The organism is Pseudacidovorax intermedius (assembly GCF_001476815.1).
GTDB classification, from domain to species: domain Bacteria; phylum Pseudomonadota; class Gammaproteobacteria; order Burkholderiales; family Burkholderiaceae_C; genus Xenophilus; species Xenophilus intermedius_A.
In genome coordinates this window covers 1-56,100 of record NZ_LDSL01000061.1, presented here as the reverse complement: position 1 = coordinate 56,100, position 56,100 = coordinate 1, and the positions used below count along the sequence as shown (strand labels likewise).

At 69.6% G+C, this 56,100-nt stretch carries 51 protein-coding genes and 1 pseudogene (1 of these 52 only partly in view); 28 read left to right on the top strand and 24 right to left on the bottom strand.

Features of this window, described 5'->3' with window-relative positions; all coding sequences use genetic code 11:
• Positions 1-710, bottom strand: the 5' end (the start) of a protein-coding gene (locus NS331_RS10290) for a potassium transporter Kup (RefSeq protein WP_058641897.1). Its footprint begins 1,147 nt before the window's first position; only the first 710 of its 1,857 coding nucleotides appear in the window; its start codon is at positions 708-710; the stop codon falls past the left edge of the window.
• Positions 711-911: 201 nt separating this feature from the next.
• Here NS331_RS10290 and hpnC point away from each other — a divergent pair, with 201 nt between their 5' ends.
• The 3 genes from hpnC to hpnE all read left to right on the top strand — a co-directional run bounded on the left by hpnC (position 912) and on the right by hpnE (position 4,035).
• Positions 912-1,799, top strand: a complete 888-nt coding sequence (gene hpnC / locus NS331_RS10285; RefSeq protein WP_058641896.1) for a squalene synthase HpnC — start codon at positions 912-914, stop codon at positions 1,797-1,799.
• Positions 1,800-1,871: 72 nt separating this feature from the next.
• Positions 1,872-2,714 (top strand): presqualene diphosphate synthase HpnD, encoded by an 843-nt coding sequence (gene hpnD, locus NS331_RS10280; protein WP_058641895.1) that lies wholly within the window; start codon positions 1,872-1,874, stop codon positions 2,712-2,714.
• A gap of 61 nt (positions 2,715-2,775) precedes the next feature.
• The gene (gene hpnE, locus NS331_RS10275; RefSeq protein WP_058641894.1) at positions 2,776-4,035 is read left to right on the top strand and encodes a hydroxysqualene dehydroxylase HpnE; all 1,260 of its coding nucleotides are present in this window, start codon (positions 2,776-2,778) and stop codon (positions 4,033-4,035) included.
• 79 nt (positions 4,036-4,114) lie between these two features.
• Here hpnE and NS331_RS10270 read toward each other — a convergent pair whose 3' ends face one another.
• Together NS331_RS10270 and NS331_RS10265 are read right to left on the bottom strand one after the other, a co-directional pair.
• On the bottom strand, positions 4,115-4,582 hold the full coding sequence (locus NS331_RS10270; protein ID WP_242873715.1) for an SH3 domain-containing protein: 468 nt from the start codon (positions 4,580-4,582) through the stop codon (positions 4,115-4,117).
• 157 nt (positions 4,583-4,739) lie between these two features.
• Positions 4,740-5,471: an HAD-IA family hydrolase gene (locus tag NS331_RS10265; protein ID WP_058641893.1), complete on the bottom strand. Its 732-nt coding sequence runs from the start codon at positions 5,469-5,471 to the stop codon at positions 4,740-4,742.
• Positions 5,472-5,486: 15 nt separating this feature from the next.
• Between NS331_RS10265 and hemH the strand changes: the two genes are divergently transcribed.
• The gene (gene hemH / locus NS331_RS10260; RefSeq protein ID WP_058641892.1) at positions 5,487-6,497 is read left to right on the top strand and encodes a ferrochelatase; all 1,011 of its coding nucleotides are present in this window, start codon (positions 5,487-5,489) and stop codon (positions 6,495-6,497) included.
• Between the two features lie 198 nt (positions 6,498-6,695).
• Here the strand turns inward: hemH and NS331_RS10255 are convergent, their stop codons facing one another.
• The 4 genes from NS331_RS10255 to NS331_RS10240 form a co-directional block, all read right to left on the bottom strand.
• On the bottom strand, positions 6,696-8,825 hold the full coding sequence (locus NS331_RS10255; protein WP_058641891.1) for an esterase-like activity of phytase family protein: 2,130 nt from the start codon (positions 8,823-8,825) through the stop codon (positions 6,696-6,698).
• 157 nt (positions 8,826-8,982) lie between these two features.
• Entirely contained in the window at positions 8,983-10,548 is a 1,566-nt protein-coding gene (gshA, locus tag NS331_RS10250) for a glutamate--cysteine ligase (protein WP_058641890.1), read from the bottom strand.
• Positions 10,549-10,671: 123 nt separating this feature from the next.
• Positions 10,672-11,346 (bottom strand): alpha/beta hydrolase, encoded by a 675-nt coding sequence (locus NS331_RS10245; RefSeq protein ID WP_058641889.1) that lies wholly within the window; start codon positions 11,344-11,346, stop codon positions 10,672-10,674.
• Complete coding sequence (locus NS331_RS10240) at positions 11,343-11,768, bottom strand: hypothetical protein (protein ID WP_058641888.1); 426 nt, start codon at positions 11,766-11,768, stop codon at positions 11,343-11,345. Before NS331_RS10240 ends, NS331_RS10245 begins: the two co-directional genes overlap by 4 nt.
• A gap of 126 nt (positions 11,769-11,894) precedes the next feature.
• On the opposite strand from NS331_RS10240, the gene NS331_RS26625 reads away from it, so the two are divergent.
• Both NS331_RS26625 and NS331_RS10235 read left to right on the top strand, forming a co-directional pair.
• Positions 11,895-12,053, top strand: a complete 159-nt coding sequence (locus NS331_RS26625; protein WP_193758078.1) for a hypothetical protein — start codon at positions 11,895-11,897, stop codon at positions 12,051-12,053.
• Positions 12,054-12,132: 79 nt separating this feature from the next.
• Complete coding sequence (locus NS331_RS10235) at positions 12,133-12,336, top strand: hypothetical protein (protein ID WP_058641916.1); 204 nt, start codon at positions 12,133-12,135, stop codon at positions 12,334-12,336.
• Between the two features lie 82 nt (positions 12,337-12,418).
• Here the strand turns inward: NS331_RS10235 and NS331_RS10230 are convergent, their stop codons facing one another.
• Positions 12,419-13,324 carry a DUF808 domain-containing protein gene (locus NS331_RS10230; RefSeq protein ID WP_058641887.1) on the bottom strand — a complete coding sequence of 302 codons (906 nt, stop codon included), beginning with the start codon at positions 13,322-13,324 and terminating at the stop codon, positions 12,419-12,421.
• A 99-nt stretch (positions 13,325-13,423) separates the two neighbouring features.
• Positions 13,424-13,951, bottom strand: coding sequence for a GNAT family N-acetyltransferase (locus NS331_RS10225; RefSeq protein WP_058641886.1), 528 nt, complete (start codon positions 13,949-13,951; stop codon positions 13,424-13,426).
• A 90-nt stretch (positions 13,952-14,041) separates the two neighbouring features.
• Between NS331_RS10225 and NS331_RS10220 the strand changes: the two genes are divergently transcribed.
• The 3 genes from NS331_RS10220 to NS331_RS10210 all read left to right on the top strand — a co-directional run bounded on the left by NS331_RS10220 (position 14,042) and on the right by NS331_RS10210 (position 17,896).
• Complete coding sequence (locus NS331_RS10220; protein WP_058641885.1) at positions 14,042-14,332, top strand: 2Fe-2S iron-sulfur cluster-binding protein; 291 nt, start codon at positions 14,042-14,044, stop codon at positions 14,330-14,332.
• Between the two features lie 105 nt (positions 14,333-14,437).
• Complete coding sequence (locus NS331_RS10215) at positions 14,438-15,250, top strand: AraC family transcriptional regulator (RefSeq protein WP_058641884.1); 813 nt, start codon at positions 14,438-14,440, stop codon at positions 15,248-15,250.
• Positions 15,251-15,361: 111 nt separating this feature from the next.
• Positions 15,362-17,896, top strand: coding sequence for a penicillin acylase family protein (locus NS331_RS10210; RefSeq protein WP_058641883.1), 2,535 nt, complete (start codon positions 15,362-15,364; stop codon positions 17,894-17,896).
• A 63-nt stretch (positions 17,897-17,959) separates the two neighbouring features.
• Here the strand turns inward: NS331_RS10210 and NS331_RS10205 are convergent, their stop codons facing one another.
• Genes NS331_RS10205 through NS331_RS10195 form a run of 3 tightly spaced genes read right to left on the bottom strand, consistent with a single transcriptional unit; the run spans position 17,960 to position 20,153 of the window.
• Positions 17,960-18,238 (bottom strand): DUF3325 domain-containing protein, encoded by a 279-nt coding sequence (locus NS331_RS10205; protein WP_193758077.1) that lies wholly within the window; start codon positions 18,236-18,238, stop codon positions 17,960-17,962.
• Positions 18,238-19,845: a PepSY-associated TM helix domain-containing protein gene (locus tag NS331_RS10200; RefSeq protein WP_058641882.1), complete on the bottom strand. Its 1,608-nt coding sequence runs from the start codon at positions 19,843-19,845 to the stop codon at positions 18,238-18,240. The genes NS331_RS10205 and NS331_RS10200 overlap by 1 nt, the downstream gene beginning before the upstream one ends.
• Before the next feature lie 47 nt (positions 19,846-19,892).
• On the bottom strand, positions 19,893-20,153 hold the full coding sequence (locus NS331_RS10195) for a DUF3649 domain-containing protein (RefSeq protein ID WP_058641914.1): 261 nt from the start codon (positions 20,151-20,153) through the stop codon (positions 19,893-19,895).
• 490 nt (positions 20,154-20,643) lie between these two features.
• On the opposite strand from NS331_RS10195, the gene NS331_RS10190 reads away from it, so the two are divergent.
• The 10 genes from NS331_RS10190 (at position 20,644) to NS331_RS26115 (ending at position 36,166) form a co-directional block, all read left to right on the top strand.
• Positions 20,644-21,690: an inositol monophosphatase family protein gene (locus NS331_RS10190; RefSeq protein ID WP_058641881.1), complete on the top strand. Its 1,047-nt coding sequence runs from the start codon at positions 20,644-20,646 to the stop codon at positions 21,688-21,690.
• Between the two features lie 32 nt (positions 21,691-21,722).
• A complete protein-coding gene (locus NS331_RS10185; protein ID WP_242873714.1) occupies positions 21,723-23,948 on the top strand; it encodes an FUSC family protein in 2,226 nt (741 codons plus the stop codon).
• A gap of 60 nt (positions 23,949-24,008) precedes the next feature.
• A complete protein-coding gene (locus tag NS331_RS10180) occupies positions 24,009-25,148 on the top strand; it encodes a mechanosensitive ion channel family protein (RefSeq protein ID WP_058641880.1) in 1,140 nt (379 codons plus the stop codon).
• 226 nt (positions 25,149-25,374) lie between these two features.
• Positions 25,375-27,945, top strand: coding sequence for a type VI secretion system Vgr family protein (locus NS331_RS10175; RefSeq protein ID WP_058641879.1), 2,571 nt, complete (start codon positions 25,375-25,377; stop codon positions 27,943-27,945).
• Between the two features lie 4 nt (positions 27,946-27,949).
• Positions 27,950-29,056: a DUF4123 domain-containing protein gene (locus NS331_RS10170; protein WP_193758076.1), complete on the top strand. Its 1,107-nt coding sequence runs from the start codon at positions 27,950-27,952 to the stop codon at positions 29,054-29,056.
• Between the two features lie 22 nt (positions 29,057-29,078).
• Positions 29,079-32,237, top strand: coding sequence for a metallophosphoesterase (locus tag NS331_RS10165; RefSeq protein WP_058641877.1), 3,159 nt, complete (start codon positions 29,079-29,081; stop codon positions 32,235-32,237).
• Between the two features lie 65 nt (positions 32,238-32,302).
• A complete protein-coding gene (locus NS331_RS26125; protein ID WP_153012808.1) occupies positions 32,303-33,481 on the top strand; it encodes a hypothetical protein in 1,179 nt (392 codons plus the stop codon).
• A 46-nt stretch (positions 33,482-33,527) separates the two neighbouring features.
• On the top strand, positions 33,528-34,913 hold the full coding sequence (locus NS331_RS10160; protein ID WP_153012807.1) for a hypothetical protein: 1,386 nt from the start codon (positions 33,528-33,530) through the stop codon (positions 34,911-34,913).
• A 1-nt stretch (position 34,914) separates the two neighbouring features.
• Positions 34,915-35,319 (top strand): hypothetical protein, encoded by a 405-nt coding sequence (locus tag NS331_RS26120; protein ID WP_153012806.1) that lies wholly within the window; start codon positions 34,915-34,917, stop codon positions 35,317-35,319.
• 4 nt (positions 35,320-35,323) lie between these two features.
• Positions 35,324-36,166, top strand: a complete 843-nt coding sequence (locus NS331_RS26115) for a hypothetical protein (protein WP_153012805.1) — start codon at positions 35,324-35,326, stop codon at positions 36,164-36,166.
• 622 nt (positions 36,167-36,788) lie between these two features.
• Here NS331_RS26115 and NS331_RS10150 read toward each other — a convergent pair.
• Entirely contained in the window at positions 36,789-37,517 is a 729-nt protein-coding gene (locus tag NS331_RS10150; RefSeq protein ID WP_058641874.1) for an RNA methyltransferase, read from the bottom strand.
• Positions 37,518-37,630: 113 nt separating this feature from the next.
• A complete protein-coding gene (locus tag NS331_RS10145; protein WP_082702383.1) occupies positions 37,631-38,899 on the bottom strand; it encodes an MFS transporter in 1,269 nt (422 codons plus the stop codon).
• 156 nt (positions 38,900-39,055) lie between these two features.
• Between NS331_RS10145 and NS331_RS10140 the strand changes: the two genes are divergently transcribed.
• A complete protein-coding gene (locus tag NS331_RS10140; protein WP_082702382.1) occupies positions 39,056-39,766 on the top strand; it encodes an RluA family pseudouridine synthase in 711 nt (236 codons plus the stop codon).
• Here the strand turns inward: NS331_RS10140 and NS331_RS10135 are convergent.
• From NS331_RS10135 to egtB, 5 genes are all read right to left on the bottom strand, one after another.
• The gene (locus tag NS331_RS10135) at positions 39,747-40,193 is read right to left on the bottom strand and encodes a universal stress protein (protein WP_017759115.1); all 447 of its coding nucleotides are present in this window, start codon (positions 40,191-40,193) and stop codon (positions 39,747-39,749) included. The two genes, NS331_RS10140 and NS331_RS10135, sit on opposite strands and share 20 nt — an antisense overlap.
• A gap of 165 nt (positions 40,194-40,358) precedes the next feature.
• Positions 40,359-41,099, bottom strand: a complete 741-nt coding sequence (locus tag NS331_RS10130; protein WP_058641873.1) for a 2OG-Fe dioxygenase family protein — start codon at positions 41,097-41,099, stop codon at positions 40,359-40,361.
• Complete coding sequence (locus NS331_RS10125) at positions 41,096-41,377, bottom strand: DUF427 domain-containing protein (RefSeq protein WP_058641872.1); 282 nt, start codon at positions 41,375-41,377, stop codon at positions 41,096-41,098. Before NS331_RS10125 ends, NS331_RS10130 begins: the two co-directional genes overlap by 4 nt.
• A gap of 60 nt (positions 41,378-41,437) precedes the next feature.
• Positions 41,438-42,412, bottom strand: a complete 975-nt coding sequence (gene egtD / locus NS331_RS10120) for an L-histidine N(alpha)-methyltransferase (protein WP_058641871.1) — start codon at positions 42,410-42,412, stop codon at positions 41,438-41,440.
• Entirely contained in the window at positions 42,412-43,671 is a 1,260-nt protein-coding gene (gene egtB / locus NS331_RS10115) for an ergothioneine biosynthesis protein EgtB (RefSeq protein ID WP_058641870.1), read from the bottom strand. The genes egtD and egtB overlap by 1 nt, the downstream gene beginning before the upstream one ends.
• Before the next feature lie 148 nt (positions 43,672-43,819).
• On the opposite strand from egtB, the gene NS331_RS10110 reads away from it, so the two are divergent.
• On the top strand, positions 43,820-45,157 hold the full coding sequence (locus NS331_RS10110; RefSeq protein WP_058641869.1) for an NAD(P)/FAD-dependent oxidoreductase: 1,338 nt from the start codon (positions 43,820-43,822) through the stop codon (positions 45,155-45,157).
• 172 nt (positions 45,158-45,329) lie between these two features.
• Here the strand turns inward: NS331_RS10110 and NS331_RS27355 are convergent, their stop codons facing one another.
• Both NS331_RS27355 and NS331_RS10105 read right to left on the bottom strand, forming a co-directional pair.
• Positions 45,330-45,452 carry a hypothetical protein gene (locus tag NS331_RS27355; RefSeq protein ID WP_275936457.1) on the bottom strand — a complete coding sequence of 41 codons (123 nt, stop codon included), beginning with the start codon at positions 45,450-45,452 and terminating at the stop codon, positions 45,330-45,332.
• A 99-nt stretch (positions 45,453-45,551) separates the two neighbouring features.
• A complete protein-coding gene (locus tag NS331_RS10105) occupies positions 45,552-45,770 on the bottom strand; it encodes a hypothetical protein (RefSeq protein WP_058641868.1) in 219 nt (72 codons plus the stop codon).
• Positions 45,771-46,116: 346 nt separating this feature from the next.
• Here NS331_RS10105 and NS331_RS10100 point away from each other — a divergent pair, with 346 nt between their 5' ends.
• The 3 genes from NS331_RS10100 to rbp all read left to right on the top strand — a co-directional run bounded on the left by NS331_RS10100 (position 46,117) and on the right by rbp (position 47,020).
• Positions 46,117-46,332 carry a hypothetical protein gene (locus tag NS331_RS10100; protein ID WP_058641867.1) on the top strand — a complete coding sequence of 72 codons (216 nt, stop codon included), beginning with the start codon at positions 46,117-46,119 and terminating at the stop codon, positions 46,330-46,332.
• A 34-nt stretch (positions 46,333-46,366) separates the two neighbouring features.
• The gene (gene infA / locus NS331_RS10095; protein ID WP_058641866.1) at positions 46,367-46,639 is read left to right on the top strand and encodes a translation initiation factor IF-1; all 273 of its coding nucleotides are present in this window, start codon (positions 46,367-46,369) and stop codon (positions 46,637-46,639) included.
• 66 nt (positions 46,640-46,705) lie between these two features.
• Complete coding sequence (gene rbp / locus NS331_RS10090) at positions 46,706-47,020, top strand: RNA-binding regulator (RefSeq protein WP_058641865.1); 315 nt, start codon at positions 46,706-46,708, stop codon at positions 47,018-47,020.
• Positions 47,021-47,188: 168 nt separating this feature from the next.
• Here rbp and NS331_RS10085 read toward each other — a convergent pair whose 3' ends face one another.
• The 3 genes from NS331_RS10085 to NS331_RS10075 form a co-directional block, all read right to left on the bottom strand.
• Positions 47,189-48,892 carry a long-chain fatty acid--CoA ligase gene (locus NS331_RS10085; protein ID WP_058641864.1) on the bottom strand — a complete coding sequence of 568 codons (1,704 nt, stop codon included), beginning with the start codon at positions 48,890-48,892 and terminating at the stop codon, positions 47,189-47,191.
• An 86-nt stretch (positions 48,893-48,978) separates the two neighbouring features.
• On the bottom strand, positions 48,979-50,760 hold the full coding sequence (locus NS331_RS10080) for a PAS-domain containing protein (RefSeq protein WP_058641863.1): 1,782 nt from the start codon (positions 50,758-50,760) through the stop codon (positions 48,979-48,981).
• Between the two features lie 269 nt (positions 50,761-51,029).
• The gene (locus NS331_RS10075) at positions 51,030-51,956 is read right to left on the bottom strand and encodes a LysR family transcriptional regulator (protein ID WP_058641862.1); all 927 of its coding nucleotides are present in this window, start codon (positions 51,954-51,956) and stop codon (positions 51,030-51,032) included.
• Between the two features lie 318 nt (positions 51,957-52,274).
• Between NS331_RS10075 and NS331_RS10070 the strand changes: the two genes are divergently transcribed.
• The 4 genes and pseudogenes from NS331_RS10070 to NS331_RS10055 form a co-directional block, all read left to right on the top strand.
• On the top strand, positions 52,275-52,946 hold the full coding sequence (locus tag NS331_RS10070; RefSeq protein WP_058641861.1) for an orotate phosphoribosyltransferase: 672 nt from the start codon (positions 52,275-52,277) through the stop codon (positions 52,944-52,946).
• Positions 52,943-54,310, top strand: a complete 1,368-nt coding sequence (locus tag NS331_RS10065) for a hydantoinase/carbamoylase family amidase (RefSeq protein WP_242873713.1) — start codon at positions 52,943-52,945, stop codon at positions 54,308-54,310. Before NS331_RS10070 ends, NS331_RS10065 begins: the two co-directional genes overlap by 4 nt.
• Positions 54,311-54,525: 215 nt before the next feature.
• Positions 54,526-55,308, top strand: coding sequence for a dihydroorotate dehydrogenase electron transfer subunit (locus tag NS331_RS10060; RefSeq protein ID WP_242873712.1), 783 nt, complete (start codon positions 54,526-54,528; stop codon positions 55,306-55,308).
• Positions 55,301-56,074, top strand: a pseudogene (locus tag NS331_RS10055) (dihydroorotate dehydrogenase); the annotation flags it as partial. The gene NS331_RS10060 and the pseudogene NS331_RS10055, both read left to right, overlap by 8 nt.
• Positions 56,075-56,100 lie beyond the last annotated feature (26 nt).

Sequence of the window (56,100 nt, the reverse complement as noted above, 5' to 3'; positions counted from 1 at the left end):
GCGCCGAAATGGCCCATGTCGGCATACAGCGCCTCGCCGCCGGTGAAGGCCAGGAACACCGCGCCCAGCACGGCCAGCGCCTGCGGCCGGTGGTCGAGCAGGAAGCGCAGCGCATGCCGCGGGTCCAGCGCCTCCAGCACCTGGGGCTGCTCCACCACCTGCAGCGCGCCGCTCACGCCCAGCGCGCCGAACCACAGCAGCATGACCGGCCCGAAGACCTTGCCGACGGCACCGGTGCCGCGCCGCTGCACCATGAACAGCGCCACCAGGATCACCAGGGTCAGCGGAATCACCCAGCGCTGCAGCTGCGGCGCCTGCACCTCCAGGCCCTCGACGGCCGAGAGCACGGAAATGGCCGGCGTGATCAGGCTGTCGCCATAGAACATCGCCGCCCCGAGCAGGCCCAGGCCGATGGTCGCCAGCACCAGCGCCGGGTGGCGGCGGCCGCGGCCGTCGGGCGTGTCGGCCGCATGGCGGGCCAGCGCCTGCAGCGCCAGGATGCCGCCTTCGCCGTCGTGGTCCGCGCGCAGCACGAACACCACGTACTTCAGCGTCACCACCACCATCAGGCCCCAGAAGATCAGCGACAGCAGCCCCAGCACCGCCGCCGCCGAGAAGGCGACGCCATGCTCCGGATTCAGCGTCTCCTTGAAGGCATACAGCGGCGAGGTGCCGATGTCGCCGAAGACCACCCCGAGCGCCGCCACCATGAGGGCCGGGCCCGCCGGATGGCCCGACGCGGGAGCGGAAGGGGCGCCGGAGGGCACGGAAGCAGCAGGGGCGGAGGCCATGGGGCGTGTCGGGGAGTCGCGCTGGCGCGCAGCATAGCGCCGGCCGGTGGCGCGCCCGCGTGGGAAGTCGGCCCGTGGTCAGGCCGGCGGCAGGCCGCGGGCGCCGCCGACAATGGGCCGATGCCTTTCGCCCCTTCACCGCCGCTGCCCAGCCAGGCGCCGGCGCCCGGCCACTACGAGAACTTCCCCGTCGCCTCCTGGCTGTGCCCGCCGCGGCTGCGCCCGCCCATCGCGGCCATCTACCACTTCGCCCGCACCGCGGACGACATGGCCGACGAGGGCAACGCGCTGCCCGAAGCCCGCCTGGCCGACCTGGTGGACTACCGCGCCGACCTGGACGCCGTCTTCGCCGGCGCCGCGCCCTCGCCCCGGTGGCCGCAGGTCTTCGGCCCGCTCGCCGCGCAGGCCCACGCCTTCGCCCTGCCCCACGCGCCACTGGCCGACCTGCTGGATGCCTTCGCCCAGGACGTCGCCTTCACCCGCCACGGCCGCAGCTATGCCGACCGGGCCGAACTGCTGGACTACTGCCGCCGCTCCGCCGACCCCATCGGCCGGCTGCTGCTGCACCTGTACGGCGTGCAGGACGCGCAGGCCCTGCGCCAGAGCGACGCCATCTGCAGCGCGCTGCAGCTCATCAACTTCTGGCAGGACCTGAGCGTCGACCTGCCGCGCGGCCGGCGCTACCTGCCCCTGGCCGACTGCGCCGCCCATGGCCTGGCCCCGGAGGACTTCGACCGCTTCGCACCGCTTGGCGATGCGCCGCCTCCCCCGGCGGCGCTGGCGCTGGTGGCCGGGCAGGTCCAATGGGCGCGCGAACGCATGGCCCAGGGCGCGGCCCTGGTGCACCGGCTGCCCGGGCGCATCGGCTGGGAACTGCGGCTGGTGGTCCAGGGCGGCCTGGCCATCCTGGACAAGATCGAGGCCCAGGGCTTCGACAGCTTCCGCCGCCGGCCCACCGTGGGCAAGGCCGATGCGCCGCGGCTGCTCTGGCGCGCCCTGCGCATGTGAGCCGCGGCGCGCCGGCCCGATCCACGACAATCGCCGGCCCATGATCCGCGCCCCCAGAGCCGCCCCTGCCCGATGAGCACCCCCGAGCAATACGTCCAGGACAAGGCCGCCGCCTCGGGCAGCAGCTTCTACTACGCCTTCCTCTTCCTGCCGCCGGAGCGGCGCGCGGCCATCACCGCCTTCTATGCCTTCTGCCGCGAGGTGGACGACGTGGTGGACGAAGTGAGCGACCCCGGCGTCGCCGCCACCAAGCTCGCCTGGTGGCGCACCGAGGTGGCCCAGGCCTTCGCCGGCCAGCCGCGCCACCCGGCCATGAAGGCGCTGGTGCCGCATGCGGCCACCTACGGCTTCGGCGGCGAGCAGCTGCTTCAAGTGGTCGAGGGCTGCGAGATGGACCTGCAACAGACCCGCTACCTGGACTTCCCCGGCCTGGCCCGCTACTGCCACCTGGTGGCCGGCGTGGTCGGCGACGTGGCGGCCCGCATCTTCGGCCAGACCGACCCGGCCACCACCGCCTATGCCCACAAGCTGGGCCTGGCGCTGCAGCTGACCAACATCATCCGCGACGTGGGCGAGGACGCCCGACGCGGCCGCATCTACCTGCCGGTGAACGAGCTGCAGGACTACGACGTCAAGGCGCACGAGGTGCTGAACCGCGTGCATTCCGAGCGCTTCGTCGCGCTGATGCGCTTCCAGGCCCGGCGTGCCCATGCCGCCTACGACGAGGCGCTGGCCCTGCTGCCCGCCGCCGACCGCCGCAGCCAGAAGCCGGGTCTGATGATGGCCAGCATCTACCGCACGCTGCTGCGCGAGATCGAGGCCGACGACTTCCAGGTGCTGGACCAGCGTGTCAGCCTCACGCCGCTGCGCAAGCTGTGGCTGGCGTGGAAGGTGCAGGCGCTGGGGCGGCTGTGAGCGGCACCGCGCCGCTCGCGCCCATGTCCGCCGCCACGCGCCGGCGGCCGGAACGCCGCCGGTGAAGCTCGCCATCGTCGGCGCCGGCTGGGCCGGCCTGGCCTGCGCGGTGGCCGCCGTGCAGGCCGGCGCTGCGGTGACCGTGTTCGACGGCGCCCGCCAGCTGGGCGGCCGGGCGCGGCGGCTGGAGGCCCAGCCGCAGGGCCCCGTGCTCGACAACGGCCAGCACATCCTGATCGGCGCCTACACCGCCACCCTGGGCCTCATGCGCCAGCTCGGCGTGTCGCCCGAGGCGGCGCTCGAGCGGCTGCCTCTCGCGCTGCCCTATGCCGACGGCACCGGCCTGCGCGTGCCGGCCCGCCTGCCCGCGCCGCTGGACCTGGCGGCCGGCATCGCCCTGGCACGCGGCTGGACCTGGCGCGACAAGGCATCGCTGCTGCACACGGCACTGCGCTGGCGGCGCGCCGGCTTCGCCTGCGGCCCGGCGCAGACCGTGGCACAACTCTGCCAGGGCGTGACGCCCGCGGTGCAGCGCATGCTGATCGAGCCGCTGTGCGTCTCCGCCCTCAACACGCCCATGCACGAGGCCAGCGGCGCCGTCTTCCTGCGCGTGCTGCGCGACGCGCTCTTCGGCGAGCCGGGCGGTGCCGACCTGCTGCTGCCCCGCACCGACCTGGGTGCCCTGCTGCCCGATGCCGCCGCCGCCTGGCTGGCGGCACGCGGCGCCGAACTGCGGCCCGGCCGGCGCGTACAGGCGATCGGCGCCGAGGGCCGCGGCTGGCAAGTGGACGGCGAGCCCTTCGACCGCGTGGTGCTGGCCACGCCCGCCTGGGAAAGCGCCCGTCTCACGGCCACCGCCGCGCCCGCCTGGTCGGCGGTGGCCGCGGCGCTGGACCACCTGCCCATCGCCACCGTGTACGCCATGAACGCCCCGGGCCTGGCCGACGGCCCGCCCCTGCGGGCCCTGCGGGCCGATGCCACCCATCCGGCGCAGTTCGTCTTCGACCTTGGACGGCTGCGCGGACAGCCGGGCCTGGCGGCCTTCGTCATCAGCGCCTGCCCGCCGGGCGTGGAGGCGCTGACCCGGAACGTGCTGGCGCAGGCCGAAGCGCAGCTCGGCTGGCGCGGCCTGGCGCCGCTGCGCACGATCATGGAAAAGCGCGCCACCTTCGCCTGCCGCCCCGGTCTCCAGCGGCCGCCGATGCAGGTCGCGCCCGGCCTGCTGGCCTGCGGCGACCATGTGGCGGGGCCCTATCCCGCCACGCTCGAAGGCGCGGTGCGCAGCGGGCTGGCGGCAGCGGCGGCCGCAGCGCTGGCCTGAATCCGGCCGGGCTGCGCGCATGGATCCCCGATGGGCAGCGGGCGCGCCCGGGATGCCGTCGCCTCAGAGGGCGTCCTTCTCAACGGCCCCAGGTCAGGCGCTTGGACACCCAGCCCACGCGGCCGTGGCTGCTGCGCACCTTCAGCCAGTCGCCCTGGCTGCCCAACACCCGCAGCACCTCGCCGTATTCGGCCACGGCCAGGATGCGCGCCCGCGGCGCGGCGCTGGCGCGGATGTTGAGCCGTCCGGCGGTCGACACCACGTGCGGCGTGCGGTTGGTCACGGAGCGGGCCACCCAGCTGCGGTCGCCCTCGAAGTCGCGCACCTGCAGCCAGCCGCCCTGGCGGCGCAGCACCTCCAGCGGATAGCCCTTGTCCACCTGCCAGCGTGCCTCGTGCTTCGTGCCCGGGCCGGCGCGCAGCGTGGTGCCGTCGCGCGCCGCGCTGACCATCTCACGGGCCCAGGCGGTCGACACGGTGGCCAGCATCAGCAGCAGCATGAGCACGAGGCGCGGCGTCGAGAGGCGAAGGGAACGGGCGAACATCATCGGAAACGGTCCTTGTCGAAGAAGAAGTGGAAGAGGGATGGCGGAAAGGAAGCGGCCGCGCCCTCACGAGGCGCGGCCGTCAGGTGGGTGCAAGGCGCCGGCGCAAAGGTTCCCCGGAAAAGCCGGGGATCTGCGCGCAGCCGGCGCCTCGCGGCGCTCAGCCGAGATCGGGCGCGGCGCCCAGCGCCACGCACAGGGCCCGCAGGTCCGGCACGATCAGCTGCGGCCGCGCGCCGTCGGCCCAGGGTCGCTCGTCGCGCACCAGCCAGGCCGCCTGCATGCCGGCGCCCAGCGCGCCCGCCACATCCAGCGCGGCATCGTCGCCCACGTGCAGCACCTGATCGGCCGCCACGCCGACCGAGGCCGCCGCGGCATGGAAGATGGCCGCATCGGGCTTGGCCTTGCCGAACAGGTAGGCGCTGAAGCCGCCGCGGAACCAGCGGGCCACGCCGGTGAGGCCCAGGTCGGCATTGCCATTTGAGACGGCCACCAGCGGATAGCGCGCGGCCAGCCAGTCCAGGGCCGGTGCCGCGTCCTCGTACAGCTCCACGCGCTGGCGCTCGGCATAGAAGGCCTCGAAGGCGGGTTCGGCCAGGGCGGGGTCCTCGCCGGAGCGGCGCAGCGCCAGGCGGATGGACTCGCGCCGCAGCGCCGCCAGATCGTGGGCCAGGTCGGAGCGCTCCTTCTCGGTCGCGACGCGCAGCGCCCGCAATTCGGCCGGCGAGGCGACCAGCTCGGCCGTGCGCGGTGCGTGCCGTTGCAGCCACTGGTGCAGCACGCCTTCGGCGCGTTCGATGGCGGGCCACACGGGCCACAGGGTGTCGTCCAGGTCGAGGGTGATGGCGGCGATGCGCTGCCGGTCCAGTCCGGCGTGAAGGGTCTCGGGCATGGCCCAGAATAGCGCATGCCTTCCCCGTCCCCCTCCTCCGGCGCCGCCGTCCTCTGGTGCAACCTCGGCTCGCCGGCCGCCCCCACGGCCGCCGCGGTGCGGCCCTACCTGGCCCAGTTCCTGGGCGATCCGCGCGTGGTGGAGATTCCGCGCGCCGCCTGGCTGCCGATCCTGCACGGCATCATTCTGCGCACCCGGCCGGCCAAGTCGGCGGCCAAGTACGCCAGCGTGTGGACGCCGCAGGGCTCGCCCCTGGCGGTGCACACCGAGGCGCAGGCCCGGCTGCTGGGCGAAGGCCTGGCGCAGGCCGGCCACCGCGTGCAGGTGCTGCATGCCATGCGCTACGGCGAGCCCTCGGTCGCCACGCGCCTGCAGCAGCTGGCCGATGCCGGCATCCACCGCGTGCTGGTGCTGCAGGCCTATCCGCAGTACTCGGGCACCACCACGGCCAGCATGGTCGACGCCGTCAACGACTGGTGCGCCAGGGCGCGCCGCGTGCCCGAGCTGCGCTTCGTGGCCGACTACCACGACGACGCCGCTACCATCGACGCGCTGGCCCGCAGCGTGGAGCAGCACTGGCAGGCCCACGGCCGCGGCCAGATGCTGGTGATGAGCTTCCACGGCATTCCCGCGCGCAACATCCGGCTGGGCGATCCCTACCAGGTGCAGTGCATGCGCACCGCCGAGCTGCTGGCCGAACGCCTGGGCCTGCCGCCCGAGGCCTGGCGCGCCACCTTCCAGTCGCGCTTCGGCGCCGCCGAATGGCTGCAACCGTACACCGAGCCGACGCTGCGGCAGCTGGCGAAGGAGGGCCTCAAGCGGGTGGACGTGATGTGCCCCGGCTTTCCGGCCGACTGCCTGGAGACGCTGGAAGAAATCGCCATGGAAGCGCGCGAAGCCTTCCTGGAATCGGGCGGCGAGGCCTTCCACTACATCCCCTGCCTCAACGAGGACGCGCACTGGATGGCGGCGCTCACGCGATTGGCCGAGCGGCATCTGCAGGGCTGGCCGACGCGCGAAGGCTGAAGGGCCTGGGAACGGTGCGGAAGGCGGGGCTCGCGCCCCTCTCCCCTCGCGGGAGAGGGGTTGGGGAGAGGGGGCGGTCGCGTCCGACGACGCTGCGCCGGGCGGACGGAACATTCCCCTCTCCCCGGCCCTCTCCCGCGAGGGGAGAGGGAGGAAGATCGCCGGGTGCCGGCCAGGCCAGGCCGAGCCAGCGCCGGCTCAGCCCGGCAGGCGCAGGCCGGACAGCGCGCGGTCCAGCTTGATCAGCCACACGCGCGTGGGCCGCTCCGAATCGCTGCCGCGCGTGATGCGGGCCTTGACCACGCCGGCGGGGCAGCCGCTGACGATGGCGCCCTTGGCATCGACCGTGCAGTCCTCGATGCTGCCGTCCACCTTGTTGCCGTTGGCGTCCAGCAGCACGGTGCCCAGACCGAAGTCGTTGTCGTTGACCAGGGCCAGGGTGTTGTCGTCCACCAGAGCCAGGCCCTCGGCCTTCTCGGCCAGCCAGCCGAGCGCGTTCAGGTCCAGCAGCTCGGTCTTCTTCATCGTCACCACGTTGGCGTAGCTCACGCCGCCCGAGGCCGCCTGGGTGATGCTGCTGATCTCCAGGTTCTCGTCCATGGCCGCGATGTCGGTCGCGGCGGCGGGCAGCTCGACCAGCATCAGCTTGTTCATCACCTTGCCGTCGCTCTTGCGCGCGCCCTGCTCGATGACGACGAAGCGGCCGTTGCCCAGGCTCACCACGTCGCCCAGCTTGGCGTTGCCGGTGCGGTCCTTGTCGTAGGCCGAGCCGTCGATGGGATAGGCATAGGACCTGGACGTCTCCGTGGCCGGATCGAACTCCACCCAGCGCGCGAACTTGGCGATGTGGCGCACGTCGGTGTTGCTGCCGCCCGGCGGCTTGGCCTTGAGCGATTTGCCGCTGCCGTCCTTGGGGTCGATGGGGCTCTGCAGGAAGCCGTGCAGGCGCCCGGTGGCCGCATCCAGCGTCAGCCCTTCCATGCCGCGGTTGAGGCGGCGCTTGGCGAACACGGCGGGCAGGCCGTTGCCCGGGGCGTACTTCTTCTCGATCACGCCGGTGGCGATGTTGACGCGGGCCACGAAGGGGCCGTATTCGTCGCTGGTCCACAGCACGTTGCGCGCCTTGTCGTAGACCATGGATTCGGGGTCCAGGCCGTTGGCGTCGAAGCCCGACTTGGCGGCGTCGAAGACGTAGGTGTCGGTCAGCGGTATCTCGCCGGTCGAGCCCACGCTGCCGGCCTTGGGCGGCAGGCCCGTGACCTTGGTCTGCGCATCCACGCGCAGGGCCGTGCTCGACGCGAGCACGGCGCCGTTCCTGCCGACGCGCAGCAGGCCGAAGCTGGGCGCGAACGAAGGCGCGGGGAACACCTTGCTGACGCTGGTGGCGCCGCTGGTGTCGCCGGGCACCGGCACCGTGGGGCCGTCGCCGTTGGGGCCGCGGTCGGTCACGGCATAGAACTCCAGCGTGCCGTCGTCGGCACGGCCCTTGAAGGCGAGGCCGGAGCCGTAGGCGGGCAGGAAGCCCAACGGGAAGTCGGCCTTCACCGCGGCCTGCGCGCCTTCGTAGGGCACGTAGTACTTGGCGTCCGCCTGCAGCTGGTAGCGCGTGACGCTGATGCCGACGGCGCCCAGGGCATTGGTCTGGGTGAAGGTCGCCGGCACCGGCATGCCGGCGGCGGAGGCCAGGGTGCTTTCGAAATGCTCGCGGGCCAGCTGGCGGCGGCCGTCGTCCACCGTGCGCGCGGCCCAGGGCGCGGGCAGCGCGGTCAGCACGGCCTGCAGCGCGGTGTTGAAGCTGGCGGCGGGCGCGGCGAAGTCCAGCGCACCGGCCTTCAGGCGGGCCTTGAGCTCGGCGCTCAGGCGGATGCCGTTGGACGGATCGCCGTCGTCGTCCAGCGCCTGCAGCGCCAGCAGCCGGTTGACCACGGCATCGGCCTGCACGCCCGCCGACGTGGCCGCCTGGCCCGCCAGGGTCAGCGGCGTGACGATGCTGCCGCAGGGTGCGGAACCCAGCTCCAGCGCGCCGGCGCGGAAGCGCACCGTGTCGCCCGGCATGCACTGGAAGCGGCCCTGCGCATCGGTCTGCGCGACGGCGGCGCTGCCGGCCTGGTAGTCCAGGCCTTCGACGGCCGCGTCGAGGAACACGCCGGTGGTTGCGGCCGGTGCCGTGCTGCCGCCGGCATTGCCGCTGCTCGCTGCCGGCGTCGTGCTGCCGGTGGTGCCGCTGCCGGTGGTGGTGCCGGCCAGGGGCGTCCACACGCCATGGCTGCCACCGCCGCAGGCGCTCAGCAGCAGGCCCGCGCCTGCCGCCACTGCCCATCCCCTCATTGCTCGTCGTGCTGTCGTGTTCATCGTTGTCCGTCGGTCAGGCCTGCGCACCGCGCGCAGGCCGCGCCGATTGGCGCTTCGGGACATGACGGGGATGTGACAGCGCCGCGGCTGCGCGCCCGGCGCCCAAGGCCCGTGCGGGCCGGTGAGCACCGGATCAGATGGCCAGCAGCACCTCGCCCTGCACCGGCCGCAGGCCGAGGCGGCCGGGCGAGGTGTACTGCTGGCGGTATTCCTCGAAGGGCAGCGTGTCGCTGGCCTCGATCTGCTGCTGGGCACGGACCGATTCGGCGCTCATCGCCTCGTAGCGGGCCTGCTGCCCGGGCGTCCAGGGCCGCGCCAGCAGGTCGCGCTGCGCCTCGTGCGAGCGGGCGGTGACGAAGCTGGTGAAGGAATCCGCATGCGACGCCGACATGGCCTGCAGCACGCGGGCCGAGGGCAGCGTGTCGGGCTGGGCCAGCGACTGCAGCGCGGCGTCCACGGCGCGGGCATGGGCGTCGCCGCTGCCCAGGGCCGCGTCCATGGCCTCGGCGATGGGCCGGCACTCGGCCAGGATCTCGCGGCCCCAGTCCGCCAGCGCCACGGCCTGGCCGCCGCGGCGCAGCATCAGCCCGGGTTGGCGGCCGCATTCGGCCACCAGGTGCTGGTTGTGCTGCATCTCGACGATCTCGTCACGGCTGTCGGGCGGGCTTTCGTGCAGCAGGCACTGCAGCAGGAACACGTCGAGGAAGCGCATGGTCTGCGCGCCGATGCCCACCGGCTCGAAGGGGTCGAGGTCCATCAGCCGGACCTCGACGTATTCGACGCCGCGCTCGCGCAACGCATGCAGCGGGCGCTCGCCGGGGAAGATGGTGCGCTTGGGCCGGATGGTGCCGTAGAACTCGTTCTCGATCTGCAGCAGCGTGGTGGCGAGCTGGTTGTATTCGCCGCCCAGGTTGCGCACGCCGATGGCCTCGTAGGCCGGATAGGGCCGCGTCAGCGCATCGGCCAGGGAGGCGCCGTAGCCGTCCAGCCCGTTGTAGCTGACGAAGAGGGAGGCCTGCGCCTCGCTCTGGTAGCCCAGGCGGCCCATGCGCAGGGAGGTCGCATGGGGCTTGTGCATGGTGTACGCGCCGATCGGCTCAAGCGCATGCGGCCGGCCTTCGACGAAGCTCGCGCACACGGCGGGCGAGGCACCGAACAGCACCAGCAGCAGGAAGGCCTGGCGGCGGAAGTTGCGGATCAGCGCGAAGTAGTCCTCGCTCGACACCTCGGGCATCGACCAGTTGTAGTGGATGCCCGAGATGGTCTGCATGCGACGGCCGTAGCGGTGGCCCAGGCCCATGCGGTAGACGCTCTTGGCGCGGCCCACGTTCGAGGTGCCGTACAGGCCCAGCGGAATGGTCTCGTCCGACGGCAGGCCGCAGGGCATGCTGGAAACCCACATCATCTCGTCGCCGCCGGCCTCGCGCAGCACGCGGTAGGTGAACTGGTGCACCTCGGTCAGCTCGGCCAGGCAGGCGTCGACGTCGGCATGCACGCCGGTGATGAGCTCCAGCTGCGATTCGCTGAAGTCGGTGGTGATGTGCGGATGCGTGAGCGCACTGCCCAGCGCCGCCGGATGGGGCGTGAGCGCGAGCTTGCCGTCCGGCCGCGCGCGCAGGCTTTCCTTCTCGATGCCGCGACGGATGCCCTGGAGCCGGGCGGGCGCGAGGCCACCCAGCCGATGTTGAAGTCTGTTCATGTGCATCGTCGTTGGAGTTCTGGATTTCGGGCGGACGGTACCACCGCCCGCCGCATCCTGCCGCCGAGGGTCCTCTCGCCCGGAACGGGCCCCTCCCCCGCGGCAGCGGCAGCAATCGGCCGGTCAGCCGAGCACGCGCTGCAGGAAGGCGGCGATGTCTCCGATCTCTTCCATGCAGACGCTGTGGTCCATCGGGTAGCTGTGCCACTCGACCGGATGGCCCAGGCGCTGCAGCGTGTCGCGGCCATGCTCGGCGCGGGCCGGCACCACCACGTTGTCGCGGCTGCCGTGGGCCAGGAAGATGGGCGTGCGCAGGTTGGCCGGATGCCGCTCGGCCTCGGTCAGCTCGGCCAGCGGCAGGTAGCCCGACAGGCCCACGATGCCGGCCAGCGGATGGGCATGGCGCAGCCCGGTCAGCAGCGCCATCGCGCAGCCCTGCGAGAAGCCGGCGATCACGGTGCGCTCGCTGGCGATGCCGCGCTCGCGCTCGCGCACCAGCAGGCCTTCCAGCGTGGCCTGCGAGCGGCGCAGGCCGGCTGCGTCCTCGGGCCGGCCAGGGCCGAGGATGTCGTACCAGGCAGGCATGACGTAGCCGCCATTGATGGTGACCGGCTGCACCGGCGCATTGGGGAAGACGAAGCGCACCGGGCCGATGGCGGCGAGTGCGGGCTTCATCTCCTGCACGATGGGCACGAAGTCGCTGCCGTCGGCGCCCAGGCCGTGCATCAGCAGCACGGTGGCGCGGGGGTTCGGGCCGGTCTCGATCTCGATGGGGGGTCGTTCGTTGGCAGTGGTCATGGTGTGGCCAGTTGGCGGCAGCGTTGGATGTTTTCGGCCAGGCGCAGCGCGGGCGAAGGCTGGCAGCCTTCGGCGGCCGGCAGCATGCGGCACAGGCCGGTCACGTGCAGGTCGGCGATGGCCTCGGTGCAGGCGGCATAGGGCGCGAGCGCGGGATTGGCGTGGCTCTTGAAGTCCCAGGCCTCGGTGAAGGCCAGGGTGCGGGCCATCGACACCTCGAACTGGTCGCGGTCGCGGTCGGCCACCGCGCGGTCGATGGCGGCCTGCTCGGCCTGCAGCAGCCGCAGGGCCGCGCCGGGAAAGTCGCGGACATCGGCCTGGGCCATGGCGGCCGTGGCGGCGGCGCCCAGCGCGCAGGCCGCGAGCAGTGGGGACAGCGGGCGCGTCGTGAAGCGCGCGGGCAGGAGGGGAATGCAGGTCATGGTCGGACGGCCGGATGCGCAGGCGTCCGGGCCATGGATTGGAGCGCAAAAACGCGCGGCGGGCCGAAGGCGCCACAATACGGGGTTTCGCATTTTTCTCACCTCGTCCAGCAAGGAGTACTCACCATGGGCAACAAGATCGTCACCGAAGCCGACCGCAAGGCCACCAAGCCCCTGCCGGGCGCCACCGTCATGCGCAGCGGCGGCGGCCAGAAGCGCAGCCTGGAGCGCGGCACCGCCACGCGCAGCAAGAAGAACCCGGGCAAGCGCGCCCACCAGGGTTGAACGGCTCGCCACGGCGGCGAAGGAAGGCGCGGCAGGTCCGCGCTTTTTTTCGCCCATGGCGGCTTTGCCCAGCCTTCGCATGAACAGGAAAAAACCCGAAGACCAGATGCTGATGCGCGGCGCCATGTGCGCCGTCATCGGCGTGGCGGTGCTGCTGGCGCCGCTCTGGCTGCGCTCGCCCGGATGGCGCGAGATGGTCGGCGGCGCCCAGACCGTCGGCTGGTTCGCGCTGGTGCTGGGCGTGGCGCTGATGGGCGTCGCGCTCTGGCGCCGCCGCCGCTGAGCGGCCCACGGCCGCCGCGCTGCCGTGGCTGCGCGGCAGAAGGCGTGCATCCGCGTTGCCACCGGCCGCTGCGCCGTCACCGTCAGTGCGCCGGCCGCAGCCGCTTGGCGCCTTCCACCACGGCCAGCACCACGGCGCCGGCCACGATGCCGATCACGGCATTGGCCAGCAGGCCGGCCACGGTGCCGCCCAGGCCGCCGAGCGCGTGCGTCCAGCCCTCGATGGCATGGGCCACCGCCGGCACGCCGTGCACCAGGATGCCGCCGCCCACCAGGAACATCGCCGCGGTGCCCAGCACCGACAGCGCCTTCATGAGCCAGGGCGCGATGGCCAGCAGCGCGCGGCCGACGGCCTGCGCCGCGCCGCTGGCGCGCCGGCTCAGCCACAGGCCGGCGTCGTCCAGCTTGACGATGCCCGCGACCAGCCCGTACACGCCCACGGTCATCAGCAGGGCGATGGCGGCGAGCACCGCCAGTTGGGTGAGGAAGGGCTGCCCTTCCACCGCGCCGAGGGTGATGACGATGATCTCGGCCGAAAGGATGAAGTCGGTGCGGATCGCGCCCTTGATCTTGTCCTTCTCGAGCTGCGCCGGGTCGGCGCCGCCCTCGACCATCGCCTGCACGTGCGCGCGGCGCGCCTCGGCGTCCTCGCCCTTGTGCAGGAACTTGTGGGCCAGCTTCTCCACGCCCTCGAAGCACAGGAAGGCGCCGCCCACCATCAGCAGCGGCGTGATGAGCCACGGCAGCCAGGCCGCGATGGCCAGTGCCGCCGGCACCAGGATGGCCTTGTTGAGCAGCGACCCCTTGGCCACGCCCCACACCACCGGCAGTTCGCGGTTGGCCTGCACGCCGGTCACCTGCTGGGCGTTGAGCGCCAGGTCGTCCCCGAGCACGCCGGCGGTCTTCTTCGCAGCCACCTTGGTGAGCACCGACACGTCGTCGAGCACGGTGGCGATGTCATCGAGCAACAGGAGGAGGCTGGAAGCCATGGGGCAGGTTCTCGGTGGAAGGGACGGCGAAAGCGCGCTGCATGCAGGCGCCGGGGGAATGCGCGGCGGGGGCCGCGCGGCGTGGGCGTCGCCCTGCCCTCACCCCAGCGCGCGCTTGAGGCGGACTTCCTCGATGCGCACGGCGGTGGTGATGGCGGTGGTCTTGGCGGTCTTCATGTCGCGCTTGAAGGCCGCCTGGTGCTCGAAGAAGGCCAGCGCCCGCTCGTTGCGCAGCGGCACCCAGGCGGTGACGTTGGTGCAGCCTTCGTCCTCCAGGCCCTCGGCGGCAGCGTCCCACAGCTGTAGCGCCACGCCCTTGCCCCAGTGGTCGGGGTGCACGTAGAGCGCCCAGATCTCGCCCGTGGTGGGCGGCGTCTTGGGGTCGCGCGAGCGATCGAAGCCGACGAAGCCGATCACCTGGTCGCCCTGCACGGCGACGTGGACCTGGGGTTCGGCGAACTCGATGGCTTGGCGCCACTTGGCTTCGCGGGTGCCGGGCGCGACCAGCGCTTCGAGCTGGTCGTCGGGCACCAGCCCCTGGTAGGCGGCACGTGCGGCGGCGGCATGGATCTCGGCGATGGCCCGGGCGTCACGGGTTTCGGCGGGGCAGACTTCGTACGGAGACATTCAACACTTCGGAAAAATCGGGCAACCATTGTCGCTGCCCGGCCCAGGCGGTGCCGCTGCCTACACTGCGCACCTCCGCCAGTCGCTGCCATGTCCTACACCGTCGTCCTCCAGCCCTCGGGCCTGCGCTTCGCGGCCACCCCTGGCCGCAGCCTGCTGCGCGCCGGCGAAGACGCCGGCGTGGTCATGCCCAGCTCCTGCCGCAACGGCACCTGCCGCACCTGCCTGTGCCGCGTGGTGCAGGGCGAGGTGGCGCACACCATCGAATGGCCGGGCGTCTCGCGCGAGGAAAAGGCCGAGGGCTGGATCCTGCCCTGCGTGGCCGAGGCCCGCAGCGACGCGGTGCTGGACGTGCCGCTGGCGGCGTCTTTCGACGGCTGAGGAAAACGCCGCCGCCAGTGCAGCAGCCCGCTGGGGGTTTGTGCCAACGCCGCATTGCCGCCGCCGCCCGCACACTCTCGCCGGCTCCGCCCGCGCTGTCCCCCCGTGTCCGACGCCCATCTGCACCTCTGGGAAGACCGCTTCCTGTATGCCACGCATGCCATTGCCTCCGGCCTCACGGCCCGGGCGAGCGGCGCGGTGCTGCTCGCGCCGCCGGGGCGCAGCTTCACGCTCGTCACCGGCAGCGGCGAGCGCCTGCAGGCTGCAGCCGCGTGGGTGCCGCCGCTGGTGGCGCGACGGCTGGACGCGAGCCGCTGGGGCCTGCTGTCGCTCAACCTCGATCCGGCCGCCCACCACCACCGGCTGCTGGCGGCGCGGCTGGGCGAGCGCCGCATCCATCCGCTGCCAGTCGAGGACCTCGTCCGGCTGGGGCCCGCGTGCGAGGGCGCGCTGCACGGCCAACTCGATGCGGACGCGTTGCAGGCCCTGTGCAACGACGCGGTGCGCCTGGCCGTCGGTGCACCGCTCGAGGCCGTCACGTCGAGCCCGGAGCGGCCACTCGACCCGCGCATCAGCCGCGTGGCCGCGGCTATCCGACGCGACCCGCAGGCGGCGCCGCTGCCGGCGCTGGCGGCCCTGGCGGGCCTGTCCGCCGACCGCCTGACCCACCTCTTCCGCGAACAGGCAGGCTTGTCGGTCACCCGCTATGCGCTGTGGGCCAAGATCCGCCGCGCCATCCAGCAGATGCGCGAGGGCGCGCCGCTGACGCAGGTGGCGCTGGCGGGCGGTTTTTCCGACTCGGCGCACATGAGCCGCACCTTCCAGTCCTGCTTCGGCCTGGCGCCCTCCTTCCTGGCCGATCCGCGGCGCGTGCAGTTGGCGGTGGACGAGGCCGCCACGCGCACCTGGCCCGCCTGAGCGCAGCGGCGGTGCACCGATAGCGGCTACGTACAAGCGGGCCGCAGGCTGAGGCCGTACCCTGCCCGGCGGCGCCTCAAGACGCCGACAGCAAGAACCAAGGAGACCAACATGCGCTCATCCCTCGGCCGCCATCTGCGGCCTCTGACCCTGCTCGCGCTCGCCTCGCTCGCCGCCTGCGGCGGCAGCGGCGGCGGCAACGTGCAATTCACGCCCGCCCCGGCCCCTGCGCCGGCACCCGCACCGTCGCCCGCGCCGGCACCGGCCGCGCAGCAGTACCAGGCGGAGATCCGCCGCACCGCCATGGGCGTGCCCCACATCAAGGCCGCGGATTGGGGCGGCGTGGGCTACGGCTACGGCTATGCCCAGGCGCAGGACGCGCTGTGCACCATGGCCGACGCCTTCCTCACCTACCGGGGCGAGCGCTCGCGCTGGCTGGGCGCGGACACGCTGGTGGCCACCAGCGGCACCATCGGCCGGCCGAAGAACATCGACTCCGACTTCTTCCACCGCCAGGTGATGGACGACGCCCGCATCCAGGCCATCATGGCGGCCCAGCCGGCCAAGCTGCTGCAGATGGTCGAAGGCTTCACCGCCGGCTACAACCGCTACGTGCGCGAAGTGAAGGCCGGTGGCAGCGCGGGCCGCCACGTCGCCTGCCGCGACCAGGCCTGGGTGACGACCGTGACCACCGCCGACCTGTGGCGGCGCATGTACCAGGCCAACTTCGCGGCCGGCTACAGCAATTTCCTCGCCGCCATCGCCAATGCGCAGCCGCCGGCCTCGGCCGTGGTCACCAGCCGCGCGCGGCGAGAGGCGACCCGGCAGTTCGCCGCGATCAGACCGCAACAGCTGCAGGCGCCCGCGCTGGAGGTGGGCGGCGAGGCCGGCGTGGGCAGCAACATGTACGGCTTCGGCGGCGGAGCCACCGGCGGCGGGCCGCTGCTGTTCGGCAATCCGCACTGGTACTGGCGCGGGCCCGACCGCTTCTACCAGGCGCAGCTGACCATCCCGGGCGAGCTGGACGTGAGCGGCAGCTCCTTCCTGGGCATCCCGGTGATCCTGATCGGCTTCAACAGCGGCGTGGCGTGGAGCCACACCGTCTCCACCGCGCGGCGCTTCGGCTTCTTCCAGCTGACGCTGGCTTCGGACGACCCCACCGCCTACATGCGCGATGGCCAGAAGATCAAGATGACGCCGCAGCGCATCACCGTGGCGGTGAAGGACGGCGCGCCCGTCACCCGCACGCTCTACCGCAGCGAGTATGGGCCGCTGGTGAACCTGGGCTCGCTCAACCCGGCACTGGGCTGGTCGACCACCACCGCCTTCGCGATCCGCGACATCAACGCCGACAACTACCGGCTGTTCCGCACCTGGATGCGCTGGAACACGGCCAAATCGCTCGACGAGCTGATCGCCATCCAGAAGGAGGAGCAGTCCATCCCCTGGGTCAACACCGTGGCCGTGGGCCGCGGCCGCACGCAGGCCTGGTACGGCGACATCGGCGCCATGCCCAACGTGCCGCCGGCACAGCTCTCGGCCTGCGCCACGCCAGTGAGTGCCGCCCTGGCCGGCGCCCTGCCCCGGGTGCCGGTGCTCGACGGCTCGCGCGCGGCCTGCAACTGGACGGTGGATGCCGCCGCCGCCCAGCCCGGCGCCCTGCCCGCCGCCAGCATGCCCGGCCTGCTGCGCGACGACTACGTGGCCAACATGAACGACAGCTACTGGCTGGCCAATCCCGATGCGCCGCTCACCGGCTTCCCGGCCATCATCGGCCCGGCCGGCACCGAGGCGCAGACGCTGCGCACCCGGCTCGGCCACCTGATGGCCCGGGCACGCCTGGCAGGCACCGACGGTTACAGCGGCAACCGCGCCACGCCCGACATCGTGCAGCGCATGGTGCTCAACAGCCGCGTGCTGAGCGCCGAGCTGGTGAAGGACCAGGCGCTGGCCCTGGCCTGCACCTCGCCCACCACGGTAAGCGTAACGGCCGACGCGGCCACGGGTCAGAGCTATTCGCCGGCGCGCACGGTGGACATCGCCGCCGCCTGCGACCAACTGCGCAACTGGGACTCCACCGGCAACCCCGATGCCCGCGGCGCGCATGTGTGGGACGAGTTCTGGCGCCGTGCCGAGCGGCTGGGCGCGTCCGCGCTGTGGGCGGTGCCCTTCGACGCGGCCCATCCGCTGACCACGCCGCGCGACCTGCAGCCTTCGGCCGCCGGCGCGCTGCGGCAGGCCATGGGCGCCGCCACGCTGGCCATCCAGGCCAGCGGCTTCGCGCTGAACGCACCGCGCGGCGAGACGCTGTTCGCGACCCGCGGCGGCACGCGCATCCCGCTGTACGGCGGCTGCGGCAACGTGGGCTACTTCACCATCGCCTGCTCCGAGCAGCGCATCGAACAGGGCGGCTACAGCATGGACGGCGACCCCAACGGCAACAGCTACATGCAGGTGGTGCGCTTCGACGACGCCGGCGTGCAGGCCCATACCTTCCTGACCTTCTCGCAGTCGGACGACCCGGCCTCGCCGCACAACGCCGACTACACGCGCCGCTACAGCGCCAAGCAGTGGCTGCGGGTGCCATTCACCGAGGCCGAGATCCAGGCCGACGCGCAGTACAGCAGCACGCGCATCGCGGAGTGAGCGCGGCGCGCCGCCTGGTGCGTCAGGCGCCGGGCGGCGGCGTCTCGCAGCGAAGGCCCCGCGTCAGCGGCGCCGGCGCCGGTCCCAGGCCACCAGCGCCAGCACGACGGCGCCGGCGGCCACGCTCAGGTGGCCGCACCACACCACCAGGCCGAGCCCCCAGCCCCACGCATGCACGGCGGCCCCCAGGCCCGCCAGCAGGCCGGCCGCGCCGCCGGTACGCAGCAGCGCCGTGGCGCGTGGCGCCAGCGCCTGGCCGAACAGGTCGTCCTGCTGCCGGGCGGTGGACGCGGCCAGCAGCGCGAAGCCGGCCAGGTTGCAGAGCGTGACGAGCGCGTGCATCAGCGGCCGCCCTCGGTGGCCAGGGCCTCGCCGGCGGGCGTGGCTGGGCGCGCCGCCGCCTCGGCCGCCGCATGCGCCGCGGGCCGCGCGCGCGGCAGGCGGGCCTGATGGCGCATGGTGCGCAGCGCCAGCACGGCATGCAGGGCGGCCAGCGCCCACAGCATCAGGTCCATGCCGGCGAACACACCATCGCCGGCTTGCAGGCTCGCCAGCAGGTGGCGGCCGGTGGTCACCCAACTCAGCAGCGGCAGCAGCGCCAACACCGCGGTGGCGGCCCACAACAGCTCGATCCACGCGCGGCGGGCGGGCCGCAGCAGCGCCCAGGCGAGCGTCGCCGCCCAGACGATGAAGAACACGTGGATCTCCCACGCGGCCCGTTGCGCGAGCTCGGTGGGCAGCAGCCGGTTGGCCCACAGCATGCCGGCCATGGCGATGGACAGGCCGGCGATGGCCGCGATGTTGAGCCGCTCCACCAGCCGGAAGCCGAGGTGCGGCCGCTGCGGATCGGGCAGCCTGGCGCGGCGCTTGACGGTCCACATCACCAGGCCCGTGCCCACCATGGCGGTGCCGGCCAGGCTGACGATGAAGTAGAGCCAGCGCGTCGCCCCGTCGCTGAAGCGGCCGATGTGCAGCGCGTACATCACGCCGCGCGTCTCGGCGGCGGGCCCGACGCGGTCCCGGACCTCCAGCAGCCGGCCGGTGCTGCCCTCGAAGAGCATGTACTGCGGGCTGATGGACACCCGGCCGTCGTCGCCGCGCGTCACGGCCACGCGCGCCACCTGGTCGCCCGCATTGGCGATGGTGACGCGGCTCGGCCCTTCGGCGCCCCAGCGCGCCTGGGCCTGCCGCACCATGTCGCCGACGGAGGCCAGCGGCGCCGACTGCCCGCTGGGCGTGCGCGGCTGCAGGAAGGCGCTGGTCTGCTCGGTGAGCGCGCGCCGCTCGGCCGGCGTCTTGAACGCCGTCTGCTCGGCGAAAGGCATGTACAGCGCCGCCAGCGTGACCAGCCCGGTGTACGTGATCATCAGGTGGAAGGGCAGCCCCAGCACCGACAGCACGTTGTGCGCGTCCAGCCAGGAGCGCTGGCCCTTGCCCCAGCGGAAGGTGAAGAAGTCCGTGAAGATCTTCTTGTGCGTGATCACGCCGCTGACGATGGCCACGAGCATGAACATGGCGCACACCCCCGCCAGCCAGCGGCCCCACAGCACGGGCATGTAGTGGAACTGGAAGTGGAAGCGGTAGAAGAACTCGCCGCCGCCCGTCGCGCGCGCGGCGACCGCGTGGCCCGTGTCGGGGTCGAAGGTGGCGCTCTCGAAGCTTCGCCGGCCGCCGGTCACGCCCGGCTTGCGCCAGAAGGCATCGACCTCGGGCTTGCGCGCGTCGGGCAGCGAGAAGCTCCATTGCGGACTGCCGGCCGCACGCGTCGTCAGCTCGGCCGTCACGCGCTCGGCCACGGTGGCGGCATCGGGCAAGGCGATGCGGTGCGGCACCTCCGGCCGCATCCACTGCGAGATCTCTTCCTTGAAGTAGCTCACCGTGCCGGTGAGGAACATGGCGTAGAGCACCCAGCCGACCAGCAGCCCGGCCCAGATGTGCAGGTCCGACATGCGCTGGCGCAGGCCGCGCGCCGGGGGCGTCGGGGGACGCAGGCGGCTCACGAGGCGGCTCCCGCGCCCCAGACCGTGGCGCAGGCCAGCAGCAGCGGCAGCGCCGCCAGCGCCAGGCCCGCCCAGGCCCGCGTGGCGCTGCGCGCGGCGAAGACCCAGATCACCGCCGCCGCGTACACCGCAAAGCTGCCCAGCATGCCGCCGATGACGGCCTGCGGCCGGCTGGCCGGCAAGGCGAGCGCGGCCACGCTGGCCAGCGCCCCCAGCGCATAGCCGCCGCCGATGGCCGCGACGATGCGCGACACCAGCGGGCCATGCCGCCAGACGGTGGCAGCCGCGCGACGAAGCGCGGAAGACGCGCCTCCGGGGGCGCCAGCGTGCACGTCGTGCCCGCGCGGCGCGGCGGTCGGACGCGCGTTCATGCCGGCAGGCCGGCGCCAGGTCCGGATTGGCGATCGAAAGGAGGCGCGAACGGCCAGGCTGGAAGGGCCGCACGGTCGGCGGCCCGGCAGAACGGGGACATGGTCACTCCAGGATGGGATCGGCGCCGGCATGCCGCAAGGGCTGCCGCACCATCGCTGGCTGGACCGGAGGGGATGCGGTCATCGGACGGATGACCGCCCGCGGCGCATGGTGCGCTGCCCGGCGTCCTGGCTTGCGAAGCTACACTTTTTGAGAATTATTCTCATTGTAGAGCGATCCGCGGGCCGGCCGCTAAAATGCGCGCCTTCCTTTTCCGTCCGCATCGCCGGACGCGTCTTCGGCGGGCCGGGCCCGCGCCCGTTCCTCGCACAACCCATGTCGTCCAACCTGCATCCCATGCTCAACGTGGCCATCAAGGCCGCCCGCGCCGCCGGCGCCATCATCAACCGCGCCGCGCTCGACGTCGAAGCGGTGCGCGTGTCGCAGAAGCAGGTGAACGACTTCGTGACCGAGGTGGACCATGCCAGCGAGGCCGCGATCATCGAGACGCTGCTCACCGCCTACCCCGGCCACGGCATCCTGGCCGAGGAATCGGGCAGCGAGCATGGCGCCCGCGATTCCGAGTACGTGTGGATCATCGATCCGCTGGACGGCACGACCAATTTCATCCACGGCTTCCCGGTGTACTGCGTGTCCATCGGCCTGTCGGTGCGCGGCAAGATCGAGCAGGCGGTGGTGTACGACCCGACGCGCAACGACCTGTTCACCGCCTCGCGCGGCCGCGGCGCCTTTCTCAACGAGCGGCGCATCCGCGTCTCCAAGCGCACGCGGCTGAACGAAAGCCTGGTGTCCACCGGCTTTCCCTTCCGCACCGGCGACAACTTCAAGCAGTACCTGGCCATCATGGCCGACCTGATGCCGCGCGCCGCCGGCCTGCGCCGCCCCGGCGCCGCCGCGCTGGACCTGGCCTACGTGGCCGCCGGCTACACCGAGGCCTTCTTCGAGACCGGCCTCAGCATCTGGGACGCCGCCGCCGGCTCGCTGCTGGTGACCGAGGCGGGCGGCCTGATCAGCAACTTCACCGGCGAGGGCGAGTACCTGGAGCAGCGCGAGCTGCTGGCCGGCACGCCGCGCATCTACGGCCAGCTGGTGCCGATCCTGAGCAAGTACTCCAAGTTCGCCGGCGTGGACGACAAGCTGGCCGCCACCGCCCGCATGCGCGCCGTCGACCCCAGCCGCCGCGCGGGGGCGGACGACTCGGCCGACATCTACGCCCGCTCCACCGTGGGCCTGACGGCCGAAGGCGCCGAGGGCGACGCACCCGCCGCCGGCGAGGCCCCGGCCCCCGCGCCGGCCGCCCCGCGCAAGCTCACCCGCGTCAAGCGCGCAGCCGAAGGCTCCGAAGGCACGCCCGAGGCGTGACGGGCACGGCCGCTCGCCTGCCGATGCGCGGCATGCTGCGCACCGCCCTGAGCCACGACGTGGCCAACGGGCTGTCGGTGGCGCTCGGCCTGCTGCTGATTTCCGGCGGCATCCACTTCTGGCTGGGCACGGCCGCAGCCGCGTCTGCCGCCACCGGCGTCATCGTCGCCAGCCCGCCCGACCGGGCCGCACCGCGCCGCGGCAAGCTGCGCCAGCTGCTGCCGGCGGCGCTGGGCAGCCTGCCGCTCTTCTTCGCGGTGCAGATGCTGCACACCATGCCGGGCCGGCTCGGGCTGCTGCTGGTGCCGGCCTCCTTCCTCGCCTTTCTGGCCATGGCCTGGGGCAAGCGGGGCATCCCGATCGCCATCGCGCTGATGCTGGCCATGGTGTTCTCCATGGCGACGCGCCCGCCCAGCGGCGTGGCGGAAGCGCTGGCCCGCACTGGCCACATGGCGCTGGGGGCCGGGCTCTACGTGGTCTATGCCACGCTGATGAACCTGGCGCTCAATGCCCGCTACCGCACGCAGTACATGGCCGACCTGCTGCTGTCCGTGGCGGCGCTCATGCGCGCTCAGGCGCGGCAGTTCACCGCCCGCGACGAATCCAGCGACGTGCGCGAGGTGGCCGCGCCCATGCTGGGCGCGATGCTGCGCGCGCAGGCCGCGCTGGCGGACCAGCTGCAGTCCACGCGCGACCTGGTCTTCGAATCGCCCCGCACGCCGGCGCGCCAGCGCCTGGCCGCCCTGCTGCTGACGGTGCTGGAGATGCGCGACCACCTGCTGGCCAGCGAACTCGACCTGGAGACGCTGCGCGGCGATCCGCGGCATGGCCCCGGCCTGGCGGCCATGCGCCGCGTGCTGGAGGCCATGGCCGACGATGTCGAGGGCCTGGCCGACGCCCTGCTGCAGATGCGCCGCCCCGCCGCCATCGCCGACCGCCGCCGTGAACTGGCCGCCGTGCCGGCGGAAGGCGACGAGTCGGCCGCGATGGGCGGCCCCTCGGCCGGCCAGCTCGCCCGCGGCATGGCCAACCGCCTGGGCCACCTCAACGACGAGACCGTGCGCCTGGCCCGGCTGGCACGCAGCGACGAGGCCCCCGACCTGGCCGTGGTGCGCGCCCACTGGCAGGTCTTCGTCAGCCCCACGGAATGGTCGATCCGGCCCTTTCTGGCGCTCTGGCGCTGGGACGCGCCGCCGCTGCGGCATGCCATCCGCGCCGCCCTGGCGCTGGCCGCCGGCTATGCCGTCGCCGTGCTCATGCCCTGGGGCTCGCACGACTACTGGATCCTGCTGACCATCGTGGTGGTGCTGCGCGGCAGCCTGGCCCAGACCCTGGAGCGGCGCAACCAGCGCGTGGCCGGCACACTGGTGGGCAGCCTGATCGCGGTGGCACTGCTGGCCACGCACCCGGGCCCGCTCGAACTGCTGCTGGCCATGACCGCCGCCCAGGCGTTCGCCCACGGCTTCGCGGTGCGCAAATACACCCTCACCGCCGTGGCCGCCACGGTGCTGGGCCTGGTGCAGGCCCACCAGCTCTATGCCGGCGCCGCGCCCACTTTCGCGCTCGGGGAGCGTATCGCCGACACGCTGATCGGCGCTGTGCTGGCGTGGGCCTTCTGCTACGTGCTGCCATCCTGGGAACGAACGCAGATCCCCGCCCTGGTGCGGCGCACCCTGGCCGCGCAGGCCCGCCATGCGCGGCTGTCGCTGTCCCTCGGTCAGCTGCGAGAGGTGGAGATGGCGCCGGAGCTCGAATGGCGGCTGGCGCGGCGGGAGGCCTTCGACGCGCTCTCGGCCCTGGTGCAGGCGACGCAGCGCTCGCTGTCCGAGCCGCGGGCCGTGCAGCCGCCGCTCGAACCGCTGCAGCGCCTGCAGGCTCACAGCTACCAGCTGCTGGCCCAGCTGTCGGCCGTCAAGTCGATGCTGGTGCTGCGCCGCGACCGGCTGACCCCCGCACAGGTGGAAGGTCCGCTGGCCCGAGCCGGGCACCGCATCGACGAGGCACTCGGCCCCCAGCCGGCAGGGGGCCCGGCAGCGGCGTCCCTGGCCGACAGCGGCGATGCCGCCGCCGCGGCCTCGCTGGCGGCCGGTGTGGTTCAACTGCCCGACCCGTTCGAACAGGACATCAGCCCCTGGCTGCTGCGCCGGCTCGACCTTGCCGCGGGCATCGCCATGCAGATCAAGGCGGATGTGGCGCAGATCCTGCGCGACGCCGACGATCTGGCGGCGAGCCCGTCCCAGCAACCCCGCAGCGCCTGACGGGGTGCCGGCCTTCGGGCCGGCTCCCGCGAGCGCTGCCGCATGGAAGACCCTGATCCGATGAGCTTCGACACCCTCCTCGCCCTGCCCTGGACCCGCACCCTGCTGGCCGCCCTGGTGGCCGTGCTGGTCGCCACCGCCATCTACCGCGTGGGCCGCGCCGTGCTGCTGCGCGTGACGCGGCCACTGCCGGTCGTGCATGCCGTGGTGCAGGCGGCCCGCAGCCCGGCCGCCCTGGTGCTGCCGCTGATGGCGTTGCAGACCGTGTGGCAGGCCGCGCCCGACGCCCTGGCCTTCATCAGCAACGTGCGCCACCTGAACGGGCTGCTGCTCATCATGGCCTTCACCTGGCTGGCGGTGCGCCTGATCGGCGGCGTGGCCGACGGCATCATCGCGCGCCACCCGGTGGACGTGGCCGACAACATGGCGGCGCGGCGCATCCTGACCCAGGCGCGCGTGCTGTCGCGCACCGCCATGGTGGTCGCCGCCGTCATCGGCGCGGCCATGGCGCTGATGACCTTTCCCGGCGCGCGCCAGGTGGGCGCCAGCCTGCTGGCCTCGGCCGGCGTGGTGGGCATCGTCGGCGGCCTGGCTGCCAAGCCGGTGTTCAGCAACCTGATCGCCGGCATCCAGATCGCGCTGACGCAGCCGATCCGCATCGACGACGTGCTGATCGTGGAAGGCGAATGGGGCCGCGTGGAGGAGATCACCGGCACTTACGTGGTGCTGCGCATCTGGGACGATCGGCGGCTGATCATTCCGCTGAACTACTTCATGGAGAAGCCCTTCCAGAACTGGACCCGCAACAGCTCGCAGCTGCTCGGCTCGGTGTTCCTGTTCGTCGACTACGGCATGCCGCTGGCGCCGCTGCGCGCCGAGGTCGAGCGCGTGGTCAAGGCCGCGCCGGAATGGGACGGCCGCTTCTTCAACCTGGTGGTGACCGACGCCACCGAACGCACGATGCAGCTGCGCATCCTGTGCACCGCTGCCAGCTCCGGCCTGGCCTGGGACCTGCGCTGCCGCGTGCGGGAAGGCGTCATCGACTTCATGCAGCGGGAGTACCCGCAGTTCCTGCCGCGAGTGAGGCTTGAAGGGGAAGGCCTGGACGCCGCGGCGCGGGCGCAGGGCGAGCCCCATGCGCTTGGTGATCTTGCGCATGCAGGGTCATCGCCTATGCCGCCCGCGCGCGGGCCGGTGTGAACGGAAAGGCCGGGATTCTCGACCCGCACTTGATGGCGCAGAAAGTTCTGCTTCTGCTGCGTCGCGCGTGTGGGCGCGCCCACCGGAGAGCGTGACGAACTAGGCATCGCGCCACGACATCCCCTTAACTTTTCTGAAGACTGCCGAGATTTGACAGCTCGGCCTGCCGGCCGGACTTACTCTCCCTGATCGCCTCGCACGAAGGCGCGCTGTCAGGGAGAGAACCATGTCCACGCTGTCACACACGCTGCGGGTGAGCTCACCCGCGCTGCCCCTCTTTGCCGGCGAGCCGCTGCTGCACCCGGTGCGTCTTGCGGGCCACGAGGGTGTCAACACCCTCTTCTGCTACGAGCTGATGCTGCAGACCCCGGATTCCCTGAACCCCGGCGCCCTGGCCGAGGCCTGCGCCAACCTCGACCTCGACGCCCTCATCGGCCGGGAGATCTGCTGCGAGATCGAACTCGATGGCTCGGGTTACTTTCTCCCCGGTGCGGTTGGTGAGGCCGTGGATGCCGTCGGCGCCGGTCTGCGCCAGATCAACGCCCTCATCACCGAGGCTGCCTTGGTCGGCGAGGAAGGCCGCCACCTGCAGTACCGCCTCGTGCTGCGCCCCTGGCTGCACCTGGCCACCCTCAACGCCGACTGCCGCATCTTCCAGAACGCCACCGTCGTGGACATCCTGGATGCCGTCCTCGCCGACTATCCCTTCCCCGTCGACAAGCGCCTGCTCGAGCGCTACCCCATCCGCGACTACCAGACCCAGTTCAACGAGAGCGACTTCGCCTTCTTCGAGCGCCTGTGCCAGGAATGGGGCATCAGCTACCACTTCGAGCACGACGACAGCGCCCACCGCCTCGTGCTCTCGGACCACCTGGGCGCCTACCTGCCCAACCCCAGCCAGGCCTACCGGCAGGTGGACTACCACCCGCCCGGCTGGAAGCTCGATGCCGAGTACCTCCACGCCTTCGTGCCCGACAGCCGCCTCACCCCGGGGCGCTACAGCAGCCGCGACTACGACTACACCCGCCCCCGCGCCGACCTGCGCGCGAGCCGCACCGATGCCCGGCCCACCGGCTTCGCCGATGCCGAGGTCTACGCTTGGCATGCCGACCTGGGTGGCAGCCACTACGCCCAGCCGAACGCCGGGACAGCGTCCCCGAACGACCCGCGCGCCGAAGGCGATCTGATCGCCCGGCTGCGCATGCAGGCGCTGCGCACCGCGGGCGCCCGTGCCCGCGCCAGCGGCAACCTGCGCGCCATGGTGCCGGGTTTCACCTTCACCCTGCAGAACCACCCCAGGAATGCGGCCAATGCCGACTACCTGATCCTGGAGACCGACCTGCTGGTGGAGGACACCGGGCCGGACAGCCAGGTCCGGGATGCCGCCCCTGACCGCCAGCAGCACTGGCGCGTGAAAGTCGACCTGACGGCCCACCCGATCACCGAGCCGCTGCGCCCAGACATCACCCGGATCAAGCCGCACACCCATGGCCCCCAGACGGCGCTGGTGGTGGGCCCCGAGGGGCAGAACCTGTGGACGGACGAACTGGGCCGCATCAAGGTGCAGTTCCCCTGGGACCGGCAGGGCCGGGAGAACCAGCACAGCAGTTGCTGGGTGCGTGTCTCCAGCCCGTGGGCGGGCAACCAGCTGGGCGGCGTGCACATCCCGCGCATCGGGCAGGAGGTCGTGGTCGATTTCATCGCCGGCGATCCGGACCTGCCGATCTGCACGGGGCGGCTGCACAACCAGCTGAACCTGCCGCCGTGGGCGTTGCCGCAGCAGTCGGCGCTCAGCGGCTTCCGAAGCCGCGAGCTCGCGGAAGGCGGCGGCAACAGCGCGGCGGGGCGCAGCAACCACCTGGTGATGGACGACACGGCCGGGCGCATCCAGGCGCAGCTCAAGAGCGACCACCAGCATTCGAGCCTGAGCCTGGGCAGCATCACGCGCATCGAGGACAACGAGGGGCGCAAGGAGGCGCGAGGCGAAGGCTTCGAGTTGCGCACCGACGGGCACGGCGTGCTGCGGGCGCAGGACGGCATGCTGATCTCCACCGAGGGGCGGCCCCATGCGGCCGAGCACGTCAAGGTTCTGCGCAATGCCGTGGCCCGGCTCACCGGCGGGCGGGACCAGATCGAGGGTCTGCATCAGGCGGCCGTCACGGCCAAGGCGCAGCAGCAGGACGACGACCAAGCCCATGTCGCCCAGGACGTCCGGCGGCAGAACCGTGCGATCCAGGGTCAGGGTGCGGCCGATGCCGCCGCCGGACGCTTTCCTGAACTGGCGGATGCGCACCTGGTGCTTGATACGCCCGCTGGCCTGGCCATCACGACCAACCAGGATCTCCAGAGCCACAGCGGCACGCAGTTCCAGGTCACCAGCGGCACCCACACGGCCTGGAGCATCGGGCGCCGGCTGCTCGCCGCAGCGGCCGAGGGCCTGCGCTTCTTCACGCTGGAACATGGCCTGCGTGCCATCGCCAGCGAGGGCGACATCCGAATCGAGGCGCAGAGCGACGCGATGAAGCTCACCGCCCTGCAGGACGTGGCCATCCACAGCACCGAAGACACGGTCTACATCGAAGCCAGCAAGTCCGTGGAGATCAACGGCGGCACCAGTTTCAGCGAATGGCGCGCCAGCGGCATCCTGCACGGCACGGCCGGCGTCTGGATCGAGCATGCGGCCAGCCATGCCACCCCGCTGGACGACTCGCGTGCCGTGCCCCAGCCTGCCAAGGTGTGTTGGGAATGCATGCAGCGCGCCCTGCGTCGCGGATCGGCCGCCGTCCCCCAGACCTGAAGGTATGGCCGTGCACTCCCCTCACTCACCCGGCAGCCGTGAAGCCGTGCAGGCAGCCCACCTCGCGTTCACGACAGCGCTGCATCAGGCGCGGCAAAGACAGATCGGCCAATGGCTGGCCCCCGCCAGTGCCGGGGCTCCGGCCCCCGGCCTGCCCACGCGGCGCCACTACGCCCTTGTCATCGCCGGCCAATGCCATGCAGTGGATCCCGCCTCCTTGCTCGAAGCGCATGGGCTGGACCATGAGCAGCTGTTCCTGCAGACGCCGGAAGCGGACATGGCCGATGCCGGTCCCTGGCTGATCGCCTTGCCGCCCGCCCGCGACGCCTCGCTGCTGAGCGCCTTGAGTGCCCAGGCCTGCGATGACGCACTGACCCTGCTGGCCAGCCCCATCAAGCTGGCCCCGCTGGCCGCCCACCTGCGCAGCTTCCTGCATGCCCGCCTGGAAGGCGGCGATGAAGACGTGCCGGTGCTCTTGCGCTACTTCGACCCGCGCATCGGTTTCGATGCCGTCGAACACTGGCCCGCGGAAGCGCGTCGCGCCTTCCTGCAACCCATGACCTGGTGGGCAGGGTGGGATGCCCAGGGCCAAGCGCGGCGCCTGTCCGGCCCTGGGCGAACGGCGCCCATGCGTCACACCCAACCCATGCGCCTGTCCCGCGCATGGAGCGATGCGCTCGCCACCATCGGCGCACCGCAACTGGCCGCTGCTCTTCTGGCCGAGGAACTCGAGGAAACCCGGCACCCGGACGCCCACTGGATGGCCCGGATGCATCCGCTGCTGCAGCGAGGCATCGCCCGCGAAGCGATGGACTTTGCCACCGGCGCCGGCCTCGTCACCTGGAACGAACATTTGACCGCCTGCCGGCAGGCACTGCTGACGCATGCGGCGTTTCACACCCACCCTGCGCTGGCAAAGGCTCTTGCCGCCCCGCCCTCGCAGTCCGACTCGGCAGAAAGTGCGCCGCCCACGCTCGACGCCCTGCTGACCACCCTCCCTGCCTCCGTCAGACACGGCTGGCTTCAGGACCGGGACGCCGCGCTGATCCGCAGCTATGAAGCCCGAACGGCGGCGATGACGCACGCCCTCTCCAAATCGACCACGGCCTGACGGGCTGCCCCCAGTTCCTCCAATGAGCACATCCGACACCCCCGGCGCCCTGTGCGACTGCAGCGAGCCGCCGCAACTGGCAGCCCTGATCCTCTATCCCAGCCTGGGAACGCCGCTCCTGCTGACGCCCGCGCAACAGAAATGCAGCCTTTTCATCGCCGCGCCCGCCCTGGGTGTGCCGGACACCGACCGGGGCCGCTACACGCTCGACCGCCAGGCCATCGTCACGCCCATGGGCGGTGAAGGCCCGGGCGCCGCCTGCGCCATCGTCGCGCGCCACCTGCGCCTGGTCGGCATGGACGGTATCAAGCCGGCCGCCGATATCAGTGTGGGCGGCCTGACCGGCGACGGCCCCGACTGCACCAAAGCCCGGCGCGCCATCAAGGTCTGGCGCGTGGGCAAGTTCGCTGCGGGCACCCTGATCTACAACCAGCGCGGCGAGGCCTTCGCCACCCTCAGCCCCCAGGCGGTCGGCGCTTATGCGGCGGCCGGCTTCGGCGGCGGCCAGGTCTACGAGATCGAACTCGACTTGGCCGAATTGGCCAATGCCCCCGAATCCGGCAGCTTCAAGAGCTTCGCCTGGATGGTGCGCCCCACCGCGCAGCAGAAGAAGGACTATCCCACCCTGTGCGCCGCCGAAACCGTGCACGCGCAGGACCTGTTCGTCGAGGCCTTCCTCGGCGCGCAGACCCGCGACCCTCGACACCGCCATCTGTCTGCCAATGGCAGCGTGGCGCCTCGCGGCCTCGAAGCCGGCCTGCTGGAGTACGACGTCGACGCCACAGCCGCCAACGCCCGCGCCCTGGTCGAGGGCCAGCAGCGCCTGGCCGCCTGGCATCCGGTCATCCGCCTAGACAGCAACCAGCCGCTGAAGCTGGGACACCTGAGCGACGTGCACATCAACGTGCGCCATTGCGCCCTGGCGAAGTCGCCCGCCAAGGTGATCGAGGACGCCAAGTTCACCCAGCCGCCCGTGGGCCAGCGCGTGTGCAACAGCTTCAACGCCCTCAAGCAACTGTTCGACCAGTTCGGCGCCGCCGGCAAGCCGGACACCGCCCTGCTGCTCACCGGCGACCTGATCGACTTCAACCGCAACATCAACCCGGGCCAGGTCGGCGACACCATTGCCGAGCAGTGGAAGCGATTCAACGTCATGAACCAGTTGGACACGCCCGGCCTGTACCCGCGAGGGCAAGACGACCTGCTGGCCTTCAGCCTGGTGCGGCATGCCTACACGCGCCTGAAGCTGCCCGTGTTCATGACCAGCGGCAACCACGAGGCCTACAGCGTCCCGTACGGCATCAGCCCCCGCATCAACGAGTGGGGCGCGGCCATGGGCGTGCTGGAAGACACCACCGATGCGCTGGAACAAGGGCGATGGGGCCGCGAGCGGCAGATGAGCGAGACCCAAACCGTTGTGGTGCGAGGCCAGAAGCAGAGCCTGAGCCGCATCGGGCCGGTCGCCTGGGCTGGAAAGAAGGCCGTCAACTGGAGCAAGAACCTTGAGATCGACGACTTGGCCGCGACCTACAAGGACTTCGACAAGGCCAGCGCCTGGAGCCCGAACAGGGCCAACGAAGGCATCGCCGCCGACCACAACATGACCATCTACGAGGCGGCCCTCGCCTATGGGCCCGCCTATGCCCAGGCCCTGACAGGCAACAACTACCGCGTCGACAACTACGACTGGTTCTACACGCTGTTCACGCCGTTGGAGGATGCTGTCATCGCCTTCGGCGCGGAGCCCGACCGCGGCCCGCCGGCCACCCAGGTCCTGGCCCTGCTGGGCTGGGGACAAGGGGAAAACTTCAAAAACCTGACGAGTGGCCTGCTCGGCGGCGTGGACCGACAAGGCACCGGCATCCTGCCACGCGCCCAACAGTCCTTCAGCGAAGCCCAACTGGCCCTGCTGGCCCAGGCCCAGGACCACAAGCGTCGCAGCCCTGGCGCCAGCCTCGCCGTCGCCAGCCACTTCACCCTCATCAACTACGACGAGCCCATCGCCTATTCCGCCCCACCGCAGCACATGCGCTTCGTGCCGCCCCGCGGGCCGGGCAACCCCGTCGCCTGGGCCGGCTTCAACCAGGTCAACACCGGCACCTGCGAAATCAACCAGGCGCGCTACTTCGAGACCGCCGTGCGCGCTGCCGGCGCCACCGATGGCCCCTACAGCACACACGTGCCCGCCGACGTCTGCGTGGACTGGCATTTCAGCGGCCACAGCCACCGCAGCGGCGTCTACGAGGTCGCCTGGCGCCAGATGCAGACCATCGCCGGCCAGAACGCCCGCACGCCCGTGCGCGGCATCGAAGTGCAAAGCGCCCGCGATCCGGGCATCCAGGGCCCGCAGCCCGGCGGCGCACGCGAGCACACGCGCTTCATCGTCTCCAGCTGCGGCGGCCCCATCGGCAAGCAGAACCTCGACCATGAGCTCGACAGCTGGACCCTTCGCCCGCCCTCGGGCACCTTGCTGAACCCGGCCGAGCGGCTGATCCACCAGATCAAGACCCTGCGCAGCAGCCGCAGCGCTGGCCGTCCGCTCAACGAAAGGCCGCGCCTGTGCGTGGCCCTGGACTATCTGGCGGTGATGAGCACCGACCCAAAAAAGAAGATCGTGCCGCCGCTGACCTTCGAGCCGGTCCAGTTGCCCGATAGCGGCGGGCGTGTGCCCATCAAGCTCAGTCCCACGCTGGCACGGCTGGACTGCATCGAGGGCGTTCGGATTTGGGTGTTCGAGGGGGGTGAAAGGCGAGGCCCTGCAGCCAAAAAGACCTGGCATCTTTTGTCACCTGATTTCTTTTCAAGCCAAAAGGAATCAACGATGCAGCTAAAGGAGGGCCATGTTGAAATATTAAACAGAGCGATTGATGCTTATTCGGACGCTGACGGGGGCGATCAAGACAATCGCGGTCGTGGCATTGAACAAGCATTCTTTGAAGTGATCCTCAAAAAACCCAGTGTCAAAAAAGAAGACTGGAGCGCAGACATGGACTTCACGGATCCTTGGGTCTTTCCTTTGGATATCTGGGCAGGGAAATCCGACTGGGGCCTTCGGACTTGGGCGTTCCAACGCTGTCAAGGGGAGCGCGGGGAGGTGCCTGATTGGGATTTTTTATTTGACAATTACAAAGAAAAAAACTATTCAGAAAAAGATAGAATAATTAAATTGGCTTCAAAATAATGCGCAGACGCATTTTAATTCTAGGTTCCATTTTTAGCATTCCGGCACTTAAAACAGAGGCCCTCATGAACAAAAAAAATATAAATCAATTTGGAGAAATTTTTGAATCTCTAAAAGATGATGGGCTCAGAGAAAAAAAATTTGGGCAGTCATTAATTATTGTTGAGAATGCAATTTTTTCCGGAGAGCCCTTCAAAGGCGTAATTTGGTCAAACATTATTTTTAAAAATTGCGATTTTTTTGGAATGTATGAGATAGCACCGAAGAATTCAATTAATGTTAAATATGAAGATTGCAGATTCTCCGGAATTTTAAGTTTTGGAGTTACAAAAAGCGTTAGATTCATACGATGCTCTTGGTCCGGAGCATCAGTGATGTTTGCGGAAAGGGGGAGCACAGACACCGTGTTCGAAGCATGTAGATTTGTTGGGCCGAGTCCAGACAAAAATCAGCAGGGAACTATTGGATCAGAAGGAGAAATAAAGTACCTCAGATGCTACGCAAAATGGTTCAAATGGGCCGGGGATGCAAAGCTCGATATCGAAGATTGCGAGTGCGAAAACGTTTCCATTCACACTGATAGCGAGGCCAATAGCGGCGTCAACTTCTTGAACGCACAAATTTCTGTCAAAAACAGCATTCTTCGCGGGAGTTTTCAAATACGATCAGCAAACCTTCAGTCATTGTCGATTAGCGATACAAATATAAACAATTTCGATCTAAGCGGATCAAGCATCAAGGGCGATGTATATCTTGAACGCGTGCAAGGAGGCTATGTCAATGCAAGCGCCAAAAGCTTGGGCAAGCTGGCCATGTCCCAATGTCAAATTTTCGGCAGAAGGAGGAAATTCTCTTTTGAGCTCGGATTAGCGGCAGCTGACGAGGTGCTAATAGATCAGTGCAATTTCGGCAGTGATCTGAATTTATCCGTTGGCCTTGGCGCAGGTGGCCCCTTGGAAAATGATGAATGGCAGAACATCGCCAAGAACAGATCTACTGTTATTCGCAATAGCACATTCCCCATCTTAGATGCTTCTTGGCTTGAGTCACGCCATCTTCGAATCGAAAACAACACCATCGAAAGTCTTGATATTTCCAACAGCCGCATCGGAAAGCTTGAAGTCGTAGACAACCGAATCAGCTTGGAGGTTAATTTAAAAAACACTCAAGTTGAGAAAAGCAGAATTCAACCGCTGGCGAAAGGGCAAGCCAAACTCGATGGCGCCAACATCCGCCTGGAATGAATGACCTGGGCATCCGACGTCGATAAAAACCTCTTCAGCCAAATCGATGTCCTCAGCGAATATGACTTGCTCACATAGAAGCGTTTCTAGGTCGAGGCAAGGCACCGCCATCCTGCCACGCGCCCAACAGTCCTTCAGCGAAGCCCAACTGGCCCTGCTGGCCCAGGCCCAGGACCACAAGCGTCGCAGCCCCGGCGCCAGCCTCGCCGTCGCCAGCCACTTCACCCTCATCAATTACGACGAGCCCATCGCCTATTCCGCCCCGCCGCAGGACATGCGCTTCGTGCCGCCCCGCGGGCCGGGCAATCCCGTCGCCTGGGCCGGCTTCAACCAGGTCAACACCGGCACCTGCGAAATCAACCAGGCGCGCTACTTCGAGACCGCCGTGCGCGCTGCCGGCGCCACCGATGGCCCCTACAGCACACACGTGCCCGCCGACGTCTGCGTGGACTGGCATTTCAGCGGCCACAGCCACCGCAGCGGCGTCTACGAGGTCGCCTGGCGCCAGATGCAGACCATCGCCGGCCAGAACGCCCGCACGCCCGTGCGCGGCATCGAAGTGCAAAGCGCCCGCGATCCGGGCATTCAGGGCCCGCAGCCCGGCGGTGCGCGCGAGCACACGCGCTTCATCGTCTCCAGCTGTGGCGGCCCCATCGGCAAGCAGAACCTCGACCACGAGCTCGACAGCTGGACCCTTCGCCCACCCTCGGGCACCTTGCTGAACCCGGCCGAGCGGCTGATCCACCAGATCAAGACGCTGCGTAGCAGCCGCAGCGCCGGCCGTCCGCTCAACGAAAGGCCGCGCCTGTGCGTGGCCCTGGACTATCTGGCGGTGATGAGCACCGACCCAACAAAGAAGATCGTGCCGCCGCTGACCTTCGAGCCGGTCCAGTTGCCCGATAGCGGCGGGCGTGTGCCCATCAAGCTCAGTCCCACGGTGGCACGGCTGGATTGCATCGAAGGCGTTCGGATTTGGGTGTTTGAGGGAGGTGAAGGACGGGGCAGCAAAGCACTGAAGACGTGGCACCTTCTATCGCCCCAACTGGACATTGACGGAAAGCTGCTGACCATGACGCTCGACAAAGGGCATCTCGATCTATTGAACAGTTCGCTGGATGCGCACGCGGGGCCTGATGACGAAAACCGAGGGAATCGAGCGCGCTCCGTCGAACAAGCATTCCTTGAAGTGACGCTCAAAAAACCCACGGTGAACAAGGAAGACTGGAGCGCAGACATGGACTTCACGGATCCTTGGCTCTTTCCTTTGGATGTCTGGGCAGGAAAATCCGACTGGGGCCTTCGGACTTGGGCTTTCCAGCGATGCCAAGGAGAGCGTGGGGAGGTTACTGATTGGAATTTTTTGTTTAAAAATTATGAAACAAAAGGTTATTATAGAACAAAAGAAATAATTCATCGGAATATTGAAAAATAAAATGAAACGCCGCTCGTTTTTTAATTGGGCAGTCATTTTTTTCGGCTTAACACATGAGAAAGATCACGCAATGAGACCAAAACAAAATATTAAATATTTTGAGAAAATATTTAGTTACTTAAGTGACCCAGAATTAAGATTGCGCGAAAATGGGGATGATCTGCTGGTTATTAAGAATGCGGAAATTTCTGGAGTCAATTTCATTGAATTAAGTTGGAAAAATATTCATTTTGTCAATTGTGATTTTCTAGGAATCTATGAAATAAAACTGAAGGATCTAAAAAACACAACGTTTGAAGACTGCTTTTTTTTCGGGAGTAATAAGCTGGGGAAAGGCGGACTCCCTTCGCTATGTACGTTGCAAAGCACAAGGCAGAACTATTGTTCTCGATTACAGTGGCAGTAAAAACGTGCGGTTTGAAGACTGCCAGTTTCAGGGACATGACGAAGACAAAAACAATTGGGGTGGGATCGGCAGCCGCGGAGATGCGAGTTTTTTTAAATGCAACATAAAATGTTTCTCAATCGCAGGTTATAAAAAAATTAGTCTAGCAGATTGCGAAACAGAAAATACAGAGGTATGGACGGATAGCAAGGCGGCTAGTGGCGAGAACTTTGATCGGGCAGAGATAATAATCCAGTCCTCCAACCTGAGAAGCAAATTCGACATGGCTGGTTGCAAGCTGCAAAGCGTCGTTATCCAAGATACCAATATCGATTTTTTAGATATGAGAGACGCTGAAATAGCAGGAAATGTTCTTGTCGAGCGTGTCAGGGGCGGCTACCTGAATGCAAGCGCAAAGAGCATGGGCAAGCTAACAATGTCCCAATGCCAAATTTTCGGGAAAAGGAGAAATTTCTCATTTGAGATCGGCATGGACAGTGCGGATGAGGTCCTGCTTGATCAGTGCAATTTCGGCAGCGACCTGAATCTTGCTGTGGGTCTGGGTGCCGGCAGGCCCCTGAGCCCTGAGGAATGGAGCAAGGCGCCGAATAACCGGTATTCTCTGATCCGCAATTGCGTGCTTCCGACGGTTGATGCCTCTTGGCTGGAGTCACGCCATCTTCGACTCGAAAGCAACACCATCGAGAGTCTCGACATTTCCAACAGCCGCATCGAAAAACTGGAAGTCGTAAACAACCGCGTCAGTCTCGGCGTAAACCTCGAAAACACTCAGGTGAAGGAAAGCACGATTCAACCGCTGGCCAAAGGACAAGCCAAACTCGATGGCTCCAATATTCGTCTCAACTGACTCGCCAGGTTTGAGCATATCAGCGCTCCCTCACATCAGAAATGATCTCAAAGAAAAAATTCGGCTTCTCTCTGGCTTCAATATTGACGCTGATTTTTGGATCTATCGCTGTAGCACTATTCGCTAGCAAACTGGCGTCAGTACCGAGGATTTATTTGGTTCCCGCTGCAGGAGCTCTCATTATCTATGGCATGGCAGCTATAATATGCGCGAGTGCCCTATTATCGTTCGTCGCATTGATACGCAAGGAATCAGAAACATGGTCCATTGTTGCGGTGGCTTTATGGGCATTTCCGGTAATTTTTCTCGCTACGACACAACTATGGGGATGAGGCCACAATTTTCTCTGTCCGAGATATGTCCGGGGTCCAGCAATGTTGGGACACGAGCTTGTGGAAATGCATGCACAGGCAGGACTGCTCAATCGCATCAGAAAACCGCCGCCCTCAACAGCAATGCTAGCCGTGAAAAATGGGGCAGAATTCGCGGCACGGTTATGCCACTTTGCAAACCACCAAGCCAGTTGAAAGAGTCAAGGGCGCTCATACGCCCCGCTACCGTCGAGGCCAAGGCCCCTGGTACCTGCGTCAGTCAGCCGCCCTCGGCGCGAAGCAAGGCATCCTCACGAACGCCGAAGCAGCTGCTTCTCCCCCATCGCCTTCGCAATCCCACGCAAGATGTGGATCTCCTCCACCGTCGGCTGCGCCCGGTTGAAGAGCTGCGCCAGCCGCGGCATCAGCTTCTTCGGTGCGGCGGGGTCGAGGAAGCCGATGTCGACCAGCGCGCTTTCCCAATGCGCCAGCATGCCGGCCACCGCCTGGGCGTCCGCCGGCGGGGCGACCGGCGCCGCCGACCGCACGGCGAAGCCGCCCAGCGCCTGTCGCCATTCATAGGCCAGCAGCTGCACTGCGGCCGCCAGGTTGAGCGAGCCGAAATCCGGCGCGGTGGGAATCGAAAGCGCCACATGGCAGCGATAAACGTCCTCGTTGCGCATGCCGAAGCGCTCGGAGCCGAAGAGCAGCCCCACGTGCTGCTCGCCGCCCTGGACGAGTTCGCTGAAGTGCTCGCGCGGTGCGCGGGTGGGCGGGCCGAAGTCGCGCGAGACCATGGCGGTGGCGCACAGGTGGGTGATGCCATCCAGCGCCTCGTCCAGGGTCTCGACGATGCGGGCCTTCTCCAGCACGTCGAGGGCGCCACTGGCACGCTGGATGGTCTCCTCGCGCCGCAGCACGTTGTCCCACCGCGGCGCGACCAGCACCAGATCGTCGAAGCCCATGGTGCGCATCGCGCGGGCCGTGGCGCCGACGTTGCCGGCGTGGCTGGTGTGGATCAGGATGAAGCGGGTACGCATCGGAAGGGCAGACAGGGGCGGACAGCAGAAGACGGGCGAGACGCAGCGCCGACCAGCGCAGTGCGACAGGCAAGGTGACGAGGATCGGCCGGTGACGGGTCACCCGCCGGCCGTCATTCTCGCGCGGCCCCCGTGCCCATGCGGTCGCGCTGCGCCAGCGAGGGGAACAGGCGGAACCATGCCAGCGTCACCAGCAGCGTGCCCACGCCGCCGGCCACCACCGAGCCCACGGGCCCCAGCAGCGCCGCCGTGGCGCCCGATTCGAATTCGCCCAGCTGGTTGCTGGCGCCGATGAAGATGGAATTGACGGCGCTGACGCGGCCACGCATGGCGTCCGGTGTCTCCAGCTGCACCAGGGTCTGGCGGATCACCACGTTGACCATGTCCGCCGCCCCGGAGATGGCCAGCACCACCAGCGACAGCCAGAAGCTGCGCGACAGGCCGAAGGCCACCATGCACAGGCCGAACACACCCACCGCCATCAAGAGCGTGCGGCCCACGTGCCGCTCCACCGGCCGGCGGGTGAGCCAGATCGACGCCGCCAGGGCGCCCACGGCCGGCGCGCCGCGCAGCAGGCCCAGGCCCCATGCACCCACGTGCAGGATGTCCTTGGCAAAGATCGGCAGCAGCGCCACGGCGCCGCCGAGCAGCACTGCGAACAGGTCGAGCGAGACGGCGCCCAGTACCGGCTTGCGCTGCCAGATGAAACGCACGCCGGCCAGCAGCACTTCGGCGGTGACCGGTTCGCGCGGCTTCGCGTTGTGGGCGTAGCGCAGCGTGGCCGCCAGGAGTCCCGCCGCGATCAGGAAGCCAATGGCGGTGGCGTACACGGCGCCCATGCCGGCCACGAACAGCAGACCGCCCAGCGCCGGTCCGCCGATGATGGCCGACTGCTGGCCGGCCGAGCTGAAGGCCATCGCCCGCGGCAGCATCAGCGGCGGCACCAGCAGCGGCGTCAGCGCCTGCTGCGCGGGCATCTGGAAGGCCCGCACCGACCCCAGCACCAGCGACAGGCCCAGCAGCAATGCGCGCGAATCGCCCCCGCCCAGGTGCGTGACGAGCAGCGACAGCGCCACCAGCGCCTGCACGCCCAGGCAGGCCGCCAGGATGCGGCCGCGGTGCAGCCGGTCCACCACATGGCCGGCGTACAGCGCCAGCAGTAGCGCAGGCGCGAACTGGTACAGGCCCACGAGGCCCAGGTCCCAGGCGCTGCCCGTCAGGTCGTACATGTGCCAGCCGATGGCCACCATCAACATCTGCTGCGCCGCCGTGCCCATCAATCGCGCCAGCCACAGCTGCATGAAGGGCCGCACCCGCGTGAGGTCGGCGAAGGTGGTCGCCGCCGGGGTGGCTGGCAGATCGGCGGCGGGAGCGACAGGCATCGCGTCGAGGATAGCCCAGCGGCGCCGCGCCCCGCTGACCGCCGCCCGCAGTGCCCGACCCGCGCGACAGGTCGCGCGGCCTCGCCGGTGCACTGCACGCGCCGGTGCGGCAGTGCGGCCGAGTGTCCGCACCGGCCAGGCTCCTAGACTCGCACGGTGAGCCAAGACGATGCCGGCGCCGTGCGCGCCCTCCATGAAGACGCGCACCTGCTGGTGCTGGACAAGCCCGCCGGCCTGCTGAGCGTGCCGGGCCGCGGGGCGGACAAGCAGGACTGCCTTTCAGCCCGCGCTCAGGCCCGCTGGCCCGATGCGCTGGTCGTGCATCGGCTGGACATGGCCACCAGCGGCTTGATCCTGATGGCTCGCAGCCTGGACGTGCAACGTGCGCTGAGTGAGGCTTTCGCCACCCGGCAGGTGTGGAAGCGCTACGAAGCCATCGTCGAAGGACCCCTCGACGCCGAGCACTGGCAGACCATCGACCTGCCCCTGATCGCCGACTGGCCGAACCGGCCGCTGCAGAAGGTGGACCCCGCCGGCAAGCCCAGCATGACGCGCTGGCGCACGCTGCAGCCACTGCCCGATCGCCACGCGACCCACGTGCTGCTGGCGCCAGAGACCGGCCGCTCGCACCAGCTGAGGGTGCACATGGCCGCCCTCGGGCATCCCATCCTGGGCGATGCGCTCTACGGCGATGCCCGTGTGGCCGGTGCCGCGCCGCGGCTCTTGCTCCATGCGACGGTGTTGCAGCTGCGTCACCCGATCACCGGCGAGGCGCTGCGCGTCGAAAGCCCGGCGCCCTTCGCGCCAGCGCAGGACGCCGGCACAGCACCCGGCGCCGCCGAAGGCCTCAGACCTCCAGCTCCTTGACCACCAGCACCGGCATCGGCGCCTCCTGCAGCACACGCTGGGTCACGCTGCCCAACAGCAGCTTCTCGATGCCGGTTCGGCCGTGGGAGCCCATCACGATCAAATCGCAGCCCAGGGCCTTGGCGGTGTCCACGATGCCCTCGTGCACCACGTGGCCGTCGATCACGCGCTGGTCGCTGTGCAGCCCTTCCGCAGCCAGGGCGGCCACGCCGCGGGCCAGGGCGGTGTTGGCACTGGCTGTGGCGGCGGCCAGGTATTCGTTCTGGCCCAGGGCATAGTCCGCGCCCACGCCGATGAAGGGATAGTTGTCGATGACGTGGATCAGCGTGATGCGGCTGCCGAAGGCCAGGGCCAGGCCGCTGGCCTTGCTCACCGCCAGCATCGACGTCTCGGAGCCGTCGATGGGAACCAGGATGTGGTTGAACATGAAGGTGTCCTCTCGCTGTGGTTGGGGTCCTGCCGGGCGGCATGGCATCGCCGCCGCCCGGCGCCGTGCCGCACTGTAACCCGCGGTCGCGACCGCGACGTGTAGGACGCCGGGGGCGGCCACCTGCATGGGGGCTGACCGCGGCCGAGGCCCCGACAGAGGCGCTCAGTCGCCCTGGAAGCCGCCCGCGCGGCAGGTCAGCACCAGCGTGTCGCGCCAGCCGGGCGCGCCGGGCGCCAGCGGCTGGATCGGCGTCGACTCGTGGATGACGCGCTGATCGTCCAGCAGCATCAGCGTCCATGGCTCGGTGAGCGTAAAGCGCTCGCCGCGCCGGCCTTCGGCCTCGAACACGCGCGTCTCGCCGCCCTTGATGCCATGGCGCCCGATCAGCGCCACCGCCACCAGGTCCACGCCGTCGCGGTGTGCACCCTCGGGCGTCGGGCGGCCGATGCCGCCTTCGGTGTCGATTCGGAACTGGTGCGCCTCGATGTACCAGCGCTGGTCGCCGCGCAACGCGGCGGCGGCCTCGGCCGTCTTGAGCAGCAGACGGCGCCAGGCGGGCATGGCCACGGTCTCGGGCGCCATGGGCGCGAACCAGCGCTGCATGCCGCCATGCAGCGCGTTGTATTCCACCGGTTGCCAGTGGGCGCGGTGCGGCGCCTGCACGAGCGCGCCGCCTTCGGTGGTGAAGCAGGCATGGCGGCGGCGCCGGTAGCGCCCGCCGTCCTTGAGGTACTCGTCCGGCGGCAACTGTTCCCAGTCGGCCTGCAGCGCTTCCAGCTCGGCGAGCGGCAGGCCCAGCCATTCGGCCACGCCACGCGGGTTGAGCACGGCATAGCCCTCCTGCCGCAGCGTGGCGGCCAATTCGTCGGGCGGGGTGAAGGGCGGGGAGAAGGCGCTGTTCAAGGCTCGACCTTCACGCCCTTCCAGAAGGCGACGCGGTCCTTGACCATCTCGGCCTCCGGCTTGGGGTCGGGGTAGTACCACACCGCCTCGGGGTTCAGCTCGCCATTGACCAGCAGCGAGTAGTAGCTCGCCGTGCCCTTCCACGGGCACACGGTGTGGTGGTTGCTGAAGCTGACGTACTCGCGCTTGAGCGAGTCGGCGGGGAAGTAATGGTTGCCCTCGACGAGCACGGTGTCGTCGCTTTCGGCGATGGTCACGCCGTTCCAGGTAGCTTTCATGTCGGCAAGAGGTCGTCGCGCCGTCGCCTGGCGCGGGCTGCGATTGTCGCTGCCGGCGCGCTATTGCGCAGCAGGCAGCCAGTGCACGCTGAAGAGGCGCTGCGGGTCGGTCCACACGGGGCCGATGCCGAAGCCGGCGCGCGCCGCCATGGCGCGAAGGCCATCGACGGTGAACTTGTGCGAGTACTCGGTGTGCAGCGTCTCGCCTTCCTCGAACACGTGGTGGCGCCCGTCCAGCGTCACCACCTGCTCGCGGCGGCTCACCAGGTGCATTTCGATGCGGCGGTGCGGCGCGTTGTAGAAGGCCGCATGGGAAAAGGCCTGCAGGTCGAAGTCGGTGCCCAGTTCCTCGTTTGCGCGGGCCAGCAGGTTGAGGTTGAAGGCGGCCGTCACGCCCTGGGCGTCGTTGTAGGCCGCGTGCAGCAGTTGCGGGTCCTTGACCAGGTCCACGCCCAGCAACAGGCCGCCGCCGCGCAGCAGGCGCGCCGCCTGGCGCAGGAACGCCAGCGCCTCGTCGGGAGCGAAATTGCCCAGCGTGGAGCCGGGGAAGAAACCCACGCGGCGGCCCGCACCGGGCAGTCGCGCCGGCAGGTCGAAAGGCCGGGTGTAGTCGGCCACCACCGGCGTCACTTCCAGCCCCGGATAGTCGTTGCGCAGCAGGTCTGCGGCGCCACGCAGGTGCTCGCCCGAGATGTCGATGGGCAGAAAGCGGCGCGGCGACTGCAGGGCATCGAGCAGCAGGCGGATCTTGACGAGCGAGCCAGCACCGAATTCCACGATCTCCGCATCAGGCCCGATCTGGTGGGCGATCTCGGCCGCGCGGCTGCGCAGGATCGACAGTTCCGTGCGCGTCGGGTAGTACTCGGGCAACTCACAGATGCGGTCGAAGAACTGCGAGCCCTTGGCGTCGTAGAACCACTTGGGCGAAATGCGGCGCGGACGCTCGGCCAGCGCCGCCTGCAGTTCTTCGGCAAACGGCCGGTTGGCGTCGTCGGCGATGCGGGCTTGCAGGGCGAGGGAAACAGGTGGGGTCATCACACATCCTTCGCGAGCCGCAGCCCGCTGAATTGCCAGCGCGCGGCCGGCGGAAAGAAATTGCGGTAGGTCGGTCGGCCATGGCCGGGCGGCGTGGCCACGCTGCCGCCGCGCAGCACCAGTTGGCCGACCATGAACTTGCCGTTGTATTCGGCGGCCACGCCCGGCAGCGGACGGAAGCCGGGATAGGGGTCGTAGGAGGAACGGGTCCACTGCCAGACATGCCCATCGGCCTGGCGGAAACCCTCGAGCGTCGTGGCGGCAACTTCCCATTCGGCCTCGGTCGGAAGCCGGGCGCCGGCCCATTCGGCATAGGCCGCCGCCTCGTAGAAACTCAGCTGCGCCACGGGCGCATCGGGCTGCATCGGCCGCACGCCATCAAGCCCGAACACATGCCAGCCGGCCGTGCCGTGGTGGCCCGACAGGGCCAAGCGTGGATCGTCCTGCGCCAGCCAGTAGGCGGGGTGGTGCCAGCCCTGCGACTGCACCGCCGCCCAGCCGTCGGACAGCCACCATCGCGCCTGCGTGTAGCCGCCGTCGGCGATGAACTGCGCGAACTCGCCGCAGGTGACGAGCCGGTCGGCGATGGCGAAGGGCTGCAGCAACACCGCATGGCGCGGGCCTTCGTTGTCGAAGGCGAAGGCGTCGCCCTCGTGCCCGATGGCCGCGATGCCGCCGCCATGCGCCAGCCAGCGCATCTCGGGCACCGCGGCTGCCAGACGCAGCGCCGGTGCGGCCGGCGTGCGGTAGGCCGGCAGCATCGGGTTGCAGGAGAAGGCATGCAGGATGTCGGTCAGCAGCAGTTCCTGGTGCTGCTGTTCATGGTTCAAGCCCAGCGTCAGCACCGGGGCGATGCGTGCCAGAGCCTGTTCATCGGCCGTGGCCAACAGCGCTTCCACGGCCGCATCCACGTGGCGGCGGAAGGCCAGCACCTCGTCGAGCGAAGGCCGGGTGAGCAGACCACGGTGCGGGCGTGGATGGCGCGGGCCGAGCGCTTCGTAATAGGAGTTGAACAGGTAGTGCAGGCGCCGGTCGAAGGCCTCGTAGGCAGGCACATGGTGGTCCAGCAGCACGGCCTCGAAGAACCAGGTGGTGTGCGCCAGATGCCACTTGGTGGGGCTGGCATCGGGCATCGACTGGATGCACTGGTCCTCGGCAGACAGCGGCGCCGCCAGCGACAGGCTGTGAGCCCGTATTTGCCGGTAGGCATCGAGGAGTCGGTGGCTCGCCTGGGCGGGTCGGGGGTCTTGGAAGGTCATGCGTCTCCAGGGAGTCTTCGGCTCGCCAAAAGGCCGTCAGCGCGACAACGCAGGTTTGTATCCGCCATGCCGGCGCCGCCGCGTAGGACGAGCGCGCAGCGGCCTGCGCACTGCTCGTCTCGTGCGAACAGGCTTTCATAATGGCCGCATGACCGATGCTGCTGCCGCTCCCCTGCCCCGTGTCGTCATCGTCGGCTGCGGCTTCGGCGGCCTGGAAGCCGCCCGTACCCTGCGCGGCGCGCCCCTGGACGTGGTGGTCGTCGAAAAGACCAACCACCACCTCTTCCAGCCCCTGCTCTACCAGGTGGCCACCGCAGGCCTGGCCGCTCCGTCCATCGCCGCGCCGGCGCGGCTGCTCTTTCGGCACCAGCCCAACGTGACCACGCTGCTGGGCGAGGTGTGCGCCATCGACGCCCAGGCGCGTACCGTCCGCCTGGCCGACGGCCATGTGCTGCCCTACGACCACCTCATCGTGGCCGCGGGCGCCACCCACAGCTATTTCGGCCACGACGAATGGGCGGCCGATGCGCCAGGCCTGAAGACGCTGGCCGATGCCTTCGACATCCGCCGCCGGGTGCTCACCGCTTTCGAGCGCGCCGAACTCGAACCGGACGCCGCCCGCCGCCGCGCACTCCTCACCTTCGTGGTGATCGGCGGCGGGCCCACCGGCGTCGAGATGGCCGGCACCCTGGCCGAGATCGCCCGCCACACCCTGGCCGGCGAGTTCCGCCGCATCGCCCCCGAAGACGCCGAAGTGCTGCTGGTGGAAGGCAGCGGCCGCGTGCTGCAGGCCATGCCCGAAGGCCTGAGCGAACGGGCGCGCCAGCAACTCGAGAAGCTGGGCGTGCGGGTGCGGCTGGGCGCCCTGGTGACACGCATCGACGCCGGTGGCCTGGATGTGCAGGAAGGCGGTCCTGACGGGCCGGTGCACCGCATCGACAGCCGCTGCGTCATCTGGGCCGCGGGAGTGGCCGCCTCGCCGCTGGGCCGTTTGCTGGCACAGGCGCTCGGCGCCGAATGCGACCGTGCCGGCCGCGTCAAGGTACAGCCGGACCTGAGCGTCGAGGGCCACCCCGAAATCAGCGTCGTCGGCGACTTGGCCGCAGCCATGAGCCACGAGCCGGGAAAGCCGCCCCGGCCAGTACCCGGCGTTTCGCCGGCGGCCAAGCAGATGGGTCGCACTGCAGCCCGCAACCTCCTCGCGCGGCTGGCCGGCCGCGCCACCGAGCCCTTCCGCTACAAGGACTGGGGCAATCTTGCCACCATCGGCCGCCACGCGGCGGTGGCAGACGTGCCGACGCCGTTCGGGCCGCTGCGCTTCTCAGGCTATTTCGCCTGGCTCTTCTGGCTCTTCGTGCACGTCTATTTCCTGATCGGCTTCCGCAACCGGTTGATCGTGCTGATGGACTGGGCCAGTGCGTACTGGACCTTCCGACGCAATGCGCGCGTGGTGCCCGAGCTGGACCCGCCTCGCCAGGACAGCTGATTGCTCAAGCAAGCGGCAATCCAGCGAAACGCCTCGAAACAATGGGGCTTGGCGAGGGTGCCAACGGCTTATCCCCAACGTTTTCCACAGAAACACTGGACAGTGCGGTAAGCCATTTGCATGACAGGCTCAAGGCAGGGCGAGGCTGCCAGACCCTGCCGGCGCCAGCGCATCAGCGCGCGCCGATGAACCACCACACCAGAAAAATCACCGCCAGCGCGGCAGCAATCCAGGCCCAAAGGGCGAAGCCCACGCGGGTGGCCTTCTTGGAGGTGGTCGGATGTCCGTTTTCCATGCCACCACGTTGACACCAACGCACGCCGCATGCGCAGCGCATCGCCGCGCGCCCTTGCAGGACGAAGCCGCGCCGATGGGGCGCGGCACGAGCGCCCTGTCAGTCCTCTCGCAGCTTCTGCTGGCGGCAGATGTTCGTGCCGGTGGTGGTCAACTGCAGCGAACCGCCCATCCATTCGAGCCACGACAGCGCCACCAGGTCGTCGATCGTGGCTTCTTCGATTTCGGCTGCCCGCCGACGTTGCAGAAGACTGGCCACCCGCGGCAATTCGATGCGCAGCGCATCCTGCCGGGGTTTAGAAAGCGAGGCAGTGTTCATTCGTGCCCTCCAGGCGTCGATGGTGCAGCGTACCACCCACCGATGACCGTGGTGCAGAGATTTGCACACGCGCATTCACATTGCGCTATACTCCACCGATTGGTCGGGGAGTGCTCGTTGCCTCGACCCTTGATTGGCACCGCGCAGCCTCATGAGCTGCCCAGGCTTCGGCGATACCCGAACGGTACACCGGACGCCCATCTTCTTCGGCGAGTTCATCGCCCGTCCGCGTCACCCTCCTCCGCGGGCTGGAACTTCCCCTCAGGGTTCATTTTTTGCGCATGGCTGCCCGTGGCATCCATCTGGCGCAGATCCGCGCAAGCCGCGGGCTCCGGACATCGACTTCATGCAGAACAACCCCGCCCAACCGTTGGGCCGCTATCTCATTACACCGCTGACGCGGCTGACCGACACCGGCCAGTACGCCGCGTCGGTCTCCATCCGCCGCGGCATGCACGACCGGATCTTCCGGTTCATCCCGCGCTTCGACAGCGCTGCGAACGCCGCGCGATACGCCCTCGCGCAGGGCCAGCACTTCGTGCTGAACAACCAACTGGCCTGAACGGGCCGTCTCGCGATCTTTGACAAGGAGCCTCGTGGCCAAGGAAGAACTGATCGAAATGCAAGGCAAGGTGGAAGAAGTCCTGCCGGACTCCCGCTTTCGCGTCATGCTCGATAACGGGCACACCCTCATCTGCTACACCGGCGGCAAGATGCGCAAGCACCGCATCCGCGTGTTGGCTGGCGACAAGGTCTCCATCGAGATGTCGCCCTACGACCTCAACAAAGGTCGCCTTACCTTCCGCCACCTCGAGCAACGCTCGGGTGGCGCCTCTGCCGCACCGCGCAAGCGGCCGCCGCAGCGCTGATCACCCCTCTCCGTCAACCCACCCTTGCCGCACTGCATCCGATGTGCGGCAAAACGAAAGAACACCATGGAAAACAGACTCTACGTTGGCAATCTGGCCTACAGCACCCGTGACGAAAGCCTTCAGCGTCACTTCTCCGAGTTCGGCCACGTCAACTCGGCCAAGGTCATGATCGACCGCGACAGCGACCGCTCCAAGGGCTTCGGCTTCGTGGAAATGGGCTCGGCCGAAGAAGCCCAGGCCGCCATCAACGGCCTGAACGGCCAGTCCATCGACGGCCGTGCCGTGACCGTGAACGTGGCCCGACCGATGGCCCCGCGCACCGGCGGTGGTGGTGGCGATCGCCGCGGCAGCGGCGGCGGCTACCGCGGCGGCTACTGATCGCTTGGCGTTGCGCCGCGGGCATCACGCCCGTTGCGCAGCGCCGATCGGCCCGAATGAAAACGGCCCGCTTTCGCGGGCCGTTTTCATTTTGGCGGGTCCTGCCAGCCGGTCGCGCCGGCGACGCTGCGCGCCGCCCGGCGGGCCGATGCGCGCGCCCGGCCCGGCTCACTGCTTCGCGCCGTCCTCCGCTTCCTGCAGCAGCCGCCACATGACCTTGCCGCTGCCGCTCTTGGGCAGCACGTCCACGAACTGCACCTGGCGCGGCACCTTGTAGGCCGCCATGTTCTCGCGGCACCAGGCGACGATCTCCTCGGCCGTCGTGTCCTTGTGGCTGGGCCGCAGCACCACCACCGCCTTGACCGATTCGCCGCGGTAGGCATCGCGGGTGGCGATCACGCAGGCTTCCTGGATGGCCGGGTGCCTGAACATCAGCAATTCGACCTCGGCCGGCCAGACCTTGAAGCCGCTGGCGTTGATCATGCGCTTGAGGCGGTCGGTGATGAAGAAGTAGCCCTCCTCGTCCATGCGGCCCATGTCGCCGGAGCGGAAGAAGCGCTTGCCCTCGAACTCGATGAAGGCCGAGGCCGTGGCGTCGGGCCGCTTCCAGTAGCCCTCGAACACCTGCGGGCCGTGGATGATGATCTCGCCGGATTCCCCAGGCGGCAGCTCCTGCAGCGTGTCCGGATCCACCACCCGCGCATCCACGCCCATGAAGGGCATGCCCAGGCATTGCTGCTTGGGATGGTCCGGCGGGTTGCTGTGCGAGGGCGCGGCGGTCTCGGTGAGGCCGTAGCCTTCCTGGTAGGCCAGGCCGAAACCGTCCAGCAGCCGTTGCGCCACCGCCTGCGGCATGGCCGCGCCGCCACCGCCGATGTAGACGAGGCTGGACAGGTCGTAGTTCTTGAAGTGCGGGCTGGCCAACAGGTCGATCACCATCGTCGGGATGTTGGTCCAGCTCGTCACCTTCCAGGTGGAGATGAGGTGGCCGGCGACGTCGCGGTCCCAGCGCGGCATGATGACCAGCGCGGCCGCCGCCAGGATGGCGGTGTGCATCATGCTGACGATGCCGGTGATGTGGAACATGGGCACCACCGCCAGCACCACGGTGTCGGGATGGGCGCAGCCCCACATCTGGCCGGAGACGGCGTTGTGCATCAGGCTGCGGTGCAGGTGGATGCAGCCCTTGGGCAGGCCGGTGGTGCCGCTCGTGTAGGGCAGCAGGGCCATGTCGTCGGCGCCCACCTCGTGCGCGGGCGCCGGGGCGCTGCGGGCCAGCAGATCGGTCCAGGCATGCACCTCGCCGCCGTCGAGGGCGGGCAACTCGTGGCGGGCGAGCAGCCAGTCGCGCCAAGCCGGCGCCATCGACGGACCCTGCGCCGCCGCGGGGTCTAAGGCATCGGTGAACTGCGTGACCACCAGATGGGCCAGCCGCTCGCCGGCGGGCAGCGCATTGCTGGCCTTGGCGAGCTCGCCCGCCAGGTCGCCCGTGGTGATCGCGACCTTCGCGTCGGGATCGCGGATGTAGTGCTTGAGCTCCTCCGCCCGGTTCATCGGGTTGACCGGCACCACCACGGCATTGGCGCGCAGGATGGCGAAATGCGCCACCACCAGCTGCGGCGTGTTCTGCATGTCCAGCACCACGCGGTCGCCGCGGCGCACGCCCAGGCCGTGCAGTGCGCCGGCCAGCGCCTCCACCTGGCCGGCCAGCTCGCGGTAGGTGGTCACGCGGTCGAAGTAGACCAGCGCCGGCTTGTCGGGATAGCGCTGGGCGCTGGTGGCGAGGTTGTGCCACAGCGAGGTGGCGGGCGGCGTGATGGCGTGCGGCAGGCGCTTGGGCCAGAAGCGGTAGTGCGGGCGATCGGCGGGCATTGGGCTGTTGGACAGTCGGGTCGCGACAAAAGCCGCAGCCTACGCCCCGCGCCCCGGCGCCTCCAACGGGGAAAGCCCCGCCGGCGTCACATTGGCGACGAACCGGAATCCGCCGGCGCCCAGCCGATGGCCGGGTCGCCGTACACGCACACGCCACCGGCGCCGCGCGCCTTGGCCAGGTACATGGCGCTGTCGGCGCGGCGGATCAGCTCGTCCGGGTCGTCGCCCACGCCGGTGGACAGCGCGATGCCCACCGAGGCATGGACCGCCAGCGTGTGGCTCTCGACCTCCAGCGGCAGGTTCAGCGCATGCAGCATGCGCTGCGCCAGCTCGCGCGCCGCGCCCGACTCGGACGCACCATGCTGCAGCAGCGCGAATTCGTCGCCGCCGATGCGGGCCAGCACGTCGCCCGGGCCCACCACCTCGCGCATGCGGCGCGCGGCGGCCACCAGCACCATGTCGCCGGTGGCATGGCCGAAGCGGTCGTTGATGGGCTTGAAGTTGTCGATGTCGATGTAGTGCACCGCGAAGCCTTCGGCCCCGTGGCTGGCCGCCAGCGCGGCGCCGGCCATGTGCTCCAGGAACACCTCGCGGTTGACCAGCGAGGTCAGGCCGTCGTGCCGCGCCAGGTAGCGGATGCGCTCCTCGCTGCGGCGGCGGTCGGTGATGTCGGTGTAGGTCAGCACGGCGCCGCCGCCGTCCATGGGCACGCTGTAGACCTCGATGACGCGGCCGTCGGGCTGCTGGCGCTCGTAGCGGTAGGGCTGGTCGAAGGGAATCGCCTGGGGCTGCGCCGCCAGGCCCGGCGGCATGCCGCGCGCCACGCGCTGCGCGAGCTGGATGGCCTGCACCTCGCGGAAGGACGGCCGCGAGGCCATGAGCTCGGCCGGCAGGTCCAGCAGTTCGACGACGCGCTTGTTGCAGACCTCGACCACGCCCTGGGCGTTGACCATGATGATGCCCTGCTCCATGCGCTCCAGCGCGGCTTCGAGCATGGTGGACTTCTGGCGCAGCAGCGTGTCGCTTTCCCAGGTGCGCCAGTTGGCCATCAGCAACTGCTGCTGCTGGCGCTTGAGCAGCGTGATGTCCACGTGGGCGAAGAAGCAGGTGCCGCCGGCGCTGCGCTCGCCGATGACGCGGCTCCAGCGGGCGTCGGGCAGCGGCAGTTCGAAGGGCGCGCCGGTGAAGTTCAGGTTTTCGCCGAGGATGGCCACGCCCTCGTCGAACATGGCCCGCTCGCCCTCGCGCGCGGCGGCGGACCAGGCGCTGCGGTAGACATCCTCGAAGGTGCTGCCGATGGCGACCTGGCGGTCGCGCAGGCCGTACATGGCCAGGAAGGGCTCATTGACCCAGACGATTCGCTGGTCGGGCGCGGTGATCATCACGCCGTCGGGCATGTGGTCGAGCAGCGCCTGGCTGTCCAGCCCGGCGATGCCGGCACCCGCCCCGGGGGTCGCCGGCTGCAGGCTACCCTCTTCGCGCCACAGGCGCACCCGGCCCACGCCGGGCATGGGCAGCGAGGACACCCACAGGCAGCGGCCCCGGTGCTCGAAGACGAAGGGGCGCATCTGGCCGCGGTGGCGCTGGATGCCTTCGAGCACGAAGCGCTCGAGCTGGTCGCGCTCGTGCTCCTTCAGGCGCGCGCCGTAGAAGCGCCGCAGGTTCTCGCTGTAGGGTTCGCCCACGAAGACCTCGCCCTCATGTTCGGGGAAGAACTGAAGGAAGGTGCGGTTCCAGAGCAGGCAACGGTCTTCGTCGTCGAAGACGCACACGCCCACGGACAACCCGTCCAGCGCCTCGGCCATGACGCGGATCGGCCCGGCGAGCTCAGGCAGCAGCACCGGCTTCAGCGGGTCGTCGAGATCCATTGGCGGAACATGACACTGGCGGTCGTTGATCTAAGAAGCAAGAAACCGTCGGCGGCCCAGGCGGACGGTGCGTATGCGGATTGTTCTCTTGTTATCGGCATGTCGTGCGCCATCCTGAATACATTTTGCCTCGTTATTGACAATGTCAAACACGTTTCTGACGTTTGACCAAGGGGCGGGTACGCCGAAACAACAGGCAGGCGTCGGCGCCCCGACCCGCCGGCCCGCCGGAGCCGAAAAGCAGGCCTGAGCGAAGGCCGCTCGGGCGCTCAAGCGTCCTTGGCCGGCGCGATGCTGTCGGCCAGGCGCTGCGCCGCCGCAGGCAGGCCGTCGAAGCGATGGGCGTACAGCCGCAGCTCGCGGCGCGCCCAGGCGTCGGCCAGCGCCACGGCCCGCAGCGGCGAGCCTTCGGCCAGGGCGCGGAAGGCGCCTTCGGGCATGACGCCGACGCCCAGCCCGGCCTCGACCATGCGGCACAGGGCGCTGAGGCTGTCGACCTCGATGTGGCGGCGCAGCACGCGGCGGGTGCTGCTGGCCTCCCGCGCCAGCGCCTGCTGCACGGTGCTGCTGTCGCGCAGGCCCACCTGCGGCCACTCCAGCGTGTCGGCATAGGCCACGCGCCGGCGCCGCGCGAGCGGATGGCCCTTCGGCACGACCAGCACCAGCTGCTCCTGCCGGTACGGCCGGCTCTCCAGCCCCAGCACGTCGTCGCTCGGCCCGCACACGCCCACGTCGGCGCTGCCCTCGCGCACCGCCTGGGCCACGGCCCGGCTCGCGGCCTGGCGCAGGTCGATGCGGATGTCCGGATGCCGGCGCATGAAGCCGGCCAGGTCGCCGGGCAGGAACTGCTCCACCGCCGAGGCGCTGGCGCAGACCCGCACGCGGCCGCGCACGCCCTGCGCCGCCTCGGCCAGGTCTTCGCGCAGCTGTTCCACCGCCAGCAGGATGGCCTGGGCGTGGCCGAGCAGCATGTCGCCGAGCGGCGTGGGCCGCACACCCCGCGCATGCCGCAGCAGCAGCGGCGCCTGCGCCAGGGACTCCAGTTCGGCAATGCGCTTGCTGGCGGCGGAGGCGACGATCTGCGCCCGCTCGGCGGCGCGGGCGATGCTGCCCGTCTCGCACACCAGCACGAACAGGTCGAGGGTTCCCACGTCGAGATGGCGGACGAAGCTGCGGGGAGACGGGGCATGGGACATGGCGGTGGCGGCGGCACGAGGCCGCGATGGAGACCGTTCGCAATGCGCTTGCCGAAGGGCCTGGGACACGGGAGGGCCAGGGCTTCGACAAGCTCAGCCCGAACGGTGGTGGCTCGGTCCGAACGGCAGTGGCTCAGTTCGAGCGGTAGTCGCTCAGCCCGAGTGGTATGTGCTCGGCGTGAACGGTGCTGGATGAACGGATGGAGAACGGAAAGACCCGCGAGCCATCGCGCAATGGAACGGCTCGCGGAGATTTTTGCACTTCGCTGCTGCAAGCCGCGTGCCTAGCATGCGCCGCTTGCCATCGAAAGCAAGCCCATGATCTTTTCCGACGACGAAGCCGCCCGGGTCGCCCGCGCACTGGTCGATGCCGACGCCGTGCGGCTGGCCGACGCCACGCCTTTCTTCTACACCTCCGGCTGGGCCAGCCCGGTCTACGTGGACGTGCATGCGCTGCTGGGCGATGCGGCGGCGCGCCGCGCCCTGCTCGACCGCATGGCCGAGGCCGTCGCGCCGCGCGTGCGGGCCCAGGGCATCGGCGCCGTGGTGGGCACCGAAAGCTCGGGCATCGCCCTGGCCGCCTGGCTGGCCGAGCGGCTGTCGCTGCCGATGCTCACGCTGCGCAAGCGGCCGATGGGCTGGGGCATGCAGGCCCAGCTGCAGGGCCGCCTGCCCGCCGGCTGCCGCGCCCTGCTGGTGGACGACGTGAGCACCGACGGCCGCTCCAAGAACGCCGCCGCCGCGGCGCTGCGCCAGACCGGCACGCAGGTGGACGACGTGCTGGTGCTCTTCGACTACGCCATCTATCCGCAGGTGCCGCCGCTGGCGCCCCCGGTCGCGCTGCACGCGCTGGCCGCCTGGCGCCACCTGCATGCGGCCTTGCGGGACGCCGGCCGGCTCGATGCCGCCGCGCTGCGGCGCCTGGCCGACTTCAGCGCCTCGCCCATCGAATGGTCGGTGGCCCATGGCGGCACGGGCGCAGTGGCATGAACGCGCATCGTCCCCTCTCCGAAGCCGGCATGGCGGCCACGGGCCCGGCCCGGGTGCACGCCAAACGCACCAGCCCCGCGTTCAATCCCAGCGCCCTGCTCGACGCCATCGGCCTGGCCACGCGCGACGGCGCGGGCGACGGCATCACCCGCGAAAGCTACGGCCCCGGCGAAGACACCGCCCTGCGCCTGCTCGGCTGCCATGCGGAGCGCGCCGGCCTCGTCGCCGACAGCGACCGCGCCGGCAACCTCTGGCTGCGGCTCGCCGCCGACACCCGTGCCGAGCCGGCGGTGGTGATCGGCTCCCACGTCGACTCCGTCCCCCGGGGCGGCAACTACGACGGCCTGGCCGGCGTGGTGGCCGGGCTGGCGGTGCTGGACGGCCTGGCCGACGACTGGCAGGCCCTGCCACCGCTGCGCGTGCTGGCCCTGCGCGGCGAGGAAAGCGCCTGGTACGGCCGCGCCTACGTCGGCTCGATGGCGCTGCTCGGCCGCCTGCCCGCCGCCGCCCTGGCACTGAAGCACCGCAGCGGCGGCGGCACCCTGGGCGAGGCCCTGGCCCGCTGCGGCGCCGACGTTTCGGCCATCGCCCGCGGCGAGCCACTGCTGCCGATGCCCATCGCCGCTTACCTGGAACTGCACATCGAGCAGGGCCCGGTGATGGTCGCGCGCGGCTGGCCGGTGGCGGCCGTCACCGGCATCCGCGGCAACCTGCGGCACAACCGCGTGCGCTGCCTGGGCGAGGCCGGCCATTCCGGCGCCGTGCCGCGCTGGCTGCGCCATGACGCCGTGCTGGCCGTGGCCCAGCTGCTGGCCCGCATGGACGAGCACTGGCGCGTGCTGCTGCAGATGGGCATGGACCTGGTGATGACCGCCGGCATCTGCACCACGCCCGCCGCCTCGCATGCGGTGTCGGTGATTCCGGGCGAGGTGCAGTTCAGCTTCGAGGTGCGCAGCCAGGACGCGGAGACGCTGCGCCGCTTCCACGCCCTGCTGCAGCAGGAATGCGAGACCGTGGCCGCCGAGCGCGGCGTGCGCTTCGAGTTCGACGAGGCCGTGGCCAGCGCGCCCGCCCTGATGGACGAGGCCTGGATCCGCCGCTTCGAGGCCGCGGGCGCCGCCCTGGGCCAGCCGCTGGAGCGCCTGCCCAGCGGCGCCGGCCACGACGCGGCCATGTTCGCCGCCGCCGGCATTCCGGCGGCCATGCTCTTCGTGCGCAACGACCACGGCTCGCACAACCCGCGCGAGGCCCTCGCCGAGGCCGACCTGGCCGCGGGCATCGCGGTGCTGCAGGAGGCGGTCGCCTCGCTGCGCGCGCACATCCACCCCATCATCGTTCCTTGCACCGCCAAGGCATCGAAATGAAAAGCCTTGCCCCAGCCACCGACGCGAGCCCCTCTCCCCTGGCGGGAGAGGGGTTGGGGAGAGGGGGTGCGCGCCCCGAAACAACCTTGCGCCTTGCAACCGCTGTTGCCCCCTCTCCCCAGCCCTCTCCCGCGAGGGGAGAGGGTGCCACGCCGCCTGCGTGTGCGACCCGAGGCGACGCACCCGGCAGGCAGGTGGCCAGCCACCGCTGCCGCGTGGCCGCCCACCATGCCGTCAATGCCCGCTACCGCTACCTGCGGCTGCAGGCCGAGGCGGACCTGGCCAGCGCCACGCCGCCCGGCCAGTTCTACCAGTTGCGCTGCCCGCAGACGAGCACGCTGCAGCCCTTCCTGCTGCGGCCCATGAGCGTCTATGGCACCGGGCCGGCCGCAGGCACGGTCGAGTTCCTCTATGCCGTGGCCGGTGCCGGCACGCAGGCGCTGGCCACGCTGGCCGAAGGACAGCCGATGGACATCGTCGGCCCGCTGGGACGGGGCTTCACCCTCGATGCGCGCGCCCGGCGCGTGCTGCTGGTGGCGCGCGGCGTGGGCCTGGCCACCATGGCACCGCTGGTGGGCCAGGCGGCGCAGGCGGGCCTGGCCATCGACGTGCTGCTCTCAGCCCGCAGCCCGGCCGATGCGATGCCCCACGAACTGCTGCGCGGCGCGCAGGCCACGGTGCATGCCGTCTTCGACAGCGACGGCAGTTCGGCCGTGGCGCGCGTCGAGCCCCGGCTCGCCGCCCTGCTGGCCGGTGGCTGCGATGCCGTCTACACCTGCGGCTCCGAACGGCTGGCGCTGCTGCTGCGCCGCCTGCTGCAGCCGCATCCGCACATCCATGCCGAGGTGGCGCTGGAACAGCGCATGGCCTGCGGCATGGGCGTGTGCCTGTCGTGCGTGCGGCCCTTCGAGCAGGACGGCCACGTCGCCCTGCAGCGCGTCTGCCGCGAAGGCCCCGTATTCCCGCTGCGCGAGATGGTGGGAGGCTGGCATGGCTGAGCTCTCGGTGCGCATCGGCAGCCTGGCGCTGCGCAACCCGGTGATGCCGGCCTCCGGCTGCTTCGCCGTCGAGTACCAGGAAGCGCTGGACCTGGGCGGCCTGGGCGCCCTGGTGATCAAGAGCGTCACGCCCAGGACGCGCGTCGGCAACCCGACGCCGCGCGTGGCCGAGGTGCACGGCGGCCTGCTCAATTCGATCGGCATTCCCAGCAAGGGCCTGGACGTCTTCGTGCGCGACGTGCTGCCGGCCTACCAGGGCTTCGGCACGCCGGTGGTCGTCTCGTTGTCGGCCGACACGGTGGCCGAATTCGCGGCGGCCGTGCGGGTGCTCTCGCGCCCCGGCGTGGCCGCCATCGAGGCCAACATCTCCTGCCCCAACCTGGAGGCCGATGGCCTGGCCTTCGCCATGAGTGCGCGCAGCACGCACGACGCCATCGCGGCCATGCGCCGCGCCACCCACCTGCCGCTGTGGGCCAAGCTGACGCCCAACGCGGGCGACGTGGCCGCCATCGCCCGCGCCGCCGAAGCGGCCGGCGCCGACGCGGTGGTGATGGGCAACACCGCGCTGGGCATGGCCATCGACGTGCACACCCGCCGGCCGCGGCTGGGCAACGGCATGGGCGGGCTGTCGGGGCCGGCGCTCAAGCCGGTCACGCTGCGCATGACCTACCAGTGCGCGCGGGCGGTGCGCATCCCGGTCATCGGCTGCGGCGGCATTGCCAGCGCCGAGGACGCGGTCGAATACCTGCTGGCCGGCGCCACCGCCCGCGCGCACTGGTAGGTCATGCGCAG

What these genes read in the sequence shown, in the direction of transcription:
- NS331_RS26120 (WP_153012806.1), top strand. Translation starts at nt 34,915, where the DNA reads ATGAAACGCCGCTCGTTTTTTAATTGGGCAGTCATTTTTTTCGGCTTA.
- NS331_RS10125 (WP_058641872.1), bottom strand. Translation starts at nt 41,377, where the DNA reads ATGAAAGCTACCTGGAACGGCGTGACCATCGCCGAAAGCGACGACACC.
- NS331_RS10240 (WP_058641888.1), bottom strand. Translation starts at nt 11,768, where the DNA reads ATGACCTGCATTCCCCTCCTGCCCGCGCGCTTCACGACGCGCCCGCTG.
- NS331_RS10135 (WP_017759115.1), bottom strand. Translation starts at nt 40,193, where the DNA reads ATGTTCAACCACATCCTGGTTCCCATCGACGGCTCCGAGACGTCGATG.
- NS331_RS10200 (WP_058641882.1), bottom strand. Translation starts at nt 19,845, where the DNA reads ATGTCGGACCTGCACATCTGGGCCGGGCTGCTGGTCGGCTGGGTGCTC.
- NS331_RS10080 (WP_058641863.1), bottom strand. Translation starts at nt 50,760, where the DNA reads ATGGATCTCGACGACCCGCTGAAGCCGGTGCTGCTGCCTGAGCTCGCC.
- NS331_RS10075 (WP_058641862.1), bottom strand. Translation starts at nt 51,956, where the DNA reads ATGTCCCATGCCCCGTCTCCCCGCAGCTTCGTCCGCCATCTCGACGTG.
- NS331_RS10270 (WP_242873715.1), bottom strand. Translation starts at nt 4,582, where the DNA reads ATGATGTTCGCCCGTTCCCTTCGCCTCTCGACGCCGCGCCTCGTGCTC.
- NS331_RS10170 (WP_193758076.1), top strand. Translation starts at nt 27,950, where the DNA reads ATGGCCGTGCACTCCCCTCACTCACCCGGCAGCCGTGAAGCCGTGCAG.
- NS331_RS10230 (WP_058641887.1), bottom strand. Translation starts at nt 13,324, where the DNA reads ATGGCTTCCAGCCTCCTCCTGTTGCTCGATGACATCGCCACCGTGCTC.
- rbp (WP_058641865.1), top strand. Translation starts at nt 46,706, where the DNA reads ATGGAAAACAGACTCTACGTTGGCAATCTGGCCTACAGCACCCGTGAC.
- hpnD (WP_058641895.1), top strand. Translation starts at nt 1,872, where the DNA reads ATGAGCACCCCCGAGCAATACGTCCAGGACAAGGCCGCCGCCTCGGGC.
- hemH (WP_058641892.1), top strand. Translation starts at nt 5,487, where the DNA reads ATGCCTTCCCCGTCCCCCTCCTCCGGCGCCGCCGTCCTCTGGTGCAAC.
- NS331_RS10160 (WP_153012807.1), top strand. Translation starts at nt 33,528, where the DNA reads ATGTCCTCAGCGAATATGACTTGCTCACATAGAAGCGTTTCTAGGTCG.
- NS331_RS10210 (WP_058641883.1), top strand. Translation starts at nt 15,362, where the DNA reads ATGCGCTCATCCCTCGGCCGCCATCTGCGGCCTCTGACCCTGCTCGCG.
- NS331_RS10110 (WP_058641869.1), top strand. Translation starts at nt 43,820, where the DNA reads ATGACCGATGCTGCTGCCGCTCCCCTGCCCCGTGTCGTCATCGTCGGC.
- NS331_RS10255 (WP_058641891.1), bottom strand. Translation starts at nt 8,825, where the DNA reads ATGAGGGGATGGGCAGTGGCGGCAGGCGCGGGCCTGCTGCTGAGCGCC.
- NS331_RS10185 (WP_242873714.1), top strand. Translation starts at nt 21,723, where the DNA reads ATGCTGCGCACCGCCCTGAGCCACGACGTGGCCAACGGGCTGTCGGTG.
- NS331_RS10235 (WP_058641916.1), top strand. Translation starts at nt 12,133, where the DNA reads ATGAACAGGAAAAAACCCGAAGACCAGATGCTGATGCGCGGCGCCATG.
- NS331_RS10225 (WP_058641886.1), bottom strand. Translation starts at nt 13,951, where the DNA reads ATGTCTCCGTACGAAGTCTGCCCCGCCGAAACCCGTGACGCCCGGGCC.
- NS331_RS10085 (WP_058641864.1), bottom strand. Translation starts at nt 48,892, where the DNA reads ATGCCCGCCGATCGCCCGCACTACCGCTTCTGGCCCAAGCGCCTGCCG.
- NS331_RS10180 (WP_058641880.1), top strand. Translation starts at nt 24,009, where the DNA reads ATGAGCTTCGACACCCTCCTCGCCCTGCCCTGGACCCGCACCCTGCTG.
- NS331_RS10100 (WP_058641867.1), top strand. Translation starts at nt 46,117, where the DNA reads ATGCAGAACAACCCCGCCCAACCGTTGGGCCGCTATCTCATTACACCG.
- NS331_RS26125 (WP_153012808.1), top strand. Translation starts at nt 32,303, where the DNA reads ATGAACAAAAAAAATATAAATCAATTTGGAGAAATTTTTGAATCTCTA.
- NS331_RS10150 (WP_058641874.1), bottom strand. Translation starts at nt 37,517, where the DNA reads ATGCGTACCCGCTTCATCCTGATCCACACCAGCCACGCCGGCAACGTC.
- NS331_RS10245 (WP_058641889.1), bottom strand. Translation starts at nt 11,346, where the DNA reads ATGACCACTGCCAACGAACGACCCCCCATCGAGATCGAGACCGGCCCG.
- egtB (WP_058641870.1), bottom strand. Translation starts at nt 43,671, where the DNA reads ATGACCTTCCAAGACCCCCGACCCGCCCAGGCGAGCCACCGACTCCTC.
- NS331_RS27355 (WP_275936457.1), bottom strand. Translation starts at nt 45,452, where the DNA reads ATGGAAAACGGACATCCGACCACCTCCAAGAAGGCCACCCGCGTGGGC.
- NS331_RS10265 (WP_058641893.1), bottom strand. Translation starts at nt 5,471, where the DNA reads ATGCCCGAGACCCTTCACGCCGGACTGGACCGGCAGCGCATCGCCGCC.
- NS331_RS10145 (WP_082702383.1), bottom strand. Translation starts at nt 38,899, where the DNA reads ATGCCTGTCGCTCCCGCCGCCGATCTGCCAGCCACCCCGGCGGCGACC.
- NS331_RS10190 (WP_058641881.1), top strand. Translation starts at nt 20,644, where the DNA reads ATGTCGTCCAACCTGCATCCCATGCTCAACGTGGCCATCAAGGCCGCC.
- NS331_RS10175 (WP_058641879.1), top strand. Translation starts at nt 25,375, where the DNA reads ATGTCCACGCTGTCACACACGCTGCGGGTGAGCTCACCCGCGCTGCCC.
- hpnC (WP_058641896.1), top strand. Translation starts at nt 912, where the DNA reads ATGCCTTTCGCCCCTTCACCGCCGCTGCCCAGCCAGGCGCCGGCGCCC.
- NS331_RS10070 (WP_058641861.1), top strand. Translation starts at nt 52,275, where the DNA reads ATGATCTTTTCCGACGACGAAGCCGCCCGGGTCGCCCGCGCACTGGTC.
- NS331_RS10220 (WP_058641885.1), top strand. Translation starts at nt 14,042, where the DNA reads ATGTCCTACACCGTCGTCCTCCAGCCCTCGGGCCTGCGCTTCGCGGCC.
- gshA (WP_058641890.1), bottom strand. Translation starts at nt 10,548, where the DNA reads ATGAACAGACTTCAACATCGGCTGGGTGGCCTCGCGCCCGCCCGGCTC.
- NS331_RS26625 (WP_193758078.1), top strand. Translation starts at nt 11,895, where the DNA reads ATGGGCAACAAGATCGTCACCGAAGCCGACCGCAAGGCCACCAAGCCC.
- NS331_RS10165 (WP_058641877.1), top strand. Translation starts at nt 29,079, where the DNA reads ATGAGCACATCCGACACCCCCGGCGCCCTGTGCGACTGCAGCGAGCCG.
- NS331_RS10205 (WP_193758077.1), bottom strand. Translation starts at nt 18,238, where the DNA reads ATGCACGCGCTCGTCACGCTCTGCAACCTGGCCGGCTTCGCGCTGCTG.
- NS331_RS10105 (WP_058641868.1), bottom strand. Translation starts at nt 45,770, where the DNA reads ATGAACACTGCCTCGCTTTCTAAACCCCGGCAGGATGCGCTGCGCATC.
- NS331_RS10065 (WP_242873713.1), top strand. Translation starts at nt 52,943, where the DNA reads ATGAACGCGCATCGTCCCCTCTCCGAAGCCGGCATGGCGGCCACGGGC.
- egtD (WP_058641871.1), bottom strand. Translation starts at nt 42,412, where the DNA reads ATGACCCCACCTGTTTCCCTCGCCCTGCAAGCCCGCATCGCCGACGAC.